This window comes from uncultured Shewanella sp., from assembly GCF_947501225.1.
Lineage (GTDB): Bacteria > Pseudomonadota > Gammaproteobacteria > Enterobacterales > Shewanellaceae > Shewanella.
The window spans coordinates 1-57,671 of the sequence record NZ_CANMUW010000002.1; the positions used below are offsets into that span (position 1 = coordinate 1).

At 47.5% G+C, this 57,671-nt stretch carries 41 protein-coding genes and 5 tRNA genes; 11 read left to right on the plus strand and 35 right to left on the minus strand.

Annotation, left to right across the window (positions count from 1 at the left end; translation table 11 throughout):
- Window positions 1-181: 181 nt before the first annotated feature.
- The 10 genes from Q1B47_RS03605 to Q1B47_RS03650 form a co-directional block, all read right to left on the minus strand.
- Window positions 182-267: transfer RNA gene (locus Q1B47_RS03605), tRNA-Leu, on the minus strand.
- An 85-nt stretch (window positions 268-352) separates the two neighbouring features.
- Window positions 353-426: transfer RNA gene (locus Q1B47_RS03610), tRNA-Cys, on the minus strand.
- A gap of 164 nt (window positions 427-590) precedes the next feature.
- Window positions 591-666 (minus strand) — tRNA-Gly (locus Q1B47_RS03615).
- A 222-nt stretch (window positions 667-888) separates the two neighbouring features.
- Window positions 889-1,446 (minus strand): CDP-diacylglycerol--glycerol-3-phosphate 3-phosphatidyltransferase, encoded by a 558-nt coding sequence (gene pgsA, locus Q1B47_RS03620; protein WP_299788826.1) that lies wholly within the window; start codon window positions 1,444-1,446, stop codon window positions 889-891.
- 47 nt (window positions 1,447-1,493) lie between these two features.
- Window positions 1,494-3,323 (minus strand): excinuclease ABC subunit UvrC, encoded by a 1,830-nt coding sequence (gene uvrC / locus Q1B47_RS03625; RefSeq protein WP_299788829.1) that lies wholly within the window; start codon window positions 3,321-3,323, stop codon window positions 1,494-1,496.
- Between the two features lie 21 nt (window positions 3,324-3,344).
- Entirely contained in the window at window positions 3,345-3,989 is a 645-nt protein-coding gene (gene uvrY / locus Q1B47_RS03630; protein WP_299788831.1) for a UvrY/SirA/GacA family response regulator transcription factor, read from the minus strand.
- Between the two features lie 490 nt (window positions 3,990-4,479).
- A complete protein-coding gene (locus Q1B47_RS03635; protein ID WP_299788833.1) occupies window positions 4,480-5,202 on the minus strand; it encodes a hypothetical protein in 723 nt (240 codons plus the stop codon).
- Window positions 5,203-5,259: 57 nt separating this feature from the next.
- Window positions 5,260-5,952 carry a hypothetical protein gene (locus tag Q1B47_RS03640; protein ID WP_299788835.1) on the minus strand — a complete coding sequence of 231 codons (693 nt, stop codon included), beginning with the start codon at window positions 5,950-5,952 and terminating at the stop codon, window positions 5,260-5,262.
- A 72-nt stretch (window positions 5,953-6,024) separates the two neighbouring features.
- Window positions 6,025-6,303 carry a hypothetical protein gene (locus Q1B47_RS03645; RefSeq protein WP_299788837.1) on the minus strand — a complete coding sequence of 93 codons (279 nt, stop codon included), beginning with the start codon at window positions 6,301-6,303 and terminating at the stop codon, window positions 6,025-6,027.
- Window positions 6,304-6,313: 10 nt separating this feature from the next.
- Complete coding sequence (locus tag Q1B47_RS03650; RefSeq protein WP_299788839.1) at window positions 6,314-7,891, minus strand: reductive dehalogenase; 1,578 nt, start codon at window positions 7,889-7,891, stop codon at window positions 6,314-6,316.
- A 687-nt stretch (window positions 7,892-8,578) separates the two neighbouring features.
- On the opposite strand from Q1B47_RS03650, the gene Q1B47_RS03655 reads away from it, so the two are divergent.
- Window positions 8,579-9,835, plus strand: coding sequence for an outer membrane protein transport protein (locus tag Q1B47_RS03655; RefSeq protein WP_299788841.1), 1,257 nt, complete (start codon window positions 8,579-8,581; stop codon window positions 9,833-9,835).
- A gap of 184 nt (window positions 9,836-10,019) precedes the next feature.
- Window positions 10,020-10,943 carry a LysR family transcriptional regulator gene (locus Q1B47_RS03660; protein ID WP_299788843.1) on the plus strand — a complete coding sequence of 308 codons (924 nt, stop codon included), beginning with the start codon at window positions 10,020-10,022 and terminating at the stop codon, window positions 10,941-10,943.
- 394 nt (window positions 10,944-11,337) lie between these two features.
- On the opposite strand, the gene Q1B47_RS03665 is transcribed toward Q1B47_RS03660, so the two are convergent.
- The 3 genes from Q1B47_RS03665 to Q1B47_RS03675 form a co-directional block, all read right to left on the minus strand.
- Window positions 11,338-11,428 (minus strand) — tRNA-Ser (locus tag Q1B47_RS03665).
- A 114-nt stretch (window positions 11,429-11,542) separates the two neighbouring features.
- Complete coding sequence (locus tag Q1B47_RS03670) at window positions 11,543-11,977, minus strand: GFA family protein (protein WP_299788845.1); 435 nt, start codon at window positions 11,975-11,977, stop codon at window positions 11,543-11,545.
- 644 nt (window positions 11,978-12,621) lie between these two features.
- Window positions 12,622-12,712 (minus strand) — tRNA-Ser (locus tag Q1B47_RS03675).
- Window positions 12,713-12,936: 224 nt separating this feature from the next.
- Between Q1B47_RS03675 and Q1B47_RS03680 the strand changes: the two genes are divergently transcribed.
- On the plus strand, window positions 12,937-14,679 hold the full coding sequence (locus Q1B47_RS03680) for a S16 family serine protease (protein WP_299788848.1): 1,743 nt from the start codon (window positions 12,937-12,939) through the stop codon (window positions 14,677-14,679).
- Window positions 14,680-14,748: 69 nt separating this feature from the next.
- Complete coding sequence (fabA, locus tag Q1B47_RS03685) at window positions 14,749-15,264, plus strand: bifunctional 3-hydroxydecanoyl-ACP dehydratase/trans-2-decenoyl-ACP isomerase (RefSeq protein ID WP_299788850.1); 516 nt, start codon at window positions 14,749-14,751, stop codon at window positions 15,262-15,264.
- A gap of 81 nt (window positions 15,265-15,345) precedes the next feature.
- Here the strand turns inward: fabA and rmf are convergent, their stop codons facing one another.
- From rmf to Q1B47_RS03775, 18 genes are all read right to left on the minus strand, one after another.
- The gene (rmf, locus tag Q1B47_RS03690; RefSeq protein ID WP_076413652.1) at window positions 15,346-15,522 is read right to left on the minus strand and encodes a ribosome modulation factor; all 177 of its coding nucleotides are present in this window, start codon (window positions 15,520-15,522) and stop codon (window positions 15,346-15,348) included.
- A 176-nt stretch (window positions 15,523-15,698) separates the two neighbouring features.
- Window positions 15,699-17,558: a DUF3466 family protein gene (locus tag Q1B47_RS03695; RefSeq protein ID WP_299788853.1), complete on the minus strand. Its 1,860-nt coding sequence runs from the start codon at window positions 17,556-17,558 to the stop codon at window positions 15,699-15,701.
- A gap of 28 nt (window positions 17,559-17,586) precedes the next feature.
- Window positions 17,587-19,506, minus strand: coding sequence for an ABC transporter ATP-binding protein (locus tag Q1B47_RS03700; RefSeq protein WP_299788854.1), 1,920 nt, complete (start codon window positions 19,504-19,506; stop codon window positions 17,587-17,589).
- Window position 19,507: 1 nt separating this feature from the next.
- The gene (locus Q1B47_RS03705) at window positions 19,508-19,747 is read right to left on the minus strand and encodes a glutaredoxin family protein (protein WP_299788855.1); all 240 of its coding nucleotides are present in this window, start codon (window positions 19,745-19,747) and stop codon (window positions 19,508-19,510) included.
- Window positions 19,737-21,872 (minus strand): bifunctional 23S rRNA (guanine(2069)-N(7))-methyltransferase RlmK/23S rRNA (guanine(2445)-N(2))-methyltransferase RlmL, encoded by a 2,136-nt coding sequence (rlmKL, locus tag Q1B47_RS03710; protein WP_299788856.1) that lies wholly within the window; start codon window positions 21,870-21,872, stop codon window positions 19,737-19,739. The genes Q1B47_RS03705 and rlmKL overlap by 11 nt, the downstream gene beginning before the upstream one ends.
- Window positions 21,873-22,438: 566 nt before the next feature.
- Window positions 22,439-22,972: a cell division protein ZapC gene (locus Q1B47_RS03715; RefSeq protein WP_299788857.1), complete on the minus strand. Its 534-nt coding sequence runs from the start codon at window positions 22,970-22,972 to the stop codon at window positions 22,439-22,441.
- A 165-nt stretch (window positions 22,973-23,137) separates the two neighbouring features.
- Window positions 23,138-24,157 (minus strand): quinone-dependent dihydroorotate dehydrogenase, encoded by a 1,020-nt coding sequence (gene pyrD, locus Q1B47_RS03720; protein ID WP_299788858.1) that lies wholly within the window; start codon window positions 24,155-24,157, stop codon window positions 23,138-23,140.
- A gap of 59 nt (window positions 24,158-24,216) precedes the next feature.
- Window positions 24,217-29,061, minus strand: a complete 4,845-nt coding sequence (locus Q1B47_RS03725; RefSeq protein ID WP_299788859.1) for an NAD-glutamate dehydrogenase — start codon at window positions 29,059-29,061, stop codon at window positions 24,217-24,219.
- Window positions 29,062-29,326: 265 nt separating this feature from the next.
- A complete protein-coding gene (locus Q1B47_RS03730; protein ID WP_299788860.1) occupies window positions 29,327-31,645 on the minus strand; it encodes an MMPL family transporter in 2,319 nt (772 codons plus the stop codon).
- Between the two features lie 16 nt (window positions 31,646-31,661).
- A complete protein-coding gene (locus Q1B47_RS03735; protein WP_299788862.1) occupies window positions 31,662-32,687 on the minus strand; it encodes a YCF48-related protein in 1,026 nt (341 codons plus the stop codon).
- A 57-nt stretch (window positions 32,688-32,744) separates the two neighbouring features.
- Window positions 32,745-34,109, minus strand: a complete 1,365-nt coding sequence (locus tag Q1B47_RS03740; protein ID WP_299788864.1) for a DUF1329 domain-containing protein — start codon at window positions 34,107-34,109, stop codon at window positions 32,745-32,747.
- Window positions 34,110-34,126: 17 nt separating this feature from the next.
- Window positions 34,127-36,187 carry a DUF1302 domain-containing protein gene (locus Q1B47_RS03745; RefSeq protein WP_299788866.1) on the minus strand — a complete coding sequence of 687 codons (2,061 nt, stop codon included), beginning with the start codon at window positions 36,185-36,187 and terminating at the stop codon, window positions 34,127-34,129.
- A 328-nt stretch (window positions 36,188-36,515) separates the two neighbouring features.
- Entirely contained in the window at window positions 36,516-36,731 is a 216-nt protein-coding gene (locus Q1B47_RS03750; protein ID WP_299788868.1) for a DUF2835 domain-containing protein, read from the minus strand.
- A 120-nt stretch (window positions 36,732-36,851) separates the two neighbouring features.
- On the minus strand, window positions 36,852-39,419 hold the full coding sequence (gene pepN, locus Q1B47_RS03755) for an aminopeptidase N (RefSeq protein ID WP_299788870.1): 2,568 nt from the start codon (window positions 39,417-39,419) through the stop codon (window positions 36,852-36,854).
- A 101-nt stretch (window positions 39,420-39,520) separates the two neighbouring features.
- On the minus strand, window positions 39,521-41,578 hold the full coding sequence (prc, locus tag Q1B47_RS03760; RefSeq protein ID WP_299788872.1) for a carboxy terminal-processing peptidase: 2,058 nt from the start codon (window positions 41,576-41,578) through the stop codon (window positions 39,521-39,523).
- 29 nt (window positions 41,579-41,607) lie between these two features.
- A complete protein-coding gene (gene proQ, locus Q1B47_RS03765) occupies window positions 41,608-42,249 on the minus strand; it encodes an RNA chaperone ProQ (RefSeq protein ID WP_299788874.1) in 642 nt (213 codons plus the stop codon).
- Between the two features lie 267 nt (window positions 42,250-42,516).
- Window positions 42,517-42,996 carry a GAF domain-containing protein gene (locus tag Q1B47_RS03770; RefSeq protein ID WP_299788876.1) on the minus strand — a complete coding sequence of 160 codons (480 nt, stop codon included), beginning with the start codon at window positions 42,994-42,996 and terminating at the stop codon, window positions 42,517-42,519.
- 17 nt (window positions 42,997-43,013) lie between these two features.
- Entirely contained in the window at window positions 43,014-43,298 is a 285-nt protein-coding gene (locus Q1B47_RS03775) for a YebG family protein (protein WP_299788878.1), read from the minus strand.
- A 212-nt stretch (window positions 43,299-43,510) separates the two neighbouring features.
- Between Q1B47_RS03775 and Q1B47_RS03780 the strand changes: the two genes are divergently transcribed.
- The 4 genes from Q1B47_RS03780 (at window position 43,511) to Q1B47_RS03795 (ending at window position 48,536) form a co-directional block, all read left to right on the plus strand.
- Window positions 43,511-44,137: a paraquat-inducible protein A gene (locus Q1B47_RS03780; protein ID WP_299788880.1), complete on the plus strand. Its 627-nt coding sequence runs from the start codon at window positions 43,511-43,513 to the stop codon at window positions 44,135-44,137.
- Window positions 44,130-44,765 carry a paraquat-inducible protein A gene (locus Q1B47_RS03785; RefSeq protein ID WP_299788882.1) on the plus strand — a complete coding sequence of 212 codons (636 nt, stop codon included), beginning with the start codon at window positions 44,130-44,132 and terminating at the stop codon, window positions 44,763-44,765. Before Q1B47_RS03780 ends, Q1B47_RS03785 begins: the two co-directional genes overlap by 8 nt.
- Window positions 44,752-47,376 (plus strand): MlaD family protein, encoded by a 2,625-nt coding sequence (locus tag Q1B47_RS03790; RefSeq protein WP_299788884.1) that lies wholly within the window; start codon window positions 44,752-44,754, stop codon window positions 47,374-47,376. Before Q1B47_RS03785 ends, Q1B47_RS03790 begins: the two co-directional genes overlap by 14 nt.
- A 134-nt stretch (window positions 47,377-47,510) precedes the next feature.
- A complete protein-coding gene (locus tag Q1B47_RS03795) occupies window positions 47,511-48,536 on the plus strand; it encodes a GGDEF domain-containing protein (protein WP_299788886.1) in 1,026 nt (341 codons plus the stop codon).
- 9 nt (window positions 48,537-48,545) lie between these two features.
- On the opposite strand, the gene Q1B47_RS03800 is transcribed toward Q1B47_RS03795, so the two are convergent.
- From Q1B47_RS03800 to pdsO, 3 genes are read right to left on the minus strand one after another with little or no spacing between them, the layout of a single operon-like run.
- Window positions 48,546-49,142, minus strand: coding sequence for a class GN sortase (locus Q1B47_RS03800; protein WP_299788889.1), 597 nt, complete (start codon window positions 49,140-49,142; stop codon window positions 48,546-48,548).
- Window positions 49,139-51,364 (minus strand): marine proteobacterial sortase target protein, encoded by a 2,226-nt coding sequence (locus Q1B47_RS03805; protein ID WP_299788892.1) that lies wholly within the window; start codon window positions 51,362-51,364, stop codon window positions 49,139-49,141. The genes Q1B47_RS03800 and Q1B47_RS03805 overlap by 4 nt, the downstream gene beginning before the upstream one ends.
- A gap of 29 nt (window positions 51,365-51,393) precedes the next feature.
- Complete coding sequence (pdsO, locus tag Q1B47_RS03810) at window positions 51,394-52,131, minus strand: sortase-associated OmpA-like protein PdsO (RefSeq protein ID WP_299788895.1); 738 nt, start codon at window positions 52,129-52,131, stop codon at window positions 51,394-51,396.
- 401 nt (window positions 52,132-52,532) lie between these two features.
- Between pdsO and pdsR the strand changes: the two genes are divergently transcribed.
- The 3 genes from pdsR (at window position 52,533) to Q1B47_RS03825 (ending at window position 56,815) form a co-directional block, all read left to right on the plus strand.
- On the plus strand, window positions 52,533-53,225 hold the full coding sequence (pdsR, locus tag Q1B47_RS03815; RefSeq protein WP_299789853.1) for a proteobacterial dedicated sortase system response regulator: 693 nt from the start codon (window positions 52,533-52,535) through the stop codon (window positions 53,223-53,225).
- A 76-nt stretch (window positions 53,226-53,301) separates the two neighbouring features.
- On the plus strand, window positions 53,302-55,509 hold the full coding sequence (gene pdsS, locus Q1B47_RS03820) for a proteobacterial dedicated sortase system histidine kinase (protein WP_299788898.1): 2,208 nt from the start codon (window positions 53,302-53,304) through the stop codon (window positions 55,507-55,509).
- 124 nt (window positions 55,510-55,633) lie between these two features.
- Window positions 55,634-56,815, plus strand: coding sequence for a cystathionine beta-lyase (locus tag Q1B47_RS03825; RefSeq protein WP_299788901.1), 1,182 nt, complete (start codon window positions 55,634-55,636; stop codon window positions 56,813-56,815).
- An 80-nt stretch (window positions 56,816-56,895) separates the two neighbouring features.
- Here Q1B47_RS03825 and Q1B47_RS03830 read toward each other — a convergent pair whose 3' ends face one another.
- Window positions 56,896-57,579, minus strand: coding sequence for a Type 1 glutamine amidotransferase-like domain-containing protein (locus Q1B47_RS03830; protein WP_299788904.1), 684 nt, complete (start codon window positions 57,577-57,579; stop codon window positions 56,896-56,898).
- Between the last annotated feature and the right edge of the window lie 92 nt (window positions 57,580-57,671).

A 57,671-nucleotide genomic window follows, 5' to 3' on the forward strand; every position in this document is an offset into this window, starting at 1 on the left:
GAATCGTTGAATCTCAGATACAAAAAAGCCCTAACTATATGTCAGGGCTTAAATGATGGTACCCGAGGCCGGACTTGCGCCGGTACGTGTATTTCAACAGCGCGAGGGATTAGGCTTTCTGAACTGAATCGTTGAATCTCAGATACAAAAAAGCCCTAACTATATGTCAGGGCTTAAATGATGGTACCCGAGGCCGGACTTGAACCGGCACGCTTATTCAGCGAGGGATTTTAAATCCCTTGTGTCTACCAATTCCACCACTCGGGCAAACTCTATGACTCTGATGATACGTATCATTGGTAGTAGATACTGCCTGCCCCTGTTAAAGAGACAAACTCATCATAATCGAATATGGAGGCGCGACCCGGAGTCGAACCGAGATCGACGGATTTGCAATCCGCAGCATAGCCATTCTGCCATCGCGCCATATTGTTTATCTTCGAAGAAGATAATGTCCAAATCCTCTATCAGAAAATTTGGAGCGACATATCGGGTTATAAACCAATCACCGATATCCTATACCTAGGTATCGCGCACTTGACATAAATAAAGAGTCAACTGAGCTAATGTCGCATCTTTTATCGAAAATTTGGAGCGACATATCGGGTTCGAACCGATGACCTATACCTTGGCAAGGTATCGCTCTACCAACTGAGCTAATGTCGCATAATCTTACGTAACAACAATATCTGTAATCATCACCGAAGGTATCGCACTTTCACCTTTAGCAACTGAGCTAATGTCGCATTTCAAATTTTCTTGCCTTCAGGAATTTGCATCGCTGCTTTCCCCTGACTGCGGAATGGCATTCTACCGATTTAGGGCCAAGAGTCAATCGCATATTTGACGATAAATGACTGCTTGCACACTAAATAGTCTTATTGCATTTTAATTACCCGATTCGGACGTAAGGTCGCCCCATGCAGCCCGGATATAACTCAACATAGACCAGAAAGTGAGTACAGCGGCAATATAGAACAGACCGAAAGCGGTATAGGTGAGGAGATCATTCGGCTTCCAGATCAAACCAATAATTGCAATCATTTGGGCTGCAGTCTTATATTTACCAATCCAGGACACGGCCACTGCGCCTCGTTTACCAATTTCGGCCATCCACTCTCTCAGTGCCGAAATCACAATCTCTCTACCGATCATAAATAATGCCGGTAGTGTCAGCCAGATATTATTAAATTCGGCAACAAGAAGTACCAGTGCAGTCGTAACCATTATCTTATCGGCGACGGGATCCAGAAAGGCACCAAATCGAGTAGACTGCTTTAATTTTCTCGCGGCATAGCCATCGAGAGCATCAGTAACGGCAGCCAACCAGAATACGAAGGCAGCAACGAAGGGAGCCCATGAGTATGGCAAATAAAAAATCACCACGAAAACAGGCAATAAAAACAGCCTGAAAAAAGTTAACGCTATAGGTATATTAAACGGCATGAGAAAACCAATAGTTTAAAAGCAGCGACAATCTTGCCTTAATTTTACTACCCTCGCAATGAATCATGTATCGTTTGTGCCATTTCTAAACTAATACCGGGAACTTTAGCCAGTTCTGCCACACTTGCGCCCTTAACTTCCTGTATACCACCTAAATATTGTAACAGCGCCTTCCGACGTTTAGGGCCAACCCCTGCAATGGATTCTAAGCTGGAGGTATTCCTCGTCTTTTGGCGCTTATTTCTATGCCCGGTAATAGCAAATCGATGTGATTCATCTCGAATATGCTGAATCAGGTGCAAAGCGCCGGAATCAGCCGGAATGGTAAACGCCTGTTCATTTTCGCCATAGATTAAGGTCTCTAAGCCGGGCTTTCTTCCCTCACCTTTAGCTACCCCGATCAACAAAGGAACTTTATCTATATCAACAAACTTCTCATCGACAATCTTCTGTGCGATACGAAGTTGTCCCGTTCCACCATCGATAAACAGAATATCCGGGATCTTGCCACTCTTATCAATTTTATCAAACCGCCTTGTTATCGCCTGTTTCATCGCGCCATAGTCATCGCCGGGGGCAATCCCGTTAATATTGTAGCGCCGGTAATCGGCTTTACTTGGCCCCTCTCGATTAAATACGACACAAGAAGCAACGGTGCTCTCCCCCATAGTGTGACTGATGTCGAAGCACTCCATTCTCTTGATCGGCTCAGATATCTCCAGCGCCTCTTCCAGCAACAGGAAGCGTTGCTCAACCGTGTTCTTGTGAGACAGGCGGGTATTGACCGCATTGGTGGCATTGGTCACTGCAAGTCGTAAAAAATTGGCCCTTTCACTGCGAACATTTGTCTTTATCTCAACCCGCTTTTCCAGGGCTGACTGTATCGCGCGCTCTAACTCAGGCAGATCTTCAAAGCTGTGGCTCAATAATATCTCTTTAGGAACGGTTCGCTGACTGTCTCTATTGAGATAAAATTGGATCATAAATGCACTAAGGACTTCATCCAGTTCTGTTTTAGCAGGCACACTAGGGTAATAACTCCTGCTACCGAATATTTTTCCGTCACGAATAAACAGCAGGTGAAAACAGGCGACGCCAGAGGCATAGTAGGCACCGATAACATCCATATCACCCGATGTATTTGACACCTCCTGCTGCTCCGCAACCCTTCTTAAGGCGGCAATTTGATCTCTATAACTTGCCGCCTGCTCATACTCTAGAGCCAGTGCAGATGCTTCCATTTTAGCAACCAACTCAGTCATTACCTGCAGATCTTTTCCCTTAAGGAAAAGATTGACAAGCTTAACCTGAATCGCATATTCATCATCGCTGATTTTATTAACACAAGGAGCACTGCATCGACCGATCTGATATTGCAAACAGGGGCGTGAACGAGATTTATAGTAAAGATCGTCACACTGCCTGATAGGAAAGATCTTCTGCAACAGGTGCAGGCTCTCTCTGACCGCCCCTCCATTAGGGTATGGGCCAAAGTAGCTCCCCTTATCCCGCTTAGGGCCACGGTGATAAGCCAACCTGGGGTGTTTGTGTTCACTTAATAAAATATATGGATAGGATTTATCGTCTCGAAGCAGGACATTATACCTGGGCATATACTGCTTGATATAATCGTTTTCAAGAATGAGGGCATCGGTTTCACTATGCGTCACGGTGACATCAATATTGGCGATATGTGAGACCAATGCCTGGGTTTTGACATTATGTAAGTTGCTACGGAAATAGGAGCTTAATCGCTTCTTTAAATCTTTAGCCTTACCGACATAGATAACCGTACCCTCTTCGTCATACATACGGTAAACACCTGATGATGAGGAGACGGTCTTTAAAAATACCTTAGAATCAAACGAAGTTGGCATATTGTTCAAATAAAGCGGCGGTTAAAACTGACCGGTATCTAACATTTTATAACGAATTGCCAATCTAGTCAGCTCGACGTCGCCATTGATGCCAAGTTTGGCGAATAATCGATACCTGTAGCTATTCACCGTTTTAGGGCTTAGGTTTAACTGCTCTGAGATATCATTTACCTTCTCGCCACTGGTGATCATCATCATGATCTGCAGCTCTCGCTCGGACAATGATTTAAAAGGGTTCTCTTCCGATTGATTAAACTGGCTTAATGCCATCTGTTGCGCAATCTCCGGAGAGAGGTATCTTTGCCCGTGCGCTACCTGACGGATAGCCTGAAGCACCTCGGGAGGTGTGGCCCCTTTTGTGAGATATCCCGAGGCCCCCGCTTGCATGACTTTTGTCGGAAATGGATCTTCAGTGTGAATGGTTAATACAATAATCTTTGCATGGGGTTGATAGCGCAGAATCTTTCTGGTTGCTTCCAGGCCGCCGATCCCCGGCATATTCATATCCATCAGGATAACATCAGCTTCGTTATTACGACTCCACTGAACAACGGTTTCGCCATCACCGGCCTCACCCACCACTTTTATCCCGCGTTCATCTTCAAGGATACGACGGATCCCCGTACGAACTAATTCATGATCATCGACCAAATATACTGATATCAACTGAAATTTACCTTAGGAGTCGGATGATGAATCTAAAGTCGATTCAAATCTTATTTATCCGTAATTTAGCCCATTAGTGAACAATAGGAAAGCAGTATTTATAATATTGTAACATAATGAATTTAAAGTAAACTATTGCACAAAACAGTTGACAAACATGACTCTAACTATTCATGTAACAACAATGAATAGTTAACACACAGGTCAGCTCATCTCCTCACCTACCTGCTATCCCTCAGATTATCAACAAAAATATAAAATACTAACCGTTAAAGGACAGTTGTAGACCGTTCAAATGCCATGGATAGCGAGAGTATAAGACATAACAAATTGCATAATACCTGCCCGGAAAACCACCAGCTCTTCGCTGTATCATTATGTCAAAAGCCAGAAGTTGTGCGCATCAGCAACTCAGGTTCGGTTCTGCCATATCAGTTGATATATAAGGAAATTCGATAACTCTTTCAAAATACCAATGAATAATCAAAGGTTATAACAGGCTAAGCTTGCCGGCCTCAAAAATCAGTTGTGCCATGTTTCGCGCTTTCAGTGTCTGTTTGAGCACTGACAAGTGATAATCGACTCCCCGCAGAGTCAAACTCAAGCTTGATGAGATCTCTTCTCTGCCCGATCCGTTAGCTAAATGGGTAAGGATGCAGGCAGAGATAGGGCTGACGATATTATAATCCACTAAAGGGTTGATATCGGCGCCATGATGAAGCGCTATTTGTGTTTGAAGGCGGGCCAGGTAGCGCTCAACCTCATCAATCCTATCCAGTAAATCTTCAACCTTTTCTGAACCTGACAGTATCAGGTTAAATCGTCCCGCCAGCTGAGGTGACACGGGACATGATACCGAAACTGTTACCATCTCGCCTATCTGTTGACTCTTAAGGTAACGTTTCATTCCAGCAGGCAAGTGACTCTGTGGCCATACAAACACAGAGCCACTGATAAGATTGCCAACTACCTCTTCCATACTCTTTAAGTACAACACCTTTTGTCGCCATAAGTTCAAACCTTTCATGGAGCTGGCATATAACTTCCGACGTTTGGTGAAATTACGGATATGATGAATATTACTGCCCATCTTTCGCCCCCAATCCGAAGGGGTGTGAAGATCATAGCAGTAACAGATCTCATCGAGTTCCAGGTCTATGCACCCTTGTTGTAACAAAGCTCTCAGCTTTGCCGATAGCGATAATTGACTCATATATCTCCCGCTTTAATCTTTACCATAGCCCTGAAGCTCTGCTCCGCAGAGACTCATCTAAGCGCAGTTATCTGTTTTCAGGTCATCAAATGATGCAGGCAGGCGGCACTTAAACACCTGTTGTTTTTGCTGTTTAATTCGTTGTAAAAGCAGTTTTGATACCTCAAAAGCACTTCCCTCAAACTCTACCTGCAGCGGCTCCCTGGCTCGTTCAAAGTTCCCCAGCTGCCTCAGCAACTCAGCTGCCAGTAACCTCTCCTGCACTGCATCCATGTTCAGTATCAATAGCAATGCCTCCATATTACTTCGCTCACGCTCGCTCCATTGGACCAAAGTTGCCTTTTCGGTGCGGTACTTATGGTTGGCAAGTTGCCAAAGTCTCAGGCGAATATACAACTGATGCTCCGAGGGCTGCTTGCCATACTCCTCAATCAGGGCCCATAATTCGTCTTCATCGAGGCTCTGATACGCCATTGCATTATCTTTACCCTCTGGCGCTGCTTTCAGTTCGGGCAGCCAGACCTCCGCCTTACAGTGTCCGCATTTAACCAGCAGTGACTGCTGTGGGACCATAGGACTATCGACATAACCATCACTCCACAACGATGCAGTTCGTGCATCCACCTCGAGCAGTGGCCGCAGAGTGAGGCAGCCACCACAATGGTTACACTCTTTAAAGACCTCTGTTCCATATCTCATGATAAATAACTCCGGTACATTAAACTTTCCGCTCGCTTCACCTTCAGGCATAGATCACTGTACCTGACACAGGCCTGTGTCGACGGTGATGTCGACGCAAGCCAAACCTTCAAGAGCCGGGTGTCACAAACGGGTCCCCTTTGGCAGGTACTTACGGATTATGAATGCCATTAACAGCAAGCCAGGCAGACAAAATACCGTCAAACCCAGAGAACCGGACTGAGGCACGTCCTCGATAAATGAACTGCCGGCCCACCCTATGCCAAACAAGAACGTCAGCCCACCGGTTATGAGTCCGGCCCAGGCAAACCAGGGCATCTTTACCTTAATAGATATATAGGCGAACGCCTGAACTCCGAGGGTGAACAAAATACCCATAATAAAAAACTCTAAAAGCTCCATAACAAACTCCTTATGAACGGCCAACTGCGCCAAATACATTACGGTTGGTTGGGTTAACTCGCATTCCCTCACCGGTATTCCAGAACTTAGTAACCTTGGCGGGGTTTTCAGTAGACCCATAACCAAATGCCGGATGCATCTCTGACATGGCACCATGCAGCGCACTGGGCACAAAAGGATTAGCCGCGACGATCATCCAATGATGCCAATAATCGGGCTCATTGAAGGTACAGGAGGCGATACAGGCACCACAATCGGTATCACTCTCAAGCCAGTAGTCGAAACACCTTTTCGAGTCGCTATGGAACTTCTTGATCCCCTCGTGGTTATTCCAGGTATAACCGGGCTGTTCGGCATGTTCACCGCCGAAGGTGTAACTGGTATCCTCACGGGTATCCAGGGCTTTACTGGGACAAGCATCGGCGCACTTTTTACAGGTCTTACAGAACTCAGTGATCCCCCAACTTCGGGCCTTATCGTGCTCGACAAAATCAAAATCTGTGTAGACCTTACACAGGCGAATCCGAGGGCCATATCCGGGTACGATCAATTGAGCATTTCGGGCACCTTCCCCCAAGCCCGCTGCAATGCCATAGGCAACCGAGTTACCGAGATCATTGCCGCTGGCAACGGCATGGTAGCCCAGCCCCTTAATAAATTGGGCCATTTGGGATGCCAAAGTGGCCATCTTTGTGTAGCCATCACCTACGGTTCCAGCGCAGGTGCGGGACGGTGCGGTGGCCATGTTGTCGTAATCCATAGGAACCGCCATCACGATCACTGTCTTGGGCTCGAAGGGAAAGTCCTTCTCCCAGCTCAGTTCACGATCCTCTGGCTTGAAGTGCTCCATCATCCCCTGCATCGCCTTGGCCATCTCCTGAGGATCAGAGATTTTACTGACCCCCATACGCTCCGCACCTTCCATCATCTCCACAGTCGCACCGGCATTGTAGATAGGGTCGTAGTCCCAGCGTTTGTCACGCTTGGCTATACCACAGCGAACCGCACCAAACAGACGAGCGGCACTGCGTATTGCGTTTGATGCCTCCAGCTTGCTGCCAAACTGGTACTGTTCATGCTCGACACCGGATTGATCCCATGAAAACCACTGGGTATCCGGTATGCCCATGGCACCGAGGCGAAGATCCCACTTGTGAGGCGGACACCATCCGGCATGCTGCAGCGCGGTATCCAGTTGGGTGAAGCCGGGACGTGAGTTATCCCAGCCCTTATGTTCATATCTGGGCACCTGAAGCTGAAAATTATAGCGCGAGTCGTTTTTAACCAGTCGACCAAACTGCTCATTTCGCTCGGGATAGCGCATCATCAAGTGTGGGCTACCGGCATAGGACCACATAGTATCCCGCTGAGGAAAAGGCTTAAAATCATCGGCAAGATCCGGCCAGCTTTTGTCGACCTTTCCCTCGATAGATGCCCTGCCGACTCCGAATGCCCCCAAGCCTGAGGCCAGCACCACACCACCACCTATGGCTGCACGTTTAAAAAGTTTCCGCCGCTCAGGATTATCGAGTAAACCTTGTGAGTGCTCGTTAGCATTATCATCGTCTACTATTTTATTGTTCGTCATAAATTATTACCCACCATTAAAGCGTTCAAGACAACACTTATAATTATTAAATCTCAAGAAGCAAAATAAATATAAACAGACACTATAAACCTGGTAAGAAATCAACACGCAACCAAGTTCAATTACCAGAGCATCAAAAACAAATAAATAATATATCAATCTGAAAGCATCAAATAGATAATAAAAAACAACTCACAATTTCACTTTTGATAATTAAATAAACAAAACCCTTCTCACCACTTGCTGTTGCAGGGTTTCCTGCAATATGTCACGGCACGATTGAGCCAGGTCAAGTTCCCGCTTTGTAAGCCAGGTAGCAGTTTTCATCAATACGTGCTCTCACGCACCCTTTCCCACAGTATCAATCGACACTCACACAGGGCCATACTAAAAACAATCACTATGATTAAAATATGTTCCAATACTTAGAAGAGTAATAACAGAACACTTATTACATATTGAGCCATGTTAATTCCCAACCATTAATTACCACAATTGAAATTCACTAACTCATATAACAAAACACTCACTTCAAAATAAAAACATTTATCAACTCTTAGTCACAACAAGCAAATAAAACAAACAACACAAACAAGCAACAAGTATATATTGCCAGCGTTTAAATAAAACATCCCAAAACAATAATAGAAAAACTGTATTTATAAATAATTTACAAGGATTGATACTATGATAACTCGACACAACTATTTGTCTCTGCTGCTCTTCGCAACGGCAGGGATTGCGACCACCGCATCGGCCAGTGGCATCTTGCGAGAACAAACCACCACCTCCTATCTGGCGACAGCCGGAGCGGGTCAGGCAGCAGATATTGGCGCATCTGCCGCCTTTAACAACCCGGCAGGCCTGGCTTACCTCACCCGGCCAGAGATAGAGGGTAATTTGCTGTTGATTGAAGATTCATTCCATTTTTACGATAAGGGGTCCAATGGAACCAATGATGATTTCGACAGCCGCCGTAAAAATACCGATTATGGAGTAGGCCTGAGCGGTGGAGGCTCTTTTTTCTACGGCCAACCACTTGCCGAGGGCTGGGGTATCGGTTTCGCATTGACCTCACCGGCAGGTGGAGCCACCGATTTTGGTGATAACTGGGCGGGTTCTAACTTCATAGAATCAATCGAAGTCATGATAGCGGTAGCTCAGGTTGCTGTGGGCTATCAAATTAGCCCACAGTGGTCGGTAGGATTGAGTGCAGGTGCGAGTTACATGAGCTGGGAGCTGGATCTCGCCCCCTTCCCTCAAGCTTCTGAAAACCTGGACCTGGATGACACTAAACTTGCCTGGGCTTTGGGACTTATGTACAGACCCGGCGAAAATACGAGGATAGGTTTGCGCTATGTTGCCGGGGTCGACCATGAGGTCACTGGGCCGGCAATTATCGAAACCCAAATGGGAAACACCGAATACCGGGCATCACAAGCGTTCAATCTGGCCGATCTGGTCACCCTGAGCCTGGATCAGCAACTGAGTCCAAACCTAACCCTGCTGGCCGATATCGAGTGGGCCAACTGGTCTGAGATGAAAGAGAGCCGCATTATCCATGAAGAGGGACCTACGGTCGTAGTTCCACGCGACTGGAAAGATGCCTGGGGCGCGGCTGTAGGTCTTGCCTACAAGGTTTCACCGACACTCGCCCTAAAGATTGGCGTCAACTACGACGAGTCGGCGGTCTCAACCAACAATCATAAGATAGATCCTCCCTTAGACAGAACTATCGCCTACTCTGCCGGAGTCGATTGGGCATTGAATGACAGCACGGAGTTTACCCTAGGTTATCAATACCTGGATTTCGGTGATATAGAGGTGAACCAAAGTATTGAGGGCTTCAACCCTATAACAGCCACGCCTTTCAGCCAACAAGTTATCGGAGAGAGTGAAGCCCACGTCCACATTGTCAGTCTGGGCATTAACAAAAAGTTCTGATAGCTTTTTATCTATATACCTTATTGCTGCCGAAGTAGCGGACACCGACAACCGCGACTTTGGCTTATAAGGTCGAAAAACGGAGAAAGCGATAGTGTCTATTTTGTCAATTTTGTACTAAGTAGATTCGTTGCTACTATCATCTCTATCAAAACAGATATAACACATAAACAACAGGCCGTGTATGCACCAAATATCACTCGACGATATCCGTCTGGTCAACCTGATTGCTAAAGTCGGTAGTTTTGCCCGGGCCGCAGACGCTAATGATCTTCCCCGCCCCAGCGTAACCCGAAGAATAAAACAGCTTGAAACCTATCTGGGCGTCATTCTGTTTCAGCGCTCTACCCGGCAACTGTCTCTGACCCCCGAAGGAGAGGTGTTCCTTCAACACTGCCAGGCCATCGATATGGAGTGGCAGCAGGCCACCGAGCGGATGAAAAACACCGGAGCCGAACCCAGCGGAAAACTTAGAGTCAGTGCACTGGGACTGTTCAATCGCACCATTGCAGGCCCGATATTGTCTCAATTTGTCAATCAATACCCGAAGATCGATCTCGAGTTAACCTCAACCTGGTCGGCACCGGATGCCTCTAAATTTGATTTTGACCTGATGTTTAACACTAAGCCTCTCGATGACAAGAGCTTCATAAGTGAAGTATTAACCATCACGGATAGAGATTTTTATGCCAGCCCCGACTATCTGGCAAGAATAAAGGTGCCGCAAACCCCTTTAGATATGAGCACACTCGATCTGATTATCCTCAACTACACCGATCTGGAGAATGGTCAGTGGTTATGGCAGGATGAAAGTACCGTTCGCTCAATGGCAGTGCAAAGCCACCTGAAGCTCGATGAAGCCGAAGCAGCCTTGCAGATGACACTTCTTGGTCACGGCATCTGCTGGCTCCCGGATTTTGTGTGTGAAAAACATCTTGCAGAAAAGAAACTGGTGAGGTTGTTTGACGGTAGCTTTGCCACCCCAGGGCCACTGTGGGCCATCTACCCCAGGACCCCCTATGAGAACCAACGTATGCGGCTGTTTATCGAGATGGCCAAGTCCAGCGAACTATTGGGGAAACCCGTTGTGAATGCCGTTAAGAGTTAATCGGTCACCTTAGCTTACTGAACGAATGGCACCAACTTTCTGCCGTGGGTTCAATTCCGTCATTTTTAAGCATCAACTCAGAAAGCAAAAAGCCCGCTATAAAATAGCGGGCCTTTCTGACTTTCTATTGCAGATCAGGGAGGAGAGATAGCGGTCTTTAAACAAGAGGACCCCTAGGGTTCAATTCCTTGGTTTTTTTAACGAAAAAAGGCCACTCTTTCGAGTAGCCTTTTTTCTAAATATGGCGGAGAGATAGCGTAATTTAAACAACAGGAACCCTACATATTCGTGCTACAAACCCATTACTATTGAAACCTAGCAATTATAAACACATCAACTTAACCACCAGACAGCAAAAAGCCCGATATCGTAAGATACCGGGCTTTTCTGAATATGGCGGAGAGATAGGGATTTGAACCCTAGATGGGCTACAAACCCATGCCGGTTTTCAAGACCGGTGCATTCGACCACTCTGCCATCTCTCCGAACGAGCGATATAATAACGCCCTCCCTCTTATGTGTAAATACCTATCTCGCCATTAGAGTATCGAATGCTCATTAGAGCAGCAAACTGCTGAGCTATAAACTAAGAGGTATAATCACTCGGGCATAGTTTCGCCGCTACCTCCCGCTTCGCTGGGCATATCTTTCATTTTCGGCAAACCATCTTTAATGGGTAGCACACTCTCCTGATAATGGACATGCACGCCCGGTTCAAACTTAAGTGATGGAATGCTCGCGGCAAATACATCGATTAAATTCATCGTCGGGTGTTCCGTCAAAATATGCCCGCCACATTCACTACACCACTTTCGTGTACTGTTGGGCGTCTTGTTAAAGCTGGAAATTTTATCGGCCCCGGCAGTGATGTTAATAGCCTCCGGGTCCCACAAGCTAAAGGCATTCACTGGTCCTGCAGACCACTTTCTGCAAGACTCACAGTGACAATAGCCCATCCCTTTAGGTGTACCTGTAACCAAAAATTGAACGGCACCACAGAAACAACGACCTTGATAGCTGGATTCTTCACTCATATTTTCTTCCTATTAATAACGTAAGAATATTGATAAGTGCTTTGAAGTGTAGTCTAAGAGCGCTGAAGGTGAAGTTACTCACCACTCAAGTCTATCTATAAGGCAGTTAAATAGGAGATTTACTAATATGGCTAGATCCAGCGGATTATTGGGTTCGCTCCCTACTGGTACAGAGGAGTGATAATCGGTCACAGTGAAACCATACCAATATCCCTCTAACTGGTTTGCTAAACGAATAAGCCCCAGCATTTTTGTTCGGGCTTAATCTGGCTATCGATGAAGGATCGGGATGCAGAGATAGCGATCTTTAAACAAGAGGAACCCTAGAGTTCTTATTTCCCATACAAAAACAATACGAAAAAGCCCCTAACATTGCTGTTAAGGGCTTCATCTTACTCTCGTTTAGAAAAGTGGCGGAGAGATAGCGGTCTTTAAACAATAGGAACCCAAGGGTTCAATTCTTTCTCTAACTCCCTCTAATACGAAAAAGCCCCTAACATTACTGTTAGGGGCTTCATCTTACTCTCGTTTAGAAAAAGTGGCGGAGAGATAGCGTAATTTAAACAACAGGAACCCAAGGGTTCAATTCCCAGTCCGCTTAAACGAAAAAGCCCCAGCAGTTCTGCTGGGGCTTAATCTGAATATGGCGGAGAGATAGGGATTTGAACCCTAGATGGGCTACAAACCCATGCCGGTTTTCAAGACCGGTGCATTCGACCACTCTGCCATCTCTCCGAACGGGGCAAATATTATAAGCATCTCAGTTTTATGTAAACCATTATTTCAGTTTGAGACTTCAAGCGGCTATCTTCTACCCATCTTGATTGATTCTTAACAAATATCGGTACAAATACATGTGCTACATGCCACTAAAGAAACAAATATGATATTGGCCAAGATCAAGATGTGCTAATATCTGCATATTGTTAATCTGTCTATTATTAAGTAGCACCTGCTATATGAATCCAAACGTCATTCCAGTTTCTGCATTGTCTCCTCACCATAACATTCCAACACTTTCTGAGATTGAACTTAATGCACAAGCTCTGTTATTAGGTCAGGAAAGAGTCATAGATGCATTCGAACTGCTGACAAAAACATCGAATCAACATATGTTCCTCGCAGATTTAGCGGGTATAGATAGATACCAATTTATCAAATCACTCACCTCCAGCATGGGGGAGATAGATGATCTGTATCTGCATAAGTCAATGAGTAATGAACAGTTAACTTTTGACTGGCGGAGTGACCACTCGGCCACGCCTGAAGATATTTTCTCTACCAAGAACCAGAGCTATCGCTACCTTTCCGGTAATATTAAGCGCACCGACCTCATTGGCCGACTCACTCAAACCGATAAGGATTCCGTTAACGGTAAGACTCAGTATATTCCCGGTGCGCTGGCGCAATGCCACTACCTGTTTATCTGCGCCGAATCCCTCTGGAAACGGGAGGGCTTGTGGGATCTTCTCTTAGAGATACTCAGCCATAGAGAGTACAGTGTCCATTCGACGCTCCCCCCTCTGCCTCTTAATTGTAAAATCATACTCGTTGGCTCCAGCACTCAGTTTAGTGTGTGCTGGGTTGAGGAGCCTCAGTTCTCGCTTCACTTCCCTCTGCTCGGAGAGATGGTAAATGAGCTCGATCTGAACATACATACGGAAGCCGACTACTCTTGCTGGCTGTCAGCCGTGGCCGAAAGTGTAGGTGTGTCGTTGTCACAATCGGCTCTGGCGCCACTTTTCTTACACTCAGCCCGTTTAGCAGATCACCAACAGAGACTTTCTCTGCTCTCATCTCAAATTGGACAGCTGTTAGCTCAGGCCAAGGCCTACTCGGGGCAAGATGAAGTTACAGCAGACAGCATCACTTTAGCGTTGAACAGGCACCAGAGCCGCCATAATGCGTCTGAAATGCTATCGGCTCAAAATTTTGACGATAAGTTTATAAACTTACCGACTGATAAATCTATTATCGGCCAGATCAACGGACTCACGGTACTGGACACCGTCGAATACAGTTATGGTGAACCAGCAAGGATCACGGCTTCGGTGCATTACGGCGACGGTGAAGTTGCCGATATCGAGAGAAAGTCAGAACTCGGTGGCAATATTCATGCAAAAGGAATGATGATCCTCTCCTCTTGCCTGTATCGAATCTTCGGCAAAGATGCACCTATGCACCTCAACTCCAACATAGTTTTTGAACAATCATATCAGGAGATCGACGGAGACAGTGCATCACTCGCCGAATATTGCTGCCTGATTTCAGCCATTACAGAAAAGCCGATAGATCAAGGCATAGCAGTAACAGGGGCACTCGATCAATTCGGAAATGTGCAAGCGATCGGTGGCGTTAATGAAAAGATAGAAGGCTTCTTCAACTTGTGTTCAAGACGCGGGCTGACCGGCAATCAAGGGGTGATAATCCCAAAAACTAATACTCAACAACTTAATCTTAATCCGCAAGTGATAGAAGCCGTTACATCAGGCGAATTTCACCTGTATGAAGTTGAGCACGTCGATGAAGCCGTGGAACGACTGATGAATATCACAGCAGGAGTTGCAGATAAAGATAATAACTTCCCGGATGAATCACTCTATGGCCTGGTTCAGCATCGTCTGGCTGGGTTAGCGGGCTACCAGGATGAAGAGAAAAGTTTTTTTGCGAAGGTAGTCGAAAAATTGAGCTTTTCCAGCTGATCGGAGTTGTTTAGCTTACACGTGTTCGCTAATCTTTAGCTCTAAAAATTGCTGAAGTGAAGTATATCAATGAGTAAAGCTAACAGTTTCAATAAAGAAGATCTTATAGCCTGCGGCCATGGCGAGTTATTTGGTAAGAACTCACCTCGTTTGCCAATAGATAATATGTTGATGATCGACAGAATCACCAAGATTAATGCAGATGGTGGTGAATTCGGTAAGGGTGAAATTGTAGCCGAGCTCGATATAAACCCCGACCTATGGTTTTTCGGTTGTCACTTTTCAGGCGATCCCGTTATGCCCGGTTGCCTTGGACTCGATGCTATGTGGCAGTTAGTTGGATTTTTCCTTGGCTGGGAAGGTGCTGAGGGCAAAGGACGAGCACTAGGTGTTGGTGAGGTGAAGTTTACCGGCCAGGTACTACCCGATGCCAAGAAGGTAACCTATAAGCTGACCATCAAGCGTAAGGTATACCGCAAGCTGGTCATGGGTATTGCCGATGCAACGATGGAAGTTGATGGACGCGAGATCTACAGTGCAAAAGATCTGAAAGTGGGTATATTCACCGATACCACATCATTCTAATCACTTTCTTTCGCCCATAAAAATGCCCTCTTAACTCACTGATATCTACCAAGGGTGAGGCCGGAGGGCAAAAATGCTGCGCTATTTATTAAATAAGCCACTTAGCCGGCCATCTACGCCTTCACGCCAACCCCCTAACCATTGTGACTTCGAGTCAAGTGTCGAATAAGGACAATTCTCCTTTGAGCGGCCACCTACTCCGGCCTGAAACCCTTTCGAAAAAGCTCTATCTAAACGATCTCTTTTTTGTCTCTTCATGCAAGCATCCTCTGTTTTACATACAAAGAAGCAGTAGCTTCACTAAACATAAATAGAGGTTTTTGAGTTCAAGATCAATCAAAATTTAACCGTTTTCAGTGGTTATTATTTAAGCTGTTGAGTTTTTTGGACAAAAAAAATCGAGGCAGTTGCCTCGACTTTTTACTAATAATGTTCTACTTAAACCTGCGACGCAACCAAAGCAGCGGTAAGGCAAATAACCAGGCGAAACTCGCAGCCCCTTTGCGCTTATAGTTCTCAGGCTCACCATTATCATCAACACAGTTGTTTGCATTGATGAACGCTTCATCGGCTTCCGCCCCATTAGGTTGCAATACCACCATACGCGGCAGGTATGAGGTCAAGGGGTCGCCATAACCATTTACGTCGAATACCGGTAAACCATTCTCACCAATAACCAGGTTGCCATCCTCATCAAGCTTGTATAGTGGCTTACGGATAAATGCCGTGCCGACAATGGTTCCATCTTCATTGATGCTATTCGCTTCTACGACCTTAATATCACTGTTATAGGTCAGTGTCACACCGGTGCCGTCCTGTACTTCGATCTTATTACGCACCCAATTACCGTCAGAATTTTTAACAAACCCTTTCGACTCACAGGTCAACAGCTTATTTAAGTTACTAAACTCGCTGGTTGTTTTATCAAACAGGAACCCCTCTTTCGGGCGCGGCTTCTCCTTGTCGTGGGTCGTTTCTATAAATCCGACAACCTGGCCCTTGTTATTAATATCTTTTGCTTTACTACTCAGATCGGAAGTGGCGTTATAAAAATCGTTTGGCGTAACGATCTCACTATCGGGATCTTTGGTATCGAAATAGAAAAACTTATCTCTTACATAACCTTCAAGGTACTGCTGGTAACTTCCCACCAGTATGCCACTATCATTGATATCGTAGGCGATAGAGCTGAACCTGTCATCTATCATCGGGATCCAATGGTACTCATAGTTACCATCGCCATTCTTGGTCCAGTAAGCAGCATCATAGGCAAGTTTGTCTTTATCATCTCTGCGATAGACATGAGAGCGCCCGACAACCACACCTTCACCATTGATACCTAAACCTTGTGCTCTGAACACGGTATCTGATGTAGAGGAAAGTCCTAATGGTAGCTCTTTACTCTCGGTGACCGAGCCGTCTGCGCCCAGTTGCCACAAATACGCCCTGACCTGATACTGAAAGCTGGTGAAGCCATTGGTGTCCGGATACTGCTCATCCTGTACACACACATCCACCGGATAGGTATCGCCAGAGATACAGCTATCTATCTTCTCTTTTGCCGTTTTTGAAAGCTCGGTCCCCGCATAGCCGGCAACCAGGTTATCAGCGTTGATAGCCGCGGCAACCGAATAACCACCAACATTAACCGTGTCGCTGTCTTTGACATATTCAGTCAGTGGAGGCATTAGCTCTACTTCTGTGCCGTCTGCCGTTTTAGCAAAGCCACGCTCTTCATATTCACGGTAATACCAGTAATCCTGCCCCTCGGTATCACCTGTGTACTCGACTTTTTGTTCCGGAGAGGTCATGGAACCAATTTTAATCCCGGAATCATTCATGTCGTAGTAGTTAACATCTACCGAATTGATAGACTCAGGGACCTCAGGGTCGGTATCCTTTGGCGGCGTAGTCCCATTCACGCTATCGAAGGTAGGCACCCAGGCACCAGAGGCTCCATTTTCATCTGAAGTGAAGGTAAAATTGTTAGCTTTGATTGGCTCGTTGATCGAGTAGGTGATCTTCTCTGCATCGGCAATACCATCTTCGATATCGATGACACCATCATCATCTTCAGAGGTATCCAGCTTCTTCTTGCCCTTTGAAACACCAACGGACTTGTTTTCGGCATTGACTGCCATACCATATCCGTTGCGGGTACTTTCCAGAGTGCCATTAAGATCGAAATCTTCAATATTTTTGATTTCATAGACAGGCGCAGCATGAGCGCCCTGAAGAACACCAATTACGCCTACGGCAACTAATGAAAGGGCTTTATCCAGTTTAAACTTCATTAACGCTATTCCCATTATTATTTTAGTCTTACTTGAGCGACTCAAGCTCTTCCCATCGCTCAAAGCAAACTTCCAACTCTTGCTCTTTATTGGCTAACTGCTCGAGTTGAAGGCTTATTTTATCCTGTTCCTGAGCATAAAACTCCGGCGCACTAATCACTTCTTGTAATGCCTCAACCTCTTGCTCTAACTGCTCCATAAGGGCTGGCAATGCTTCTAGTTCGCGTTGCAACTTATATGAAAGCTTCTTTTCAGGCTTAGGTTTTGCGGCCGTTTTAGCCTCTTTAACCTTGGCCTCGACAGGTTGGACACTCTTTGTTTCCTGAGGTTCCTCAGAATAAAACTTTGCCCCTTGCGAAACTGCATCCTGATAACCGCCGACATACTCGGCCCAACCACCGTTACCGGTAAACCACCAGCTACTGGTCACTGTATTATCGATGAAGGCCCTGTCATGACTGACAATCAATAAGGTGCCAGCATACTCAGTCAGTAGTGACTCTAGCAACTCTAAGGTCTCAATATCAAGATCGTTGGTCGGCTCATCGAGAATAATTAAGTTTGCAGGCCTTAAGAGGAGGCGGGCCAAGAGTAATCGGTTCTTTTCTCCACCAGACAGTGCTTTAACCGGTGTCCTTGCTCTCATTGGAGAGAAGAGGAAATCCTGCAGATAACTTAGTATATGTCGATCTTGGCCATTGATAGTGATGGTTTTCTTACCTTCACCGACATTCTCCTCTACCGTCTTTTCAGGATCCAAAGCTTCACGGTATTGATCGAAATAGGCTATTTCCAGCTTAGTGCCTACTTTTACACAACCAGACTGAGCCTCCAGCTGGCCGATAAGCAGCTTCACTAAGGTAGACTTACCGCAACCGTTGGGCCCAATCAATGCAATACGATCGCCACGCATCACAGAGGTGGTGAAATTTTTAACCAGGTTCTTATCGGGAAGATTATAGTTGAGGTTTTCTATGTCGAATACCAGCTTGCCGGAACGCTCCGTATCCGCCACGGCCATCTTGGCACCGCCCTGACGGTTAAGTCTTGCCTTACGCTCTACACGAAGCGCCTTGAGTGCACGCACCCTGCCCTCATTACGGGTCCGCCTGGCTTTAATGCCCTGTCTAATCCAAGCCTCCTCTTCCGCCAACTTCTTATCGAAGAGGGCGTTTTGTTCGGCTTCAACCCTTAACCATTCGGCTTTTCCATCCAGATAGGTCTGATAATCTCCCGGCCAGGACGTGACGACACCGCGATCCAGGTCGACAATTCTCGTCGCCATCCGCTGAATGAAGCCCCTATCGTGACTCACAAATACGATGGCCCCCTTATAACTGAGCAAAAACTGCTCCAGCCACTCGATGGTGTCGATATCCAGGTGGTTAGTCGGCTCATCGAGAAGGAGTAGATCCGGTTCGCTAACCAGTGCGCGGGCCAACGCGACTTTACGCTGCCATCCACCGGAAAGCTCACTGAGAGGACTATCAGGGTCTAACCCTAACAGGGCACAATTTTGATTGATGCGATTATCCAGTTGCCAACCATTTAGATGATCCAGCTCTTCCTGCAGACGTTCCATCTGCTTGAGCATACGCTCCATCTGCTCAGGAGTAGCCGTAGCAACATCATGAGAGAGTTGATGATAGCGCTCAAGCTTCTCACCCACCTCTTGCAGACCGGCAGAGATATATGAATAAACCGTGCCCTTCTCGGCCTTAGGGGGATCTTGCTGCAGGCGACTGACCTTAACATCGGTCGCAATATTGAACTCACCATCATCGAGGAGCACGTCACCACTTAATACTTTCATCAGACTCGACTTACCCGCCCCGTTGCGGCCAACGATACACACTCGTTCACCAGGCTCAATGGTAAAATCGGCTTTTTGCAACAATGGAGTATAACCATAGGCTAACGAACCATTATTAATACGAACTAGACTCAAGTTAAGCTCCTAAAAATTCTTGTAAACTGGTCATATCGAACGGCCAATTTAACTCTTTGTCTGTATCCTTGCACTTTAAAACAGGTATACGAGTGCCATACAACTCGGCAAGGTGAGGCTCATCGCAGATATCCTGCCTCTCATACTCTAAAGGAAGTTGGTCGAGTAATTGGGCCGCAAGTTCACACAGATGACAAACATCTGTGTGAAACAAGATATATTGTGACGACTTAGTCGGCATGGGTCAGTAACCAGGTGTTGTGGATGTGTGGGTTACGCTTGAAGTCCAACGGCAAAGTCTGGTTATCGATGTTTTTAACCTTGATCCCCGCAGCTTCAAGTGCCGCAACTTCCATCTTAAACTTACGCTTGTTGTTAGAAAATATGATCTCACCGCCTGGATTCAACAACTTAATCAGATTAGTCAGCAGTTCAACATGATCGCGAAGTACATCGAAAGAGTCCTCCATTCTCTTAGAGTTAGAGAAGGTCGGCGGATCGATAAAGATGAGATCGAAGGTGTCGTGGGTTCTGGTTATCCACTGTAAACAGTTGGCCTGAACAAATTCATATTTGTTGTCGTTAAAGCCGTTCAGCGCAAAGTTCTCTTTTGCCCAGTTCAGGTAGGTGTTGGACATATCGACGGTTGTTACCGAGGCTGCCCCGCCCATTGCAGCATGAACAGATGCAGTTCCGGTATAGGCGAATAAGTTAAGTACCTTGCGGTCTTTAGCTTTCTCACCAACCAGCTTTCGCGTGAGGCGATGATCGAGAAACAGGCCTGTGTCGAGATACTCCTTGAGGTTAAGTTTAAACTTAGCCCCATACTCGGTGGTGATTAACTCAAGTTTGTTGGCGTCGATCTTCTCATATTGGTTCGTGCCTTTTTGACGCTCCCGGGTCTTGAGGATGATATGCTCTGGATCTATGCCTATGGCTCCGGGCAGAGCGATTAACACATCGGTCAGGCGACGCTTAGTCACAGACTCTGGGATCTGAGAAGGCGCCGAATACTCCTGAATGACCACATAATCGAGATATTTATCGATAGCGACATTGTAATCAGGCAAGTCTGCGTCATAGAGTCGATAACTATCTATCCCCTCTTTCTTTGCCCACTTCTGTAACTGTTTGAAGTTTTTCTTTACCCGGTTAGTAAAAGGCACCGCAATATCACTGATATCTCCCTCAATCTTGATATTGGCAGGATCTACGCGTCGCGTATTTTCGGCATGTACCTTATAAAGATTGAAGGCGCACTCCAATGCACCGTTATTCATCTTCATCTGCTTATCGGCCTTAAGCTTCAATGCAGACAGGAGTTCAACATCACTGTTTAAAATGGCCAGGTTCCAACCGCCAAATTCAGCCTTGAATTTATCGCCTAGCTGATAATAGAGCTGTAAGAGCGACGTGACGTTACCTAATCGTTCACCATAGGGAGGATTACTGATGAGATAGCCGGACTCGGCCGGGACTTTCACATTGAGTGCATTGGCTACGTCAAACTCGATCAGATCTAAAACACCTGCGTTGTCAGCATTGCGTTTTGCCAGTGCAACCAGACGAGAGTCGATATCGGAACCAAAAAACTTAATCTTACATCGAGTCTTACCGATTGAAGCTCTGGCCTTAGCTTCATCGAGCAGCTCTTGCCAACACTTATCGTTGTGCCTCAGCCAATGTTCAAAACCGAAACGTTCACGGTGAAGTCCAGGGGCCATATCACAGGCCATCATCGCCGCTTCGATCAAAATCGTTCCGCTACCACAAAAAGGGTCCATCAGGGTAACAGGGTTCTTTTGCCATCCACTGCGTACCAACATGTTAGCCGCAAGATTCTCTTTCAGTGGTGCCTCACCCGTTGTCGAGCGGTAACCGCGTTTATGCAGTGCCGGACCTGAGAAATTTACTCCAATGGTGATCTGTCCGCGTCTGTAGTGAGCATCGATCCTGAAATCTGCATCGGTTCGCGATACATTAGGGCGGGAACAATCGTCGTCCCGAAAACGATCAACAATGGCGTCTTTTATCTTGAGTGCACCAAACTGAGTGTTTTTAATAAATCCACCCATACCATGAAAATCGATGCTGAAGGTACTGCGATTAGAGAACTGCATCTGCCAATCAATACCATAGGCGGCATTGTAAAGCTGCTCAGGGGATTCACAAGGACCCTTATGGATTACGAAGATTATCCGACTCGCAAGCCGTGACCAAAGCGTGATTCTGTAGCCAAGCTCCAAAGAGGCCGAAAAATAGACTCCGGCAACACTCTCTTTAATGTCAGAAGCGCCGAGCTCGGCCAGCTCAAGTGATAACGCGTATTCATAGCCCCTGGGAGCCGCAGCAAAGAAATTTAACATCGATAAATAGGCACACAATAAAAATTAATCACACATTATACCCCGAAGATGAGGCAAATGATAAAAAGTTATTGTTCAACCGCGTGATTAAACCAATTATATTCAGCTGGTTTTGGCAGCAAGGTCGCCTTTAGTGTTATTTATGAACACCAAACGACATAACAGGCAAGGCAAACCGATAACTGTAACAAAGCGTTGAGCAACTGATGCGACATGGTGTGAGGCATGGATAAGCCTAAGAAGCTGGTTCTGATTCTCAGCAAAAAACCTGTCACGCTCGCTGAGTTGCGCACTATTGAGATTCTGCCTCCCGCAGACAATTAGATTGAAGTTATCAATCCCCCTCATCAGAAAGTTTATCTAATTTTCATAGAGCAAAGCGTTATAATCTAATAACGCGGCAAAGGGAGTAGTTAAATTTGGTTTTAACTCCCGCTAACAACAGAGTTAAAGTTTATTATCGGAGAGGTAAAATAAGTCGGGAGTGAAGATAAGCGAAGGTAATACCGTAAACTCTGGCCGGAAAAACCAGAGTCCAAATTCTGAATAAGATATTTGATCAATTATTAAGCAGCAACAATCTGTCGGCTGGCCGTTAAAGGATATAACCTGTCATTCATAACTTTAATACACTCAAATTGCATCAAAGATTTACTAGCATTAAGAGAGAGCTCTTTTGATAAAAGCATAACAAGCGAAGCTTGAATATTTGTTTCAACTACCATCACCTGAGCATTTACCCCCTGACATCTTAATTGAAAGACTTTTGCCAGCTCGCTGTAGACACACATAGTACTGGTGTCAAAAAACCAGGACTTTGGCATCTGGGGCTTTAGCAGGAAATGAGCCGCCGTGGCGTTAAGGGCCAATTGTACTTTCGCAGCATCAGACACACTCATAGATTTAGATAGTCGCTCAAGAAATTCGATATAGAACTTGGCATGCTCGACACTGAACTCTAATTCCGATTGCGCATCGGGTATTAAATATTTTGATTTATAAGGGGTCAGAAACTCCATATCTGAGCCTAACGAAACGCTTAAAGAATTATGCGCTTCATTATATATCCATTGCCAATCCCTTTTTGGCATTAATAACATAACCTTTACCCATCATATAAAGTACAGCTCGATAATAGATGATAATTTATGCAATATCAAAATAATTTTTCAAAATATGATTTGGATAACAACACCTTATATAGATCAAACGCGATCATTTTTACGATCGCGCGATCTAATATTGATCTAAAAAAGATCTAAATACTATCTGGTTCTATAGGCAGCTACGATATCTTTAATTAATTTTGGACCCTGATAGATAAAACCTGAATAGATTTGCACCATACTGGCACCCGCATCAAGTTTATCCATTGCGTCAGAAGCGGTATTAATTCCGCCAACACCTATGATTGGAACCTGGCCTTTTAAACAATCGGATAACTGTTTAATAACAGCAGTCGACAATGAATTTAATGGCTTACCACTCAAACCGCCCGCCTCATTAGAGTTCATCAGACCACTTACACCGTCACGACTCAATGTCGTATTGGTGGCGATGGCACCATCAAATTTATTTCGAATGAGCGAGTCTGCAATTTTCTCAATCTCATCGGAAGAGAGATCAGGCGCAATCTTTAACGCGATCGGAACGTACTTTCCATGCTTCTCGGCAAGATCTTTCTGCTTGGCTTTCAGTGATCCAAGAAGATCATCGAGCAGATCACCATATTGCAAACTACGGAGGCCAGGTGTGTTCGGAGAGGAGATATTCACGGCTATGTATGCCGAATATTCATATACCTTCTCCATACAGATGAGGTAATCCTCTTTTCCCTGCTCTACCGGTGTATCTTTATTCTTACCGATATTGACACCAACCATGGCCCCCGACTTAGCCGCTTTCAGGTTCGCAACTAAGTTATCGACGCCTTTGTTGTTAAAACCCATTCTGTTGATAATCGCTTTAGCCGGCTTTAACCTGAATAGCCGCGGCAGATCATTACCCGGTTGAGGCCTGGGGGTTACCGTTCCCACCTCGATATGCCCAAAGCCCATGGCATGAAAACCATCTATGCATTCGCCGTCTTTATCCATTCCCGCCGCTAATCCAACAGGATTTGGAAAAGTCACGCCCATGAACTCAACCGGAGCTTGAATAAACTTCTGGGCATAAAAACAATCTAACGGGGTATTCGCTGTAGCTTTAAGACTTGCGATTGCGAAATTATGCGCCTTTTCAGGATCCATCTGAAACATGACTTTTTGAGCGATGTTGTAAAACATGTTTTCTCCTAGACCGAAAAAAGCCCCGGCAATTGCCAGGGCTGTTTAATTATTATTGTTTACTTTTGACCTTCACAGTGAAGTATCAAAAGGTTTAATTCACGTAATGCGACCGAGAACTTGGCAAACTCATGAATCTGCGAAGTCTTGAAGTCAGCAAGCATGTGGAACCATCTCTCCAATAAGCCCTGATTGGAGTCGATCCACTGCGTGATTATCGTTTCTGCATCACAAGTAGATGTACAGGCTCGCAGCACCACTGAGCTCAATGAACGCTGTTGCCAGTCTAACTCTTCTCTAAAGGCGGCTCTTGCAAGCGCTTGCCAGTGGTTCGCAACCGGTTGAGCACTAATCTGGTCTAAGAACCAGTGTAACTCGACACGTGCACCCAGCTTGAAGTAAGTCTCAGCAATTAAAGCTACTGACTTATCTTCGATTTCGGCTATTTGTGCGATATCCAGTGCAGAGAATAGAGTACTCATGTTAACAACATGGGTGGCCACATCTTCAGTAACGCCCTCTTTCATCAAGGCGGCTATTTCTGAACGTAAGCCCTCCAATTCGTCTTCAACCATATACTTATGAACATTCGCACGTAAATCGGCGAATACCGGCTCATAAAATGCCACCGTTTGCTCAATAGTCAGGTTGCGATTGCGATGGCGTAGGAACCAGCGGCAAGCTCGACGAATATTACGGCGGATCTGGTGTAGCATTTCACCTTGAACAACCGCAGGTATAATACCATTTAATGAAGTGATCTCTTTGGTTAAATCATATAAACCAAATACTTCACGAGCCATAGTGTAACAAATAGCGGCTTCGGCTACTGAGGCACCGGTCTCATCTTGCATACGTTGAACAAAATTAAGTCCCAGATCATTCACCAGCTCATTGGCAAGCGATGTCGCGATGATCTCTGCACGAAGCGGATGTGCCGCCATTCTATCACTGTACTTCTCCTGTAGTTGCTGAGGGAAGTAGGCGATCAACAGCTGACTCAGGAATGGATCATCGGTAATTTCCGGCGTTAATAACTGCTCTTTAAGCACCATCTTGGCATAGGCAACTAAGACCGACAGCTCAGGTCTGGTTAACGACTTACCATTTGCCAGACGCTCTGCCAGCTCGTCGTCGGTCGGAATAAACTCCAGGCCACGATCCAGCTTGCCATCTTTTTCAAGATAGTGAATAAAGCGGATCTGCTCTTTGAGCTGCTCTGCCCCGCGGACCTGTGTCACCGAAATGGTTCGGGTTTGGTCTTTACAGTCCTGTAGGACAATACGACCCACTTCATCGGTCATCTCGATCAACAGGCGATTACGCTGCTTCAACGTCATCTCGCCATCGGCAACCAGGGCATTCAACAAGATCTTAATGTTGACCTCATTATCCGAACAATCAACACCACCGACATTGTCGACGAAGTCCGTGTTCATGCGTCCACCGTTGCTGGTATATTCGATACGACCCAGCTGAGTACAACCTAAGTTACCACCCTCACCTATGATTCTGGCCTGAACTTCGTCACCATTGACGCGCAGTGCATCATTTGCCCTGTCGCCAACTTCGGCATGGGTTTCATTCGATGCCTTTACATAGGTACCGATGCCGCCATTCCAGATCAGATCCACCTTCATCTTCAGCAGCTCTTTCAGCAGCTCAGTCGGTGTCATCGATGCTTTCTTAGTTTCAAGCATCTTCTTCATCTCGGGAGACAGAGGAATAGACTTAGCCGAACGCAGGAATATGCCACCGCCCTTAGAGATAAGCTCTTTGTTATAGTCTTCCCAGCTTGAACGAGGCAGATCAAATAGCCTTTGTCTCTCTTCATAGCTCGAAGCCGCATCCGGGTTAGGGTCGATGAAGATATGCATATGGTTAAAGGCAGTCACCAGACGCGTGTGCTTAGATAACAACATACCGTTACCGAATACATCACCGGCCATATCGCCCACCGCTAGACAGGTGAAATCTGTGGTCTGGCAATCGATACCGATCTCACGGAAGTGACGTTTAACCGACTCCCAGGCACCACGGGCCGTGATCCCCATCTTCTTATGGTCGTAACCATTACTGCCACCGGAAGCGAAGGCATCGCCCAACCAGAAGTTATACTCTTCGGAGATGGCATTGGCGATGTCCGAGAAGGTCGCCGTACCTTTATCTGCTGCAACAACCAGATAGGGATCATCTTCATCATGACGTACCACATTTGCAGGCGGCACGATTTCACCATTGATAATATTGTCCGAAATATCCAGCAGACCACGAATGAAGAGGCGATAGCACTCCTGCCCTTCGGTAAAGAATGCTTCACGCCCCCCCTCTGTGGGGAGCTGTTTACAAACAAAACCACCTTTCGCACCCACAGGCACAATTACAGTGTTCTTAACCTGCTGCGCTTTAACCAGGCCTAAAACCTCGGTACGGAAGTCCTCGCGACGGTCTGACCAACGAAGTCCACCACGCGCAACCTTACCGCCACGAAGGTGTACACCTTCTACTCTCGGCGAGTAGACAAATATTTCAAATTTGGGCAACGGACGAGGCATCTCTGGGATCTCTTCCGGTGCAAACTTGAATGAAAGGTAACCCTTCTCTTCACCCGTTTCACTCACCTGATAGAAGTTAGTTCTCAAGGTGGCATTGATAAGATCCAGATAGCGACGAATAATTCTGTCATCATCGAGGCTGGACACATCCTCTAAGCGCTGGTCAATCTGCTCAACAAACTTACTCAGCGTACGGGTCTTGAGTTTCGGGTTAAACTTACGAATGAACATCTTAACCAGCAAATCAGCGATCTGCGGATAGTTAGTGAAAGTTTCTTCGATGTACGCTTGACTGAATGTCGCATCGATCTGGCGCATATATTTAGCATAGGCGCGTAGAATCGATACTTCGCGGCCACCCAGGCCTGTCGCTAACACTAAGCGGTTGAAGCCGTCATCTTCAAGCTTCTTTCTCCACACTTCTGACAATGCAGTTTGGAAACGATGCTGGCTGTCGGCGATGCTCTCGGTAGAGGTGCCCTGCACTGTCATTAAGAAATCAAGGATCCAATAGGTGGCCCCATCGGCGGTCTTAAGCTCATAGGGTCGTTCGTTGATCACTCTCAGACCGAAGTTTTCCAGCATTGGCAGAACATCAGAAAGATGAATAGGCTCATCTTTATGGAATAACTTCAAACGTACCTTACTGTTATTCAGCGCGGTTTCCTGAGGCTGATAGAAGAGCATCCCAAGTTGCAGATCATCGCCCAGCGCTTCCAGGTACTGAATATCGACGACAGCAGAGCTCGGTAGTACATCCTCTTTATAGCTACGGGGAAAGGCGTTGATGTATCGCTTGCTAAGACTCTTACCTAACTCTTCACCCTGAGCGCTACTCAATGCATCGTTGAGCTTATCTTCCCAAGAGCGGGCAGCTTCAATTAAATTATTTTCGATGGCAGCCACATCCACATCCATATTATTATTGTCGACTTTCACTATGTAATGAGTTCTGGCGAGCGTTGATTCTGAAAAGTAAGTGGTAAACTCAACTTCCGATTCGCTGTTAAAATGCTGCCCCAGAATACGCTGAGTATCTTCACGCAGTTTGGTGTTATATCTGTCTTTAGAGACATAAACCAGACAAGAGAGGAAGCGGCCAAAACCATCCTTACGAACAAACAGCTTCAGCTTGTCTCTGTCCTGCATCTCCAGCACGCCATGTGCAACACGGGCCAACTGCTCCACATTCCCCTGGATAAGTTCATCACGGGGTAATGTCTCCAGAATGTGCATCAAGGCTTTATAGTCGTGAGAACTTGGGGTCAATCCTGAACGGTCCAGTACCCGTTGCACTTTTTCCGCTAACAGCGGGATCTCGCGAGGACTGCGGTTATAAAGATTTGAAACATACAGTCCTAAGAACCTGTCTTCCCCAATGACATTGCCCTTGTCGTCGAATATTTTAACACCGACGTAATCGACGTAGGCCGGACGATGGACCCGACTCTTCTCACTGCTCTTGGTCAGAACTAATAAGCTGTTATCCAGCGCCTCCCGACGCGCCCCTTCAGACAACTTGGAGAGCAGCAGCCCATTTTCATTTTTTGGCTTGCCGGGAATATTCATCAGTCCAAGGCTGGTAGAGGTATCTGGGATCAGCTCCAGATCTCCCTCGACCTTACGTAGGTCATACCTACGGTAGCCCAGAAGTGTAAAGTGATGGTCATTGAGGTACTTAAGAAAGTTTATCGCCTCTTCTTTCTCACTCTTATGCCCTGGATATGGACGTGTATCGAGCTCAGTAATGACATCATTTAATTTAGCAGACATGGAGTCCCAATCGTTTACCGACGCGGCCACATCACCTAAGACAGATTCGATCTCTTTTTCTAACTGTTTGATATCCTTGTCACTGCTCTGTCTATCGATCTCGATCAGGAACACGGCCACACGTTCAAACTTATCACTACCTTCATCACCATATTGAACCTGCGTGATCATCCCCTTTGTTCTTTTTATTGAAAGAGGTGTATGCAGAACGGCGTGGGCTGTGATCCCGATTCTGTTGAGCGCCATGCCGACAGAGTCGACAAGGAAAGGCATATCTGGATGGATAACTTCGATAATGGAGTGAGTCGATTGCCAGCCATGTTTAGACTGACTCGGGTTAAATACACGTATATGTGACTCACCCTTAGGAGTGACATTTGCGGCATTCCATAAACTTAATACCGCGCCATACAGGTCACTGTCATTACGGGCATTAAGGTCGTCTTTCGACATATGAGCATAAAGGCAAGCCGCAAGTTGCTCTACTTGTTTAGATTGAGTGTTGGGAACTTTTGAATGAATTAGGTTGACTACATTTTCCAGTAGTACTGAAGGCATTGCATCTTTCAAGGCCATGTTGCTGTTTCCTTAGGGTCTATGGCAGCGCTTTTATAATTTTTTGGGATGCTTGTACAAATGACCGGGCCGGATAATGTGACCTAGGTCATGCGGGAAGTCTATTACTAAACCAGCCATTTTTCGAGTGTTATTTTAGTGGTTGAGCCTCTGCAAAACCAGTAATAGCGCTATTTTTATACTAAAGATGAGAAAACAATCGGCATTGCAGCGTAACTATGCAAACTTACGCCAATAAAAAAGGGAGCCGAAGCTCCCTCTATCCCTATGACGCTTTGGGTTTTCGCCAGAAAAATGCCCCTATTGCAGGCAAAATAATTATGGCTCCCAACATATTTACCAAAAACATAAATGTCAGCAGGATACCCATATCCATTTGAAACTTAAGTGCAGAGAAGAACCAGGTACTTACACCTATGGCTAATGTAAGGCCTGTGAATATAACCGCACTTCCCCTTTCAACCAAGGCTTCATAATAAGCCTCCTGAACCGGCATACCATCCCTTAACCTGACCGCCATGGTAGAAAGAATATAGATACCATAGTCGACACCTATGCCCACGCCTAAAGCGATCACCGGCAGAGTACTCACGGCCAGGCCGATATCCAGCTGTGTCATCAGTGCCTGAGCCAGAGTGGAGACCACATATAGCGGCAACACGACGGATACGGTTGCACGCAGGGATCTGAAGCTCAGCAAACAGAGAATAAATACTGCACCATACACATAGAGCATCATAGGCAATTGTGCTTCGGCCACCGCCTCATTGGTTGCAGCCATAACCCCAACAGGGCCGGAAGCCAACTTAAACTTGAGTTTGTCCGAGTCCATCTGAGCCGAAAGCGCCTTAACTTTATCTATCACCACCTCGATGGTTTCGGCTTTATGATCCTTCAGGAACAGATATACCGGCATGACCGAGCAGTCACCATTTAACAGCCCCGAGGTGGTGGGTACCCGGCCAACGGCCTGTACCAGGCTCGCCGTCGTGCGCGGTAACACCTGCCACTTAGGGTTTCCTTCGTTGAAGCCCGCGTTCACCCGTTTTGCGACCGATGCCAGGCTAGCCGTGGACTCGACACCAGGTGTGTTACGAACCAACCACTCAAACTCATCGATCTCAGACAAGACGGAGTGATAGGTACACGCCTCAGGAAATGCTTCTACTATCACTGTCATCACATCGGTTGTGATTGAAAACTTATCTGTTATGTAGAAAGTATCCTGATTGTATCGGGAATCGAAATGCAGCGCCGGAGCTCCCCCCTGCAGATCACCAACCTTCATCAAGCTGGCTTGATGAGCACCGAGTGCATATAGGCCTGTGGTAATAACCAGCACCCAAATAGCATATTTAGTGGTTGCAAATGCAGAGAGTCTCTTCCATATATGGTTGATTCCATCGTTGGAGGGATCGTGAGACCTTTTTGGTGGCGTCACCTGAGTATATGAGATCACCAGAGGCAGCAAGATCAAGTTGGTTAAGATGATCACCCCGACTCCCAAAGAGGCCGATATTGCCAACTCACGGATAATGCCGATATCGATTGCAAGCAGGGTTAAAAAACCTATGGTATCGGACAGGAGTGCGATTCCGCCCGGGATCAACAAGCTTCTAAACGCCGATGCCGCCGCCGATTTAGTTGACTTACCATCGGCAACACGACGCCTGACCGCGTTGATCATCTGCACACTGTGACTCACACCAATGGCAAAAACCAGAAATGGGATCAAAATTGACATAGGGTCTAAGCCAAAACCCAGAACGGTCAATAAACCCAGTTGCCAGATCACCGCAATTAAACTGCACCCCAGGGGCAATATGGTTAGCACGACTGACTTGGAAAACAGGTATACCATGATTGCGGTGACAATGATCGCGATCAGGAAAAACAGCACGACCCCTTTGGCGCCATCGGCAACATCACCGGCCATCTTGGCAAAGCCTATGATATGGATCTTGATATCATCATTCTCATATTGCGTACGCAACTCCTGTTCGAGTTGCTCAGCAAACGCCAGGGTATCGAGAGGTTCGCCGGTTTGAGGATCAAAATCCATCAACTGAGCTGTCACCATAGCCGCTGAGTAATCTTCGGCAATGAGACGACCGACGATTCCCGCCTTTTCAATGTTATTTCTGACAACGGCTAAGCCGCTACTGGTTGTGGAAAAATCTGCCGGGATCACCGGTCCCCCGGCAAACCCATCTTCCACCACCTCAGTGAATCGTGTCGATGGCGAGAAGAGTGACTTCACCTGTGCCCTGTCGACACCCGGAATGAAAAACAGTTGATCATGCACATTCTTTAGCGCATCGAAGAAACGCTCGTTGAAGATGTCGCCACTGCTATCTTCGACCGCAACCATAATACTGTTAGCACCACCAAACTGTTTCTGGTGCTTAAGGTAGGTCTGCATATAGCTATGATTAAGCGGAATATTTTTTATGAAAGCCGCATCCATCCTCAGGTTGCTGGCCTGAAAGGCTAAAAATACGGTTGCCGCAAGAAAAACAAGAATTACAAATGCTCTATGCCTGAATAGATAGGATTCAAGTCCATTTACCATTTTATCTAACATCTTTAGGATCCTATTATTATTTTAATTCGAACAGGCCTTTGGTTCCTGCCACCCAAATATGTCCCTGTGGATCTTGATTTATAGCGACGAGGTTTTCTCCCTGACGCTGCTCGATTATCCGGCTCTCTCCGGCGACAGGCAGATCGATGATCACACCGGCATTACCGACTAAAGTTAGCCCTCCGTCGTCGTTGGAGATAGCGCCATTAATTGTCGACTTCACAGGTAGCACCACCTCAGTCCAGCTGCCCATCTGCAGATCAGTTTGAAAGATATGCCCCCTGAGCCCCATCACGAATATGGCGCCGTTATTTTGAACGGCATTGAACATCGAACCTTCATAGGTGAAATCTATTTTCTGCCACAACTTGCCATGATCATCTGAGATGGCGACTAACCCAAGCTCGCCAACCATGATGAGTCGTCCCGTTGTCATGGAAATAATTCGATTAAAGTGCGGCAGCAAGGTGCTGCGTTCGCTAAGATACAGGGCTTCATCCTCTGCCTTTAGCTCGGCCAGATAACTGACATCCTCCTCAAACAGTAACTCCTCATGATATTCACTGTTCCAGCTGTCGCCGCCATCTGATGTTCTGTAAAACAAGCCATAGGCACCTATTGCGACGCCATTTGATTCATCGAAGAAGAAGATATCCATCAGAGGCTTCTCAATCTCCGGTGCCCCCATCTGTTTGTGCCAGGTAAGACCGGCATCTTTGGTATGAATAATGGTCGCGTCGTGGCCTACAGCCCAACCAAGTTGAGGTGTAATGAAAAACGCCTTGGTCAGGTGCGCGTCGGTCGGCGTTGGCACCTGCTTCCATGGAACAGTTTTATCTGCGTCAAAAACGAAAACATGTCCTCGTTCACCAACGGCTACCGTTGTCGTTCCATTTGTGGCGATGTCGAGGATGATTGACTCTAAGGCCAATGGCTGAATTTGACTACTTGAACCATTTGTATCGCTTGCCATAGCACCGGCTTGAAATAAGAAGACAGCGATTAAACTAACAGAGACAAATCGAAGCATGCTAAACAACATACAGACTTCCTTAAGAGATAGAGGGGTACCTGAGGTACCCCCTTTTGTTTGGGAGAATTAACGAATACCGGCACGTCTTAATGCCGCAGGAGTAAAGTTAGCTTCACTCAGCTTGGCATCAAAATTATACATACGGCCTTCGTTGTCCAGCCCCATTGCTATATAACGGCGAGATTGAAGATCATGGAACACCTCGAGCGTACTCCAGTGTGTCGGTACTTCGTAATAGTTGATGGCATGTGCGAATGCGACACGATACAACTCATCACGATTATCGTAGATATCGGCAAGAGATACCTGCCAGGAGTCCTCATCTATGTAGAAGGTACGTGTTTTATAGATATGGCGCATACCATCTTTTAGCTGAGCCTTAACTATCCAAACACGATGCTTCTCCCAACGAACAAATTCAGGGTTAACATGTCCGGGGTGAATGATCTGATCATATTTAAGCTTATCGGAATGCAGCTTGTAGTCATTATATGGAATATATACTTCCTGCTTACCGATCAACTCCCAGTTATAGCGAACCGGTGAGCCGTTAAACATGTCAAAATCGTCCGTTGTTCTCAAGCCATCTGAGACCGAACCCGGCGTATCGAAAGCCACATTAGGCGCCTTTCTGACTCGGCGCTGGCCTGTATTGTAGGTCCATGCCTGACGAGGCAGTGCTTCTTGATCCATCGTCTCTTTTACAAGCAACGCCGTTCCGGCAAGTCGCGCCGGTTGCGTTACAACCTGCTTGAAATAGAACAGGGTATTTGAAGCGTTGAGTTTATCTAAGGTGATCTCCGGGCGTGAATACTGGAAACGGATCTCCTCGGCTGTTTCAACCAAAGTATAACTACCACTGGCTGTCGGTGCCGCCTGACTACGGGCCGTTTCAACATCGACACCACGGAAACGAAGCACATGGTTCCAGATCACCTCTAAGCCATTCTTAGGCATGGGAAATGGCACGCCGATAGATGCGCCTTTTACACCATTACCGTCAGAAACCAGCTCGGCACGGGTCGCATTGGCTTTAGTCGCATCATAGACAAACTGAGGCACCGAAGCGGTACGGCGAGTCTGATAGACATTCATCTTGAAGGTATCAGGGTAAAGCTCGAACAGCTTTCTCTGGCCGTCGGTCAGATGTGCCTTATATTGATCTTTATTGGCATTGGTGATGGTAAATTCTATCTTATCCTCAGGGAAAGGATCGGGATGATGCATCCCCTTCTCATAGCCGGCAATGGCAGAGGTGATCCCGCCGTCCCAGGCTGGAATCGAACCATCCGCATTACCCGCCTTAACACCACCGAGCGGTGTTAACTCGGTTCCGAGCTTAGCAGCTTCAGCATCTGTAACTTTTGCCAATGCGGCAGGTGTAGTCAGCGCTAGTATCACAGACGCCGACAATATCCCAAGTTTATTCATTGTTATTGTCCTTGTGATTAGATTGAGTACTTGATGTTGAACGACACATAGTCACGATCTGACATCTGGTTTGTCGTGCCTACACCACCGAAGAAGCTGTTATAGGAGAAGTCTGCTCCCCAACGACTCTGGTAATCGAAGTTCACACCTACCGAGACTGCTTTTTTACCCTCGGTAAACAGGAACATAGGATCGGGCGTGATCCCCTTCACGTCGTGCGAGAAGATCACGCGGGGCGACATGTTGATCCCAGAGAACAGGTTGTTGTAATCCGCTTTGGCGACCAGACGATAACCCCAGGCAAAATCGGTAGGGAATGGGTTGGTCTCGGGTCCGTTATGGACACCTTCGATAATGCCCGGCATATCCGGATTGCCACCTGAGCGAGCCGTGCCCGGGCCATTGAGTCTTAGCTCATCGAAACCTGGCATGTCGTGGATCCAGACACCGCCTATCTCGGCCAGCATAACCAGATTATCTGTGCCAAAGGTAGGACCAAACAGATGAGTAAAGGTCGCTTGAGCCTGAGTGGTGTCCAGACGTATATAGCCCTCGGCATACTCACCCGGGCCTACGTCATCGACATAGGAGGTATATTGTGAGATACCGTCAAAGTCAGGTCGGATACCGGCATTAGCCAACTGCTGTGGCATAGCGGCAAAGAGCAGCTCCACGTCATCTATCTGCAGCGGTTCATCCTGACGGTGAGCAATTTCACCGGCAACCGAGGTATCGCCTATCAAGGTGTTGAAGCTGAAGCCATAGAGTTTAATATCTTCAGGGTATTCGATCTGCGCCTTGGAGAAGGTATCGAGTCCAAGCAAGAAGTCACGATCGACGCTTCCACCGGTGGCAGCGAGTGCACCGAGTTTAGCAAGATCTTTACCAATCGCCAGTTGACCGAAGTCGGCTGTTGTACCGCTAATCAAGGGTCTGCGGCTATGGTAGTTCATGTAGTAGAGGCCAAACTCGGTCTCCCACAGCTCCGGCGAGTAGTAACCCAGCTTGACACCATACTGGCCAGAATCGCTGGCACTTGCCTGATCTTGTACCAGTGTCGCCTTCGTCGGATAGGCTAAAGCTAATGCACCAAGCGTCGCATCGTCATAATTACCCGAGATAACCATCTGTGCCAGTTTATTGTATTCCGCCTCGAGGAACTCCAGATTCATATCCGGGTTTGCCTGGAAACCTAACTGAGCATTCTGGCCATATCCGCCATAACCGGCGAAATCGTTGGTCGAGAAGTATGAGCCCGGTGTCGGTACCCATACCGGTTCCCAGTCATATTGATAGAAGGCTTCTACAGAAAGCTCATCTGTCATGCCAAATGATGCCCACACCATGCCCTGAGGTCTGAACGCTTCCTTAAGCTCTGCGCCCGGCGCATTGAGGATATTGAGATCGACAGGGTTAATCACACCGATACCGTGGGGGATCAAGGTACTCTCACCCCATGAGACAACCTGGTTACCGATACGGATAGAAAGTGGATTGGCCCCCTCGTTGAAGTCGAAGTCACCATAAACAAATGCATCGAGTAAGCGTATATCTTTACACTGTACTTTCGAGGCTTCAGAGTCCATACAGGGGTCATACTCTTTACCCGTTAACGGATCGCTGTAACCATAGTCGCCATTGTTGGCTTTCTGATCATAGAAATACATGCCACGGGCGAAGAGGCCGAAGTTTTTGTACTTGAGCGAAAGCTCGTGTAAACCCTTGAACACCATGGCCGTGGTATCGCCTTGAGAATAGAGCAGATTACTCAAGTCACCGTTACTGGAATATGACCCGGGTTGAGCCCAAATCTCGGCGGAGGTATATTTCGTATTATTGAACGCTGAGTAGTTGGACCAATCAAATCTGGGATGGTTAACTTTACCAATATGGTTATCCCAATCTCTCCCCTCGACCCGCCAACTCGCACCGGCTGACCAGGTTGAATCGAATGTTCCTTGCACTTCGCCCCAATCAAAAGATACTGCATTGGCGCTGGAAGTCACTCCCATACTCAGCGCCGCAACGATCCCCAAAGCAAGCGTCGACTTGTTAAAGCCGTTTATAACCTTTTTCATTTTAGCTTCTCTCCATAACCTGCTGGATTCTTGTTATAGGAATTGATAACCAACATCTTGTTAGCTTACAGGTAACACCATTGTTACAGCATTTACATCTGATGAGCAAGACACAATGAGAGAAAATCTTCTAAAGATTTAAGTAGTTTAGCTGGAAATAAAACAATATTTTAAACGCTTGATTTAAATTCATCGCATTGGGAGAGTGTGCTTTGCGAAGGTGAAATAAAAAAAACAGGAATAACAGTAGATTAGATGAAAATAATTACGACTGTTTGGCAGCAGGATACCAATCAGTCGTTTGAAGTAATTACTCTAGCCGAGAGAGTTAAATTTTCTGCAAGGAAACCAACTCCCCTTTATCGGTAAGCTCTAATTTAAAATCACCTTGCACACCCGAACGTGTGAGAAATTGACGAAAGTGACGTCCATTAATCCAAAGTTTCCTTCCCTGGCTGTCGTGAACCTCTACTTTATCGACATGCCCCTGATAGTATCTTTGAAATTCATGGAAACTGACATTGATTGAAAAGTAAAAAATCATATTCTTAAACTAAGGTAATAGGAACACTTAACAAACTGCAATAAAGTGTTATGACCCCCTCACATCTACCGCGAGGGGGTCATAAACCAAGAGCAAAGCTCAATACTAACTCGAGACGACTTACTTACTGTCGAGCGCCTTTGACACCTTCTCATACAGATCTTTGGACAATTCATCCATTCCCAAAATCCGCTCCAGTGATGCTTTCATCAGAGACTGCCTGGCTTGATCAAACTTCTTAAACTGGATCAAAGGCGTTATTATCCTGGCCGCCACCTGTGGGTTCAGTTTATTAAGCTTGATAATCGTATCGGTTAAAAACGCGTAGCCACTGCCATCGATTTTATGAAACTGCTCGGTATTGGCTGCTGCAAATGCCCCGATGAGTGAACGTACCCTGTTAGGATTGGAAAAACTAAAAGATGGATGCTCTGTTAATTTTTTCAGCTGGGCTAAACAGGTGTTCGATCTGCAGGTCGCTTGCAAAGAGAGCCACTTATCCATCACTAACGGGGTATCGCTCCACTTAGTTTCATAATCGGACATCAGTGACGTTCTCATCTCCGACTCCTCACCGTTGAGTGCCAGCAGTGCACCGAGACTGTCAGTCATATTTTCGGCTTGTTCATACTGAGCCCTTGCAAATACCTGATGCTCCTCAGATACCTTCTGCAGTAACAGCAGACAGATATTCTTAAGGGCTCTGGAACCCGCGTCATCGATGCCTGCCTGCTCGCGATAACGGCTCAGCAGCTCATCTTCACACGCCGTTGCCACCTCTTCGACCACATAGGCACGTGCGGTAGAGAGCAGGTCAAGATCGACCGAGTCAACTTGCTCGATTAATGCAGAAACAGATGGCAGAGTGAAAATTTCAGCAACCAGCGCCGGGTCTAACTTTTCACTGAGCAGCACACCACGGTAGGCATCGGTAACACGAGGATCCACATGCATGGCCTGATTTTGGCTAAGATGAGCCACATTCTCCCAGATTGACTGACTGATAAGAGCAACCGATGCCTCCCAACGCGCCACCTCACTGCCGGCATAGCGCATCAGGTGCACTAACTGCTCTATTGAGTAGGAGAAGTCCAGCTTAACCGGTGCCGAAAAGTTCTGTAGCAGTGACGGCACAGGCTTTTGGGCAATGTTTTCGAAGGTAAACTCCTGGCTCTCCTCCTTCACATCCAATACCTTGCTCAGCATCGAGGTGCCATCGGCGGCAAGCAACTCCAGATCGAAAGGAATATGAAGTGGTTGCTTGTCGGCTTGATCCGCTGTCGGAGGCGTCAACTGCTCGATGAGCAAGGAGTACTTCTCAGCTTCGGCATCATATTTTTCTGTCACAGTAACAACCGGGGTACCTGACTGGCTATACCAACGCTTGAACAAGGTCAGATCGATACCGCTGGCATCTTGCATCGCAGCAGCAAAGTCATCACAGGTCACCGCCTGGCCGTCATGACGCTCAAAATAGAGCTTCATTCCAGCCTGGAAAGAGTCCTCGCCGAGCAGGGTATGCATCATGCGGATCACTTCGGCGCCTTTGTTATAGACGGTAACCGTATAGAAGTTATTCATCTCAATCACAGATTCCGGGCGAATAGGATGCGCCATCGGGCCGGAGTCTTCGGCGAACTGTTGATTCTTGATCACCTTGATTGCATGGATTCGGTTGACCGCCCGCGAGCCCAGATCCGAGCTGAACTCCTGATCCCTGAATACCGTTAACCCCTCTTTAAGACTCAGTTGGAACCAGTCTCTGCAGGTAACGCGATTACCGGTCCAGTTATGAAAATATTCATGGCCGACAACAGACTCGATACCATGATAGTCCTCATCGGTGGCGGAACTCGTGTCGGCAAGCACATATTTTGTGTTGAAAACATTGAGGCCTTTGTTTTCCATCGCCCCCATATTGAAGAAGTCGACCGCGACAATCATGTAGATATCCAGATCGTACTCGAGGTCGAATCTGGACTCGTCCCAGGCCATCGATTTTTTCAGCGATGACATCGCATGATGAGCCTTATGCAGATTACCTTTATCGACAAATACCTGTAACTTTACCGGGCGCTGACTTGAGGTCACAAACTCATCTTCAAGCAGATCGAAATCACCGGCTACCAGGGCAAACAGGTATGCCGGTTTAGGAAATGGATCGTGCCATTTTACATAGTGACGTCCCGGTGTTGCTTCTCCCTTCTCAATCAAATTTCCGTTGCTCAAGAGATAGGGAAACGCCTCGGCTTCGGCCTCGATACGAACGCTATATACCGCAAGCACATCGGGCCTGTCGAGGAAGTAGGTGATCCGTCTGAATCCTTCGGCTTCACACTGGGTACAGTATGCGCCATCGGACATATACAGGCCTTCGAGGCTTGAGTTCGCCTCGGGATCCAGTTTTGTCACTATCTCTAACTCAAACTCATCTGTTTGAGTTTCGATGCTAAGCTTACCTTCCTGTTGGCTATAATCAGCCTCTTCACCCGCCACCTTAACGGAGACCAGCTCGATCCCCTCTCCGTCTAAAACCAAGGTGGTAGACTGCTTGTCTTTTCGTACAACCCGGCTTGTTGCGGTAACTAATGTTTCAGCCCCATCAAGATGAAAATTCAGATCAATATGGGTAATGGTAAAAGCGGGAGCAAGGTAGTCCTTCAGATACTTCGCATTCATTGTTGTCATATATAGGCCTCAGATCCTTTAAGAAACTTCAAACACTGATTTTGAATGTAACAGATATGAAAAAACGCGCCGGAAGCGCGTTTTTAATTAATTAACTTAAGCTATTTTGCTTCGTTTTTAGCAACTCGTTCGATATCTACCATATCGAGAGTGATATAAACCGTTTCATCACGGAAGGCATCCGGTGTAACAAGTTCATCTTCATCAGTTTCAGTCTCCTCGTCCAGAGACTTGACAGCTTTTAAGCCCTGACTGATACGGCGCTCGTTCAAGCGAGCAAGTTGCTTCTTATCATTGGCTTCACGTTCCGCAATACGCTCACTCTCGACAAGAGAGACCGTTTTCTCGTCATGATGCGCTTTAAATTCGGCAATATCCTGATAGATATAACTGAACTCAACATCCTGCTTAATACGCGCATCATGCTTGACCGTAAGGTTGCTGATCAAGTTAGGGTTAATGTCACCGAGAGTACCGTACTGCGCGACAGGAACTTTATCCCAGGGCAGTGCATTATCCTCTTCGGCCTCACCATATTCCCCCGGCTCTAACGCACTCGGGAAGGAGATATCCGGTGTAACGCCCTTAAGTTGCGTACTTCCACCATTAATACGGTAAAACTTGGCTATGGTGTATTGCACATGACCGATAGGCTTTTCATACATATCATAGATTCGGCCCAAGCTCTTATGCTGTTGTACGGTTCCCTTACCAAAGGTCGATTCACCTACAATCAGCGCACGGTCATAATCTTGCAATGCAGCGGCAAAAATTTCTGATGCGGAAGCACTGTAACGGTCGACCATCACGGTCAAAGGTCCGCTATAGGTCGTTCTACCATCATTATCCCGATTTTGAGAAACCTTGCCGTTGGCGTCTCTTATCTGTACAACCGGTCCCTGCTCGATAAATAGTCCGGTCAATAGCGTCGCTTCAGTCAGCGCACCACCACCATTACCACGCAGATCGATGATGACACCTTCTACCTGAGCTTCTTTCAGCTTGATCAGCTCTTTTGAAACATCCTTAGACAGATCCATATAGAAACCCGGGATCTGAATGACGCCAACCTTACGGTTAGCATATTGACCCTCTTCCGGCGTGATCACCTCAGATGTTGCAGCACGATCTTCCAATCTGATCTTGTCTCTGACAATTGTCACCTCGAAAGTCTTAGCCGAAGAACCGCCCTTCTTAGGCAAAATCTGTAAGATAACCTTACTGCCCTTAGGACCTTTAATCAGTTCGACAACGTCATCTAAACGCCAGCCGATCACATCGACAATCTCTTCGCCATCCTGGCCCACACCGACAATTTTATCTTCAGGAGATAGCTTTTCACTCGTCGCCGCGGGTCCACCAGCCACTAAGCTCTTGATAACGGTATAATCGTCATCCATCTGCAAGACGGCACCGATCCCCTCAAGGCTTAAGTTCATCTCCATCTGGAAACGCTCTGCATTTCTGGGAGATAGATAACTGGTATGTGGCTCTACGGTACGCGAGAACGCATTCATCACACCCTGGAAAACATCTTCACTCTTGGTCTGACTCAGACGCTTAATCGCATTGTTGTAACGCTTTTCCAGTACGGGAACGATCTCATCCCACTCTTTACCGGTTAATTTAAGGTTTAACGCGTCATATTTGACTCGCTGACGCCACAACTCATCGAGCTCAGCCTCATCTTTCGACCATAAGGCATCTTCACGATCAAACTGATACTTATCATTTGGGATCGTAAAGTCGATCTCTTTATCCAGCAGCGAAAGCGCATAGGAGAATCGATCATAACGACGCTTTTGAACCAGCTCGAACATCTTATAGGCGGGAGTTAAGTCTCCACTTTTAAGCATGTCATCAAACTGATCGGCATAAACACCAAAAGTATCGATATCGGTTTGAAGCAGAACATTGCGACGGTAGTCGAGTTGTTTAAGATAACGCTTAAACACCTGCTCTGAAAATGCATCATCAAGATCAAATCTGTGATAATGAGAACGAGTGAATAGACCGGTAACGCGCTTACTGGCTACCTTGTGCTGCGGTTCCTGCGAAAGTGCGGGTAACTCGCTGAATGGAATTGATGGGGTTAACGCCCACGCCGAAAATCCTACAAAAATGCTGGCGATTGAGGCCGCCAGGGTAATTTTTCGCATCAACAAGTTACTCCTTTACTATGAGATAGTTACAGCATTATATGTTCGACACGTACCTTAACCGTTAAACCTGAGTCTAACTGCACCTGAACATCTTCTTTCTTAATGTCTAAGATAACGCCAGTTACTGGTGTCTTACCTAGTTTGACATTAACACGCTGATTTTGTTTCAGCTCATTTAACACGGCTGGTGTTAAATTAACTGCCGGAGCTTGCTCTTTAACGGGCTTAGCCGCTGGTTTAGCACGCTTAACTGCTGGTTTTTTAGCAGGCTTTTTATTTGCCTTAGCAGCCTGGGCTTCGCTCTTCGCGGCGGCAGCTTTTGCTACTCGCTTAGCTTTTGCCTTTTCCTGACTCTCTTTAAGAGTAGTCTGAGCGTGATCGATATGCTCCTGTTCCAGCTCACCACAAGGGTTGCCGTCTAAATCGATACGCTGCGCACCGGCTTTAACGCCTTTCAGGTAACGCCAACTACTAGTATAGCGTCTTAAGGCAATTCTCAATTGAGTTTTACTGACTTTAGAATCATCAGCTAACCTTTCAGCCAAATCCTGAAACAATCCAATTTTTAATGGCTTCGTTTCACCTTCGGCGATAAAGCACAAAGGAAATGTTTCATATAAATACGCAAGTATTGCGTTGGTGTCGGTCAACTTCTCTGTTGATTCCATCATTACTTCCACAGTTAAAAAAGGGACACTGGCGGTACATATCAATAAGATACGTCACCAAGAGTCATTTACATTTGTCTGTAATTGCCCGGATATTTGCCTCAATAGCTACATTGAAAACAGATACTCAGAGCGTACACAGCAAACATACCTTAGCAATTACAATTAACAAACGCCAAGCTTTCATTCCACGAATGGAAATACCTCAACGCCCTTATCATTCGAACCGCCTATTATAAACGGGACTTTGACGAATGCGACCACCAATTATGATAAATTGGTTGTAGTTTGACCAAATAACGCATTTTCAAAGCTATTTACCAGTTTTTCCAGACCGATTTGGTCTGTCTCACTGAATCTCGCCAAGCTGGGACTATCGATATCCAGAACCGCAACCAACTCCTGATCATGCATCACAGGGATGACGATCTCAGAGTTACTGGCTGAATCGCAAGCGATATGACCATCGAATTTGTGAACATCGGAAATGCGTTGTGTTTTACGCTCTGAGGCAGCAGTACCACACACACCTTTTCCTAAAGGTATCCTAGTACAAGCGACCTTACCTTGAAATGGACCTAGAACTAACTGTTTGTTTTTTAGCAGATAAAATCCAACCCAATTTAAGTCCTTTACACTATCATTAATAAGGGCCGAAAAATTAGCCATGGCCGCAATCAGATCATCTTCGCCAGACAATAGTGCTTGTGCCTGACTATCCAAGGACCGATAAAATTCAGATATCATACAAACTTCCTAACAATTTATTTTTTAGGTTCGCTCTTATTAGCCGACTTCTTTGATGAAGCCTCTTTTTTCAAAGGGGCGCCCTTCAACAAGCTTAGTAACTGCTCTTTATTCTGTGCCATAAAGAAACTCAGTTTTTCACAGGTAGCCTCATCGAGTTCAAGATCAGACCCGGTCAAAAATGGCACCAATTGATCCGCGATATCAAGCATCTTATCGTAGGCATCGGCCTCCTTTTTAGATGTAAATGTCATCTTCTCAACCCCTTCTCTGACCACAACAAATTTAGTAACAACTGCCATGACTGCCCTCATACTGTTTTTATATACAGTTACAGAGTCTCATAAATACAACTTCTTATGCAAGTACTCTGGAAAATCTGATAGTATCTGACCTATTATCAAATAAATTCAGTCCCATCAATTAGATTGGCTGTCATGCTTGAATTGAATACCCAATAACTGAATGCAGACAGATTTATCATTAACAGGCGTAATACGGATTAAAATCGGCAATGGAACCAGATTGTGCTGACAATAGTGTGGTGTTGTGCCGCTCTTGTGACTTAGTAATACGAAAGCGGGCACTGCCTTCCGGTGTACGTGCGTTATGCCCTCGATGTGACACGACCCTATACGATACGCCGTACTGTTCAATTAACGGTATGTTGGCCCTATGCCTGACCGCAGTCCTCTTCTTTTTCCCTGCCAATGTGATGCCGGTACTGGAGCTGCATTTTCTGGGGAGTGTCAGAACCACCACTATTATTGAAGGGGCCATGGCGGTCTCCAATCAGGGCTACTGGATCGTAGGTATCGCCGTCCTGATATCTGCAGTCATTGCACCTGGCTTACTCATCCTGTCGGTATTATCACAAATCTTAATCATCAAGTACCGATTAAAGTCCCCCTTCTTTCGTCAAATACTGAAACGTCTGCTCAGTTATCAGAGTCTGTTGGGGCAATTGAGTATGCTCGAAATCTATATGATCAGTATTCTCGTTTCGGTATTCCAACTTTCAGACTTTGCGGATATTTATCTGGGCATGGGAACATTCTGCTTCACCATGCTGTTTCTGGTGATGTTATTTCTTCAACGGGAATATAATCTGGAGCATATGTGGAGTGTTCTGGATGAATGATGAGCTGAACAACCGGCCACAGGGGAAAGATATCGGGCTGACTCCCTGCCCCTCGTGCCGAAAGTTGTCTCTCCATGAAGATATTCATTGCAAGCGTTGTGGCGAGGAGTTAATCGTCCGGGATCATTCGAGCCTGCATAAGAGCTGGGCCCTGCTTATCACCGCGGCCATCTTGCTGTTCCCGGCCAACCTCTATCCGATCACTATGCTTGTCAACCGTGGACAGATACGTCACGACACCATCTTCAGCGGAATACTGCACTTAGTCGAATCGGATATGTTTCCCATCGCTATTATCCTGTTCACCGCCAGTATTCTCGTTCCTATGCTTAAAATCGTAGGCCTGACTGTCTATCTGATCGCAATCAGCTTTCGGCTTGGGATCTCCAAACAGAAGCTGATGATTGGATTTCATATCATCGAATGGATTGGAAGATGGTCAATGTTAGACCTATTCGTTATATCAATAACCGCCGCACTGGTTAATATGGGCCAGTTATTAGATGCAAAACCCGCACCGGCAGCAACCGCATTCGCCCTGGTCATTCTATTGACTCAAATGGCGGCAAAGGTGCTGGACACTCGTTTACTCTGGGATCGATTGGAATCGAAAGATGACGCAAATTGAAACACCTAAAGTTGTAAAAAAGAAGCTATTTTCACCTATTTGGCTACTTCCTCTTGTTGCCTTGGCTCTCGGCGCCTGGCTGGGTGTCAAAAGTATCAAGGAAGCCGGCATCGAGGTACGGATCCACTTCCCCAGTGCAACAGGGATCGATATAGGTAAAACCTTAGTTCGTTATCAGGGGCTCACCGTAGGTAAAGTTGTCGATATCAGTATCGATGATGATCTTAAGGGGGTAAATGTTGACCTTAAGATGGACTATCGCGCCGGGCCGTTTCTTAATGAAGGCACTAAGTTCTGGTTAGTTGCCCCCAAGGCATCGATCACCGGTGTGGAGGGGCTCGATGCCCTCTTCTCCGGCAACTATATCGCGATTCAACCGGGTGAAGGCGAGTCCAAATCCTTCTTCGAAGCCGAAATTAACGCCCCCGCCGTCCAGCCTGGTACAGATGGGCTGGTCATAGAGCTAACCAGTGATAACCTTGGGTCATTGGATGTTGGCTCGCAGCTCTTTTATCGCCAGATCCCTGTCGGTCAGATCACCAGCTACCGTCTGGAGGGCTCTGAACGCATCTTAATGACCGCTTTTATCAAGAAGCAGTATGCACACCTGGTAAAAACAGACTCACAGTTCTGGAATGTTTCCGGTCTTAGCATAGACGCATCGCTGTCGGGGATAGAGGTGAAATCAGAGAGCCTGTCATCCATTCTGGCCGGAGGGTTAAGTTTCAGCTCAAATGACGATTCACCAGGTGCAGGCAACGGACAGAGTTACCAAATTTTCGACAGCCGGGAAGAGGCGCTGGGGGGCATAGAGTTTATGTTGACGGCTGACAACGCCGAGGCGGCCGGTGTCGGTACTAAGATCGTTTTCAGAGGCATAGAGATAGGCCGTATTATCCAATCAGAGTTGAGCGATTCAGGCGTACAGCTAAAGGCGAAGCTGGATGAGGAGCATGCACAACTGTTGTCGGGCTCGACTCAATTCTGGCTCGAGGGTGCAGAGTTATCACTATCGGGAATTCAACACCCCGAGCGGCTCATCACCGGTAGTGTCATCCAGTTTTCTCTGGGTAGCGGAGACCCGCTTGAGCAATATGCACTGCTCAATGAAGCCCCTGAACAACACGCTCAGTCTAAACTCCAGTTACGTTTAACTGCCGACACGAATCCCGGACTGGGAGTAGATGCGGAGATACGTTATAAGCAGATCCCAATAGGCAAGGTAAATTCGGTAAAGCTCAATGATGCACTGACAGCTGTTGAGTATAACATCGAGATCTGGCCCGAGTTTTCTCAGCTCATCATGGAAAACAGCTACTTCACCTCCGAGTCGGCGCTGGCCATCGATGCATCCCTCGATGGTGTTAAGGTACAGACACGGGATCTGACGACATTGACCAAGGGGGCAATCTCTCTCGTTCAGGGTAAAAGCAGAAAGTTAGCCAAAAATAACGCTCGACTCATGTTGTTCGACTCAGAGCAGGACGCACAGGCCTTCTTTGCCAACAGAAACCTCACCAGGCTGAGCCTGCTCAGTCCGGACGGCGCCGATCTCAATCCCGGCTCGCCTGTCTATTACAAGAAGATGCAGATCGGCCGGGTAGACAGTATCGACTGGCTGGCGGATTCCGAACAGTTTTCAATACGCCTGAGTATCCAGAAGCAGTTTAAAAGTTTACTCAAACCCAACTCTGTTTTTTGGCGTAACAGCGCCATGTCGGTTAATGCTGCCCTTTCAGGACTGGAGATCGATCTGGCTCCGATACAGGGGGCGTTAAAAGGCAGTATCAGCCTGGGACTACTCGAATCTGATGCCAAGGGCTCACAGACTCACCTCTACGGGTCCAAAAAGTTAGCCCTCGCCCAGGCGAAGGCCATCAGCCTCACCTTCCCCTCCGATGTTAAGTTAGCGGCCAAGGCCCCTATCCGTTATCAGGGCCATCAAGTGGGAGAAGTTGAGCGCGTAACCTTGAGTAAAGACCTGACAAGCGTCAGTGCGAGTGCTTACCTGTATGGCGATTACGCCGAGCACTTCACTCAGGAAGATGCGCAATATTACCTGGTCGATGCTCAGATCTCCCTTTCGGGGATCAAGGCGCCTGAGACCATGCTAACCGGCCCCTATGTCGGCGTCGCTCCCGGTAAGAGTACTCGAAGCAGCTCACAGTTTACCGGAGCCATGACGACACCGGTGGTGGTGAAAAAACAGTGGTTACAATTTACCCTTGAAGATAGGAGTTTAGGGTCAATTAAAGCCGGAACACCTATCATCTTCCGCGGTATTAAAATTGGCCAGGTAGACAGCTATCGACTCTCTGACAAGGGTAACAGTGTTCTGATGAGTGCCCATATCGAAGAGCAGTATCGACATCTGGTAAATCAGACGAGCCAATTTTGGGATCTATCCGGAGTAAAGGTCGATATTGGACTGTTTTCCGGTGCCCAGATTGAGACCGGCTCACTCGAGACCATTATGGCCGGTGGTATAGGTGTTGTAACACAGGAACAGACCCGCTCAGATAACCGCCTCTCGGCCGATGAAAGCTTCACCCTGCACAAGAAGCTGAACCCTAAATGGTTAAGCTGGGCGCCGATACAGACCGCTCCCTGAACTAAGGCTTAAACGCAGCCGAAAACCGGAATCATGATTCTGGTTTTCGGTTAAGCCCGTAATGCAGATCTGTTCTAAAATTGGTTCAATGGCTAAGTTTAAGAAAAACTGGCTTATTCAAATCAGGTATCGAAATGAGTAAAGAATTAATGCAGCAAGCCGCGCAGAATTTAAAGAAAGCGGTTCCATTGATGCTCAAACATCAAATACCCACGACCCCCACCAATTACGCACTGTGGTACGCCTATGTAGGTGAGCAGAACCCGGCACTGAATATACAACTCGATACCATAGTCGAACAGTATCAAACCTGTCCGCCGGTGAATTCAGAACTCCTCTACCGGGAGTTTGTTTCCGATCCTGTTGAGATAGATGTCATAGATATGCGCCAGAACCTTGAGGCCATGGCAACCGAACTGTCCCAGTCATTGAAAGATACCAACCTCGATGCCACCCAGTTTCAAACCCGCATCGACAGCAACTTTGACAAGCTTAACAGAATCGAAGAGGAGGGAGTAAGCCTGGAAAAGGTACTGGGTCTGGTTCGCAACCTTGTAAAAGAGTCCGATGAGATCCGCTCCAGCACCGAGTTTTTTACCGGGCAACTGAGCAAGGCTCAACAGGAGATAGAAGCGCTAAAATCGCAACTTAAACAGTCTGAAAAAGATGTACTGTTCGATGCACTAACAGGCATACTCAACCGCAGAGCATTCGACAGCGATCTCAATGGGATCCTCAACCAGAACCCCGAAGGAACCTGCCTTATCCTGGTAGATATCGACCATTTCAAAGCATTTAACGACAATTACGGACATCAGCTCGGCGATCAGGTGCTTAAGGCCGTGGCCAAACGTCTCTCCGAATCATGCCGTGAGGGGGTCAAGATCTACCGTTACGGTGGGGAAGAGTTTGCTGTCCTACTCTCTAACAAGCAGCTCAGAACCGCCAGACACCTGGCCGAAGCGATGAGACGCAGTCTGGAGAAGGTCTCCCTGAAAGATAGACGAAAAGAAGCCACGATCAACAACATCACCGCCTCATTCGGTGTGGCTCAATGGCAAGCAGGCATGAACGGCTCTCAGCTTATAGAGCAGGCCGATAAGCTACTCTATGAAGCCAAGCGACTGGGCCGAAACCGCGTCATGCCGATCTCAAGTTAACACAATCCGCTAGCCGATGACGGCCTCAGCCTTAACAACCAGACGTAAGGCTCCCCCCACCTCCAGGGAGTTAAAGGGATAACAGGTGATTAGGGTTAACAGCTTATCATTCGATGGTTCGAGCACCCGGGTATCAGATTCATGAACGACCAAGGTTTCTGTTACCCGGTACAGCTGCTCGTTGCCACTGGCATCTTGCAGGCGGATCTGTCTTCCGGTTTTAACCCCGCTGAGTATCGAGAAATGGGTGTCATTGTGCCCGGCTATGACCCTGTTCCCGCCTCGTTTCTGTGAGTTAATATCGAGCTCAGCCGGACCGAAGGCTAGATTTCTTCCGGAAGCCCCCGCCAGAACATAGAGTACCCGCTGCGATGTCGACTCCTCCCCTTCGGCAATAAATGTCATCTTAGATACCGGGTAGGTATCGGCCCAACTCCAGGGCTTATGGGGCTGACTGTCCTCCAATGTCTGCTCCCAGGCCTGCATTATCAGGTATTGAGCAAAATGAGCCTTAGCTTGCATATATGTCCCCTTGCCAATTAATGTAAGACTGAAAATGAGTATCGAACCGATTAGGGTAAGATGTAAAATTTGGGATAACTTCATAACGCATCTCGATTTCCCGCCATCTTTTGCACCAATGATCTGCTTATGTTTGCGGGAAAACTCAACATGTAAGCTATCAACAGACTTAACAAGATCAGCCCCATCGCAACCAATAACCGACTATCTGTGCCCGTTTGCGGCAGCGTACCTTCGGGTGGCCTCCAACCAAATGGTGTTGCCGGGATCACTGCGGCATTATTCGATACAATAGAGGAATCCTTAACCGGAGTAACATCTACAGCGATGAGACTGGTGTGCTTACTCGCAAGGTGATACTTGAGAGCCAGAGCGATGATCTGTTGCTTCACCCTACTGTCATTCGCTCCATCCTTGCTCAGCTCGAGCGCTGCTATCTGTTTGTTGGCCCAGATAAGATCCAGGCCTGCTTCAGAGACTGCGCTATCCAGCGACAGCAGCTCCTGCCAATACCTACCCGCAATCATTCCTGAAACTATGACCTTGTCGGGTGAAACCGAGTGACGCATCTTTATCGCAACCAGAAGCGGCTCTTCGCTGTATAGGTCCGGTATTCTGGCCGGCCAGTAGTCCGGCACCGTGCCATCGCTATATCTGAGCTTTATATCGGTTATCTGCGGCTGCTCAATCTTATGCAGCAGTCCCTGAACCTTCTGCTTTACCTCATCTGAATGGCCAATATAGGTAAAGGTTCCCCTGCCAAACTCTGCGGCTCTCTGCATAAAGTGAGAGTTGGGCGCAGAGCCTATGCCGAGGGTAAACAGGCGACTCTCTCCAATTCGATATTTTATCAGGTTAAATAACTCTGCTTCATTTGCCACGGCACCATCTGTCATAAACAGCACCTGCCTTAATCGACTTCCCGTTTCAGCTTTTATGCCCGAAGACACGGGATAACCAGCTGTATCGGCTCTGTGAGTCAGCGCCATTTCCAGTGCCGGTGCCATCTCGGTTCCCCCGTCAGCGGTTAACGAATCGACGAATCGATTCGCCATAATGATATTCCTGCTATTTGCGACTAATGGCTCAGAAGAGAGTGAAGTCACGTGTGAGTTAAACTCGATCACGTTAAAGGAATCAACACTGTCAAGGCCCGCTAATGCGAACTTCATCGCCGCTTTAGCCTGCTCCATGGCATCCCCCGACATAGAGCCTGACGTGTCTATCACTAAGATCAACTCTCTGGGAATAGGATCTATGTTCCTGTGCTCAGAGGGGGGAAGCAACATGATCAGTGCATAATCGTCCGGGTTAGCCAGCTTCTCCCCGGTTTCACTCATCGATTCTTCTGTCGAATAGGTTTGTCCCCTCTGGGTAAACACACTGGCCGTAGGCTCGCTGCCCGCAACAGGCCGCCAGCGCAGCACAAAATCTCTGTCGGCTACCAGTTGAGATTCTGATTGGAGCCGATAGGAGGTATTACTCAGTGGCGTCATATCTATATCATGATAGGGGCTCACGATCTCATCGAGCCCAATCCCGGCATCGAGCTCTACCCGGATATTCACCGAAGGAGCTGTTGAGCTTCTCCCAGCCCTGCGACTAAGCAATGCTCCCACAGCTGAGAACTGATCCAGCCAACTCTCATCACCAGTGATACTCTGGTATTGAAAATCGTCAGCTGGCCTGTCTTTATCTTCCGGGGAATACCTTGGATTAACGACCATAGGAAACCTGAGGCTGAACTCGCCCGCATCAAAGGCCACCAGCTCCTGATAATTTATCTCTACCACCAGCAGTTCACCCGGACCTAAATTGGCCACCGAGGTCGAAAAAATATTTGGTCGTTCCTGCTCAACCAGGCTGGCTCGCCTACCTGTCTTTCTGGCCTCCTCAAATACTCTCTTCGCCTCGACTCGCTCCTTAACCTGCCCTTCGACAACCCGTGAGCCGACGAGTAATCTCATCCCATCAACCGCGGCTTCGTTAGGCAGTGGAAACCGATAGCTGCCGTTGAGCCACTGACCACTAAGGTTTTTAAATGTCTGTTTCACCTTCACCCGGTTGACCCAACCTGAGACCTTCATCTCAACTTCGGTTTGTAATGGCAGTGAAACCCGCTCTTCTATCTCCCCACCCGCGCCGGGCAAGCGATAAACGAAGCTCCCCTGCATCGGCTCGGTTTCATTCGCTGCATTCCCATCTGAGACTACACACAGCAGTAATACACAGACAAGGGCAAGGTGACCGAGAGCCCCCCGGATGGGGGCTCCCTGGCTGCCGGATGATGCTGAGTCAAATTTCATAAACATATTCCTTTATGATGAAACCAGCACTAGTTGTTCGCGGTCAGTGCAGACTCAGTTGTTACCAGTTTTACCGTTACTCTGCGATCGAAGAAATCATTCTCGAAGCTCTGCTCCTGTGTCATCGGCGCACTGGCACCATAGGCCCTGAAATCCAACCGTCCCTCCTCTACCCCTTTATTAACCAGATAGCTCTTTACTTCGGCAACTCTCTGTTCAGACAGTGCCTGGTTATAGGTGCTGTCTCCTCTTCTGTCTGCATAACCGGTAAGATCCAGCCTTAACTCCGGGGACAAAGACATGGCGTAGGCCACCTCATCGAGTTGCTCCTTAAAATGTGGGACCAGTTCAGAAGAACCTGTTTTAAACTGTACGTTCAACCCCAGACTAAGCTCTGTCAGTTTCTGCTGCTGTGCGGCTCTGAGCTGAGTCAGCTGAATTTGTGCTTCCTCATATTGATCCGATATCGCCATCAATGACCGGTTCTCATCGCTCAGCTGATTCATTCTGGATTCCTGAAGCGCCAATTGTGCCTGTTGAGACTCAAGCTCCGATTCATCGGCAACGGACTTGCCTATGATGCCACCGGTAAAGGCACCTATGATGGCACCGACCGGACCGGCAACCACAGCACCGAGCACAATGCCTGAACTCAATCCGATCAGCTCTTCGTGATGTTGACGCTCACCATCGGTATCGGCTGCGAAGCTGACATTTGATACGGCCAGGCTGCTTACTAACATAGTTGCGATTATCTGCTTTTTCATTTTGTTTTCCCTACGCTTATGGTTTCAATATATGAGGAGTCGGTATTTATCGTTTCAAAACCCGACACCGTTTCGATGAGTGAATTAAACATGATTTAAATGTCAAAGCAGGGGAGCAAAAATGGCATTACAACTATGAATTGTGGCAAGAAAATGGCAATTGACTCAGTTGCCTTTTATCCCACCATTTTTCCTGTATAGTCACTGGCAACAAGGCAAAGTATGGCAAGCTGCTCAGCCGTTAACCCTATTGCAAACGATAGGGTGACAGTTGAGCTCTCCTATAGATATTGCACCATACATAAGCCAAAGATGAGTCAGGTGCAGGCTAGCTCCCTATAGTGCAGCACCAATGAACCGTCATTACCAGCATCACAACAAGCAAGGTTTATTTCATGTCACTGAAACGCATAGCAATCGTAGAAGATGAAGTCGCTATCCGGGAAAATTACAAAGAGGTACTGCAGCAGCAGGGCTACAGCGTACAGGCCTATCCTAACCGCCCCACCGCCATGCAGGCTTTCAGTACCCGATTGCCGGATCTGGCTATTATCGATATCGGACTCGAAGACGAGATAGATGGTGGCTTCACCCTCTGTCAATCACTGCGCGCCATGTCGAGCAACCTGCCGATCATCTTCTTAACGGCCAGAGACAGTGACTTCGATACCGTTTGCGGACTTCGCTTGGGCGCCGATGATTACCTGAGTAAAGATGTAAGCTTTCCACATCTGATAGCCAGACTTGCCGCCCTGTTCAGACGCTCTGATCTTCAGAATAAGGCACAGACAAACGATAACCTCCTCGAGCGGGATGCGCTGACTATCGATGCCAACCGGATGCAGGTGTACTGGAAAGATGCCCCTATTGAGCTCACCGTCACCGAATTTTGGATGGTGCACGCCCTTGCCAAGCGCCCGGGCCATGTCAAGAACCGTCAGGAGCTGATGCAGGAGGCAAAAATATTTGTCGACGACAGCACTATCACCTCTCATGTCAAACGGATCAGAAAGAAATTCGTCGCTCAGGATGAGAAGTTCGATTGCATAGATACCGTCTATGGCATGGGTTACCGCTGGGATCCTCAGGGGTAAACGATGACACCACTCTCTATGCGCATTACAACACTTCAACCTCCGATATCGGCATTATCGACCTGGCGATCTGCTGATGTTTAACCTCCCTATAGGTCTTAGAACCAAGGTTGCCGTCCTGTCACTATTTCTGCTCTGTCTTCCCTGGCTTGGCTACCAGTACGTTTGGGAGATGGAGAAATACCTCAGACACGGGCAGGAGAAGACACTGGAGGGCACGACGCAGGCCCTTGCCACCGCCCTGCACGAGAGACCGAAACTATTCGATAGTCAGGCCAGCTTCTTAACTCAGGTTCAACAGGGACGTGATCTCTATGCTTACCCGTTGGCGGGACCGATTCAGCTCGATGGAAAACTGTCGGACTGGGCAGACTATCGTCACAAGAGCATAGAGTACGGCCAAAGCCATCAGATATTCAAAGCCGATCCCAACACCCCGCTAAACGTCAGTTTTACCCATATGGTGGGTAAGTACTCGGGCTACCTCTATGGCTTCTTCGAAGTTATCGACCCCAATGTGATCTATCGTGGTAAAAACACATTAAGGATCGATCTCAACGATCACCTGACCATTGCCACACTCGCGCCCGATGGCGTGTTTAAACGTTACATCATCTCCACCATTAAAGATGGCTGGATAAGCGCCTTCGAGCTGCCGGAAGACCCGGCACTCAGCACGCCGGTCACCCCCGAAGTCCAGATACAGGGAAAATGGAGAAAGACAAAACTGGGATACAACATCGAGCTGCGTATGCCGCTGGATATGGTTGGCAGTAAGTTAGGCTTTGCCATCCACGATGTCAATAACCCCAAAACCCGACGGCTCGATGCCGTTGTCGGCACCTCGGCCATCGACGATGTCGATAAACTCGGCACAGTGTTGGTGCCCTCTCCCGAGATTGAGAGCATCATCAAGGGAATGAGCCATAACAGCTCGCGGATCTGGGTGGTGGATAAACATGGACGGGTACTGGCCAAGTCCGGCGATATTCGCACCGGCAGCAGCGTCTGGACCCGGACGGTCAAAGAGGCGCCGGATCCCTCCTTCTGGGGGCAGTTTAAACGTAACTATCTGATCCCTCTCTATTACAAGATACTGACAACACCACCTAAGGACTTTGTCGACTCACTTCAGGATTCCACCGTTCTGGAAGGCAGTCATATCCAAAAAGCCTTGTCGGGCAAGCAAGGCTCGACCTGGCGCCTGACACCGGACAACAAGGCCGTGATCTTAGCCGCCGCCAGCCCCATCTGGATAGATGATAAGGTCATGGGTGTCGTGATATCCGAGGAGACGACCCATGGAATACGGACCCTGAGAAACAAGGCGCTGGAGAAGCTGTTCAACGTCATCTTAACGGTTATGAGCATGGGCACCCTGGCCCTGTTCTTCTTCGCTTCCAGCATCTCCAGCCGGATCCGAAAGCTAAGAGACGAGGCCGAGCGCGCCATCGACAGTCAGGGACGGATCACCAACCATATTCAGGGCTCAAAAGTGCGTGATGAAATCGGCGATCTCTCCAGAAGTTTCGCCAGCATAGTGAGCCGTCTGGGTCAGTACACCCACTATCTGGAGAATATGTCATCCAGGTTATCACACGAGCTGAGGACACCGGTTGCCGTTGTGCGCTCATCTCTGGAACACCTGAGTTTACAGCAGCTCGATAAAGACAGTCGCAAATATGTCGACCGGGCTCAGGAGGGGGTTAGCCGCCTTAGCATGATCCTCAATAACATGAGTGAGGCAACGCGCCTCGAAGAGAGTCTATCCAAAGCCGAAGTCGATACCTTCCCGCTATCTAAGGTGGTAAACGGCTGTATGCAAGGCTATCAACTCACCTATCCACAGCAGGAGTTTGTGCTCAGCATACCCGATGAGCCATTGACCATGCGCGGGGTACCCGAGTACATCGCCCAGCTGATGGACAAACTCATCGCCAATGCACTGGAGTTTTGTCTGCCCGGCACCCCTATCACTGTGTCGCTCGAGGTTAAAAACCGAAAAGCAGTGCTGACCATCGGCAATTTAGGGCCTGAGCTACCGGATAAGATGAGTGAACAGATCTTCGAGTCAATGGTCTCGGTACGTCAACAAAAAGCCCAGGATAAGCCTCACCTGGGTCTGGGGCTCTATATTGCCAGGCTGATAACCCAGTTCCATCAGGGCTCCATAGTGGCTGGCAACATCTCCAGTCACCAAAAGGGCCAGACCAAAGACAGTGAACACAAGCACCTTCAATCCGGGGTAGAGATACATGTGACTCTGCCACTTCACAAGGAGTAGCTAACTCTCTCAATTCGATTAAGATGGGTAGGCAGATGAGCCGTTAACTTGAGCTTTCATTTAGCCGTATAGATGTTAAGATGGCTAAATAATTTTAATCCTCTTCGGTTGTGGACAGTACCCTATGAAAAAAGAGACACAGATAATCAGTACCGGTCGAGATAAAAAGTGGACCAAAGGCGTCATCAACCCTCCAGTATTTCGTGCCTCGACCATGGTGTTTGATACCATGGAGGAGATGCGTTTCGCCACCAAAAACCGGGCCAATGGAGAGATGTTTTATGGCAGGCGCGGAGGACCGACCCACTTCGCCTTTCAGGCCGCCATCGCCGAGCTGGAGGGGGGCGTTGGAACCGCACTATATCCCTCGGGTTCGGCAGCTATCAGCGGTGCCCTGCTCTCATTCCTGAAAGCCGGCGATCACGTGCTGATGGTCGACAGTGCCTATGAGCCTACCCGGGACCTTTGTAATAAGCTACTTGCGGGCCTTGGAATCGAAACCACCTATTACGATCCTATGATAGGTGCAGGGATCAGCGAGCTTATCAGGCCCAATACCAAGGTACTGTTTCTCGAGTCGCCGGGGTCCATCACCATGGAGGTGCAGGACGTGCCGACGCTGAGTGAAATTGCGCACAGACACGATATCGTCGTCATGCTCGATAACACCTGGGCATCTCCCATCAACTCGCGCCCCTTCGATATGGGCGTCGATATCTCGATTCAGGCCGCCACTAAATATATTGTTGGACATTCAGATGTCATGATGGGAACCGCCACCGCCAATGCGGCCCACTGGGATCAGCTGAGAGAAAATAGTTACCTGATGGGGCAATGCACCTCCCCCGATGATGTCTATCTGGCCAGCCGCGGACTGCGAACGCTGGGAGTGCGTATGCAGCAGCATGAACAAAATGCACTCAAGGTTGCCAACTACCTGGCCAGCCGGCCCGAGGTAGACCACATCCGCCATCCGGCTTTCGACACCTGCCCCGGCCATCAGTTCTTTAAACGCGACTTCACCGCCTCCAATGGCCTGTTTTCATTTGTGCTCAAAGAAGGCAACCTTAACTCGGTCACGGCACTGGTTGAAAATATGGAGCACTTTAAGATGGGCTTCTCCTGGGGCGGGTTTGAAAGCCTCATCTTAGGCGTCTTTGGTATAGATAAATTGAGAACGGCCACCAAATGGGATAGCAGCAAGCCCCTGGTACGCCTCCATGTCGGGCTTGAAAACCCCGACGACCTGATTGCCGATCTTGAAGCGGGCTTCGAGCGCTTCAATAGGGCGCTTAAGAACAGGTAACCCATGATTACTAGCGAAAAAACCGTCTTTGAGGCGGTTTTTTTATAGCACTAGTTCACTGACACAGTAAACCCGGACTGTTAACTCCCTGCCCGGTAGTTGACGGGCTGGCCAAATTCGATGACCTCACCGTCTATCACAGCAATTCCCGCATCATCGGGGCAAAAACAGAGCTCAGCAGTTGGCTTATCCCATCGCTGTGGCGAGGGGCTATTCACATCTGCGTATCTGGCTGACAGGGTATCGAGCAGCGCCGAGCCATTTTTGATATCGCTGTCCACATGTGGGATAAACTGAAACGGCAACAGTGACAGGGCCGTTAGATCTTGTAACTGAACATCATTACTGTCACCACAAAGCCAGGCACTCTCGATTGAGGGGGTCATTATCATGGCACCTGCGCTGACCCCGATAAGCGCACCGCCCTCACTGAGGTATTTTCGTAGCGGTTCAATCAGATTCCTTTTTTTAAGCCACTTAAGAAACCTGAAGGTATCGCCACCGGACAGATGTATCCCATCGAAACCGAACATGGCATCGGCAACTGCTGCATCGAAGTCGGTTTCCAGCTCGACATAGTGGCACAGCTCGGCGCCGAGCCGGTGGTAGATCTCCTGCGTTGCCCGATAGTAACAACGCTCAGGATCCGGCTCGGAGGCGATATAGGCCACACGGGGGCTCTTTAAGCCAAGTGAGTTAAGTACACATTGAATCGTCGCCATTCCATTATCGCTGCCGGCATCGCTCACCAGGGCTAAGGTCATAATATTTAATCCATTAATTAGAGTTGATACAGCCTAACCGGGGATTGAATGCGCTGCAATGAAAACCAATTCGGCCCGCCACTAAGCAAGCC

What these genes read in the sequence shown, in the direction of transcription:
- pgsA (WP_299788826.1), bottom strand. Translation starts at nt 1,446, where the DNA reads ATGCCGTTTAATATACCTATAGCGTTAACTTTTTTCAGGCTGTTTTTA.
- uvrC (WP_299788829.1), bottom strand. Translation starts at nt 3,323, where the DNA reads ATGCCAACTTCGTTTGATTCTAAGGTATTTTTAAAGACCGTCTCCTCA.
- Q1B47_RS03635 (WP_299788833.1), bottom strand. Translation starts at nt 5,202, where the DNA reads ATGAGTCAATTATCGCTATCGGCAAAGCTGAGAGCTTTGTTACAACAA.
- Q1B47_RS03640 (WP_299788835.1), bottom strand. Translation starts at nt 5,952, where the DNA reads ATGCCTGAAGGTGAAGCGAGCGGAAAGTTTAATGTACCGGAGTTATTT.
- Q1B47_RS03645 (WP_299788837.1), bottom strand. Translation starts at nt 6,303, where the DNA reads ATGGAGCTTTTAGAGTTTTTTATTATGGGTATTTTGTTCACCCTCGGA.
- Q1B47_RS03650 (WP_299788839.1), bottom strand. Translation starts at nt 7,891, where the DNA reads ATGACGAACAATAAAATAGTAGACGATGATAATGCTAACGAGCACTCA.
- Q1B47_RS03655 (WP_299788841.1), top strand. Translation starts at nt 8,579, where the DNA reads ATGATAACTCGACACAACTATTTGTCTCTGCTGCTCTTCGCAACGGCA.
- Q1B47_RS03660 (WP_299788843.1), top strand. Translation starts at nt 10,020, where the DNA reads ATGCACCAAATATCACTCGACGATATCCGTCTGGTCAACCTGATTGCT.
- Q1B47_RS03670 (WP_299788845.1), bottom strand. Translation starts at nt 11,977, where the DNA reads ATGAGTGAAGAATCCAGCTATCAAGGTCGTTGTTTCTGTGGTGCCGTT.
- Q1B47_RS03680 (WP_299788848.1), top strand. Translation starts at nt 12,937, where the DNA reads ATGAATCCAAACGTCATTCCAGTTTCTGCATTGTCTCCTCACCATAAC.
- fabA (WP_299788850.1), top strand. Translation starts at nt 14,749, where the DNA reads ATGAGTAAAGCTAACAGTTTCAATAAAGAAGATCTTATAGCCTGCGGC.
- rmf (WP_076413652.1), bottom strand. Translation starts at nt 15,522, where the DNA reads ATGAAGAGACAAAAAAGAGATCGTTTAGATAGAGCTTTTTCGAAAGGG.
- Q1B47_RS03695 (WP_299788853.1), bottom strand. Translation starts at nt 17,558, where the DNA reads ATGAAGTTTAAACTGGATAAAGCCCTTTCATTAGTTGCCGTAGGCGTA.
- Q1B47_RS03705 (WP_299788855.1), bottom strand. Translation starts at nt 19,747, where the DNA reads ATGCCGACTAAGTCGTCACAATATATCTTGTTTCACACAGATGTTTGT.
- rlmKL (WP_299788856.1), bottom strand. Translation starts at nt 21,872, where the DNA reads ATGTTAAATTTCTTTGCTGCGGCTCCCAGGGGCTATGAATACGCGTTA.
- Q1B47_RS03715 (WP_299788857.1), bottom strand. Translation starts at nt 22,972, where the DNA reads ATGTTATTAATGCCAAAAAGGGATTGGCAATGGATATATAATGAAGCG.
- pyrD (WP_299788858.1), bottom strand. Translation starts at nt 24,157, where the DNA reads ATGTTTTACAACATCGCTCAAAAAGTCATGTTTCAGATGGATCCTGAA.
- Q1B47_RS03725 (WP_299788859.1), bottom strand. Translation starts at nt 29,061, where the DNA reads ATGGCCTTGAAAGATGCAATGCCTTCAGTACTACTGGAAAATGTAGTC.
- Q1B47_RS03730 (WP_299788860.1), bottom strand. Translation starts at nt 31,645, where the DNA reads ATGTTAGATAAAATGGTAAATGGACTTGAATCCTATCTATTCAGGCAT.
- Q1B47_RS03735 (WP_299788862.1), bottom strand. Translation starts at nt 32,687, where the DNA reads ATGTTGTTTAGCATGCTTCGATTTGTCTCTGTTAGTTTAATCGCTGTC.
- Q1B47_RS03740 (WP_299788864.1), bottom strand. Translation starts at nt 34,109, where the DNA reads ATGAATAAACTTGGGATATTGTCGGCGTCTGTGATACTAGCGCTGACT.
- Q1B47_RS03745 (WP_299788866.1), bottom strand. Translation starts at nt 36,187, where the DNA reads ATGAAAAAGGTTATAAACGGCTTTAACAAGTCGACGCTTGCTTTGGGG.
- Q1B47_RS03750 (WP_299788868.1), bottom strand. Translation starts at nt 36,731, where the DNA reads ATGATTTTTTACTTTTCAATCAATGTCAGTTTCCATGAATTTCAAAGA.
- pepN (WP_299788870.1), bottom strand. Translation starts at nt 39,419, where the DNA reads ATGACAACAATGAATGCGAAGTATCTGAAGGACTACCTTGCTCCCGCT.
- prc (WP_299788872.1), bottom strand. Translation starts at nt 41,578, where the DNA reads ATGCGAAAAATTACCCTGGCGGCCTCAATCGCCAGCATTTTTGTAGGA.
- proQ (WP_299788874.1), bottom strand. Translation starts at nt 42,249, where the DNA reads ATGGAATCAACAGAGAAGTTGACCGACACCAACGCAATACTTGCGTAT.
- Q1B47_RS03770 (WP_299788876.1), bottom strand. Translation starts at nt 42,996, where the DNA reads ATGATATCTGAATTTTATCGGTCCTTGGATAGTCAGGCACAAGCACTA.
- Q1B47_RS03775 (WP_299788878.1), bottom strand. Translation starts at nt 43,298, where the DNA reads ATGGCAGTTGTTACTAAATTTGTTGTGGTCAGAGAAGGGGTTGAGAAG.
- Q1B47_RS03780 (WP_299788880.1), top strand. Translation starts at nt 43,511, where the DNA reads ATGGAACCAGATTGTGCTGACAATAGTGTGGTGTTGTGCCGCTCTTGT.
- Q1B47_RS03785 (WP_299788882.1), top strand. Translation starts at nt 44,130, where the DNA reads ATGAATGATGAGCTGAACAACCGGCCACAGGGGAAAGATATCGGGCTG.
- Q1B47_RS03790 (WP_299788884.1), top strand. Translation starts at nt 44,752, where the DNA reads ATGACGCAAATTGAAACACCTAAAGTTGTAAAAAAGAAGCTATTTTCA.
- Q1B47_RS03795 (WP_299788886.1), top strand. Translation starts at nt 47,511, where the DNA reads ATGAGTAAAGAATTAATGCAGCAAGCCGCGCAGAATTTAAAGAAAGCG.
- Q1B47_RS03800 (WP_299788889.1), bottom strand. Translation starts at nt 49,142, where the DNA reads ATGAAGTTATCCCAAATTTTACATCTTACCCTAATCGGTTCGATACTC.
- Q1B47_RS03805 (WP_299788892.1), bottom strand. Translation starts at nt 51,364, where the DNA reads ATGAAATTTGACTCAGCATCATCCGGCAGCCAGGGAGCCCCCATCCGG.
- pdsO (WP_299788895.1), bottom strand. Translation starts at nt 52,131, where the DNA reads ATGAAAAAGCAGATAATCGCAACTATGTTAGTAAGCAGCCTGGCCGTA.
- pdsS (WP_299788898.1), top strand. Translation starts at nt 53,302, where the DNA reads ATGTTTAACCTCCCTATAGGTCTTAGAACCAAGGTTGCCGTCCTGTCA.
- Q1B47_RS03825 (WP_299788901.1), top strand. Translation starts at nt 55,634, where the DNA reads ATGAAAAAAGAGACACAGATAATCAGTACCGGTCGAGATAAAAAGTGG.
- Q1B47_RS03830 (WP_299788904.1), bottom strand. Translation starts at nt 57,579, where the DNA reads ATGACCTTAGCCCTGGTGAGCGATGCCGGCAGCGATAATGGAATGGCG.